Annotated in this window: 57 protein-coding genes and 1 tRNA gene (2 of these 58 only partly in view); 28 read left to right on the top strand and 30 right to left on the bottom strand. The window is 66.4% G+C overall.

Annotated elements, in window-relative coordinates:
* The 3 genes from ACLB0R_RS08415 to ACLB0R_RS08405 all read left to right on the top strand — a co-directional run.
* Positions 1-560: the 3' portion of a TrmH family RNA methyltransferase gene (locus ACLB0R_RS08415; protein WP_416642816.1), read on the top strand. Its footprint begins 103 nt before the window's first position; only the last 560 of its 663 coding nucleotides appear in the window; the start codon falls outside the window, past its left edge; it ends in the stop codon at positions 558-560.
* Complete coding sequence (gene nadB, locus ACLB0R_RS08410; protein WP_416642815.1) at positions 557-2,146, top strand: L-aspartate oxidase; 1,590 nt, start codon at positions 557-559, stop codon at positions 2,144-2,146. Before ACLB0R_RS08415 ends, nadB begins: the two co-directional genes overlap by 4 nt.
* A 406-nt stretch (positions 2,147-2,552) precedes the next feature.
* Positions 2,553-3,614, top strand: coding sequence for a serine hydrolase (locus ACLB0R_RS08405; RefSeq protein ID WP_416642814.1), 1,062 nt, complete (start codon positions 2,553-2,555; stop codon positions 3,612-3,614).
* Positions 3,615-3,626: 12 nt separating this feature from the next.
* Here ACLB0R_RS08405 and ACLB0R_RS08400 read toward each other — a convergent pair whose 3' ends face one another.
* Positions 3,627-4,016, bottom strand: a complete 390-nt coding sequence (locus ACLB0R_RS08400) for a GFA family protein (protein WP_416642813.1) — start codon at positions 4,014-4,016, stop codon at positions 3,627-3,629.
* A 92-nt stretch (positions 4,017-4,108) separates the two neighbouring features.
* On the opposite strand from ACLB0R_RS08400, the gene polA reads away from it, so the two are divergent.
* Positions 4,109-6,868 carry a DNA polymerase I gene (gene polA, locus ACLB0R_RS08395; RefSeq protein WP_416642812.1) on the top strand — a complete coding sequence of 920 codons (2,760 nt, stop codon included), beginning with the start codon at positions 4,109-4,111 and terminating at the stop codon, positions 6,866-6,868.
* Positions 6,865-8,376 carry a lipopolysaccharide biosynthesis protein gene (locus tag ACLB0R_RS08390; protein WP_416642811.1) on the top strand — a complete coding sequence of 504 codons (1,512 nt, stop codon included), beginning with the start codon at positions 6,865-6,867 and terminating at the stop codon, positions 8,374-8,376. The genes polA and ACLB0R_RS08390 overlap by 4 nt, the downstream gene beginning before the upstream one ends.
* 78 nt (positions 8,377-8,454) lie before the next feature.
* Here the strand turns inward: ACLB0R_RS08390 and purH are convergent, their stop codons facing one another.
* From purH to ACLB0R_RS08370, 4 genes are all read right to left on the bottom strand, one after another.
* Positions 8,455-10,026: a bifunctional phosphoribosylaminoimidazolecarboxamide formyltransferase/IMP cyclohydrolase gene (gene purH / locus ACLB0R_RS08385; protein WP_416642810.1), complete on the bottom strand. Its 1,572-nt coding sequence runs from the start codon at positions 10,024-10,026 to the stop codon at positions 8,455-8,457.
* Positions 10,027-10,149: 123 nt separating this feature from the next.
* On the bottom strand, positions 10,150-11,886 hold the full coding sequence (locus ACLB0R_RS08380; RefSeq protein ID WP_416642809.1) for a heparinase II/III family protein: 1,737 nt from the start codon (positions 11,884-11,886) through the stop codon (positions 10,150-10,152).
* Positions 11,883-12,554: a ribulose-phosphate 3-epimerase gene (gene rpe, locus ACLB0R_RS08375; RefSeq protein WP_416642808.1), complete on the bottom strand. Its 672-nt coding sequence runs from the start codon at positions 12,552-12,554 to the stop codon at positions 11,883-11,885. The genes ACLB0R_RS08380 and rpe overlap by 4 nt, the downstream gene beginning before the upstream one ends.
* A 42-nt stretch (positions 12,555-12,596) precedes the next feature.
* Entirely contained in the window at positions 12,597-13,883 is a 1,287-nt protein-coding gene (locus tag ACLB0R_RS08370) for an RsmB/NOP family class I SAM-dependent RNA methyltransferase (protein WP_416642807.1), read from the bottom strand.
* A gap of 55 nt (positions 13,884-13,938) precedes the next feature.
* Here ACLB0R_RS08370 and ACLB0R_RS08365 point away from each other — a divergent pair, with 55 nt between their 5' ends.
* Positions 13,939-14,100, top strand: a complete 162-nt coding sequence (locus tag ACLB0R_RS08365; protein WP_416642806.1) for a DUF1674 domain-containing protein — start codon at positions 13,939-13,941, stop codon at positions 14,098-14,100.
* A gap of 8 nt (positions 14,101-14,108) precedes the next feature.
* Here ACLB0R_RS08365 and ACLB0R_RS08360 read toward each other — a convergent pair whose 3' ends face one another.
* Positions 14,109-15,086 carry an NAD(P)H-dependent glycerol-3-phosphate dehydrogenase gene (locus ACLB0R_RS08360; RefSeq protein ID WP_416642805.1) on the bottom strand — a complete coding sequence of 326 codons (978 nt, stop codon included), beginning with the start codon at positions 15,084-15,086 and terminating at the stop codon, positions 14,109-14,111.
* On the bottom strand, positions 15,083-16,111 hold the full coding sequence (gene tsaD / locus ACLB0R_RS08355) for a tRNA (adenosine(37)-N6)-threonylcarbamoyltransferase complex transferase subunit TsaD (RefSeq protein WP_416642804.1): 1,029 nt from the start codon (positions 16,109-16,111) through the stop codon (positions 15,083-15,085). The genes ACLB0R_RS08360 and tsaD overlap by 4 nt, the downstream gene beginning before the upstream one ends.
* Before the next feature lie 38 nt (positions 16,112-16,149).
* Here tsaD and hemC point away from each other — a divergent pair, with 38 nt between their 5' ends.
* Genes hemC through ACLB0R_RS08340 form a run of 3 tightly spaced genes read left to right on the top strand, consistent with a single transcriptional unit; the run spans position 16,150 to position 18,751 of the window.
* Positions 16,150-17,070: a hydroxymethylbilane synthase gene (hemC, locus tag ACLB0R_RS08350; protein ID WP_416642803.1), complete on the top strand. Its 921-nt coding sequence runs from the start codon at positions 16,150-16,152 to the stop codon at positions 17,068-17,070.
* A gap of 12 nt (positions 17,071-17,082) precedes the next feature.
* A complete protein-coding gene (locus ACLB0R_RS08345) occupies positions 17,083-17,766 on the top strand; it encodes a uroporphyrinogen-III synthase (protein ID WP_416642802.1) in 684 nt (227 codons plus the stop codon).
* Positions 17,767-17,797: 31 nt separating this feature from the next.
* Positions 17,798-18,751 (top strand): hypothetical protein, encoded by a 954-nt coding sequence (locus ACLB0R_RS08340; RefSeq protein ID WP_416642801.1) that lies wholly within the window; start codon positions 17,798-17,800, stop codon positions 18,749-18,751.
* A gap of 10 nt (positions 18,752-18,761) precedes the next feature.
* Here ACLB0R_RS08340 and ACLB0R_RS08335 read toward each other — a convergent pair whose 3' ends face one another.
* The 3 genes from ACLB0R_RS08335 to ACLB0R_RS08325 all read right to left on the bottom strand — a co-directional run bounded on the left by ACLB0R_RS08335 (position 18,762) and on the right by ACLB0R_RS08325 (position 20,469).
* Positions 18,762-19,559, bottom strand: coding sequence for a DUF72 domain-containing protein (locus tag ACLB0R_RS08335; protein ID WP_416642800.1), 798 nt, complete (start codon positions 19,557-19,559; stop codon positions 18,762-18,764).
* A 46-nt stretch (positions 19,560-19,605) separates the two neighbouring features.
* Positions 19,606-20,196, bottom strand: coding sequence for an NADPH-dependent FMN reductase (locus tag ACLB0R_RS08330; RefSeq protein ID WP_416642799.1), 591 nt, complete (start codon positions 20,194-20,196; stop codon positions 19,606-19,608).
* A gap of 186 nt (positions 20,197-20,382) precedes the next feature.
* Positions 20,383-20,469, bottom strand: a tRNA-Tyr gene (locus tag ACLB0R_RS08325).
* Positions 20,470-20,621: 152 nt separating this feature from the next.
* Here ACLB0R_RS08325 and ACLB0R_RS08320 point away from each other — a divergent pair.
* Genes ACLB0R_RS08320 through ACLB0R_RS08310 form a run of 3 tightly spaced genes read left to right on the top strand, consistent with a single transcriptional unit; the run spans position 20,622 to position 23,745 of the window.
* Entirely contained in the window at positions 20,622-22,232 is a 1,611-nt protein-coding gene (locus ACLB0R_RS08320) for a M20/M25/M40 family metallo-hydrolase (protein WP_416642798.1), read from the top strand.
* A gap of 12 nt (positions 22,233-22,244) precedes the next feature.
* A complete protein-coding gene (rlmB, locus tag ACLB0R_RS08315; protein WP_416642797.1) occupies positions 22,245-23,009 on the top strand; it encodes a 23S rRNA (guanosine(2251)-2'-O)-methyltransferase RlmB in 765 nt (254 codons plus the stop codon).
* 16 nt (positions 23,010-23,025) lie between these two features.
* On the top strand, positions 23,026-23,745 hold the full coding sequence (locus ACLB0R_RS08310) for a hypothetical protein (RefSeq protein WP_416642796.1): 720 nt from the start codon (positions 23,026-23,028) through the stop codon (positions 23,743-23,745).
* Here ACLB0R_RS08310 and ACLB0R_RS08305 read toward each other — a convergent pair.
* A complete protein-coding gene (locus tag ACLB0R_RS08305) occupies positions 23,742-24,059 on the bottom strand; it encodes a 2Fe-2S iron-sulfur cluster-binding protein (RefSeq protein ID WP_416642795.1) in 318 nt (105 codons plus the stop codon). The genes ACLB0R_RS08310 and ACLB0R_RS08305 overlap by 4 nt on opposite strands.
* A 69-nt stretch (positions 24,060-24,128) precedes the next feature.
* On the opposite strand from ACLB0R_RS08305, the gene ACLB0R_RS08300 reads away from it, so the two are divergent.
* Positions 24,129-24,752, top strand: coding sequence for a DNA-3-methyladenine glycosylase family protein (locus ACLB0R_RS08300; protein WP_416642794.1), 624 nt, complete (start codon positions 24,129-24,131; stop codon positions 24,750-24,752).
* A gap of 7 nt (positions 24,753-24,759) precedes the next feature.
* Here the strand turns inward: ACLB0R_RS08300 and ACLB0R_RS08295 are convergent, their stop codons facing one another.
* Positions 24,760-25,182, bottom strand: a complete 423-nt coding sequence (locus ACLB0R_RS08295; protein WP_416642793.1) for a DUF2147 domain-containing protein — start codon at positions 25,180-25,182, stop codon at positions 24,760-24,762.
* A 59-nt stretch (positions 25,183-25,241) separates the two neighbouring features.
* Between ACLB0R_RS08295 and mtnP the strand changes: the two genes are divergently transcribed.
* A complete protein-coding gene (gene mtnP / locus ACLB0R_RS08290) occupies positions 25,242-26,141 on the top strand; it encodes an S-methyl-5'-thioadenosine phosphorylase (RefSeq protein ID WP_416642792.1) in 900 nt (299 codons plus the stop codon).
* Between the two features lie 17 nt (positions 26,142-26,158).
* Here mtnP and ACLB0R_RS08285 read toward each other — a convergent pair whose 3' ends face one another.
* Both ACLB0R_RS08285 and ACLB0R_RS08280 read right to left on the bottom strand, forming a co-directional pair.
* Complete coding sequence (locus ACLB0R_RS08285) at positions 26,159-27,094, bottom strand: hypothetical protein (protein ID WP_416642791.1); 936 nt, start codon at positions 27,092-27,094, stop codon at positions 26,159-26,161.
* Positions 27,095-27,199: 105 nt separating this feature from the next.
* Positions 27,200-28,645 (bottom strand): glycosyltransferase family 2 protein, encoded by a 1,446-nt coding sequence (locus tag ACLB0R_RS08280; protein ID WP_416642790.1) that lies wholly within the window; start codon positions 28,643-28,645, stop codon positions 27,200-27,202.
* A gap of 105 nt (positions 28,646-28,750) precedes the next feature.
* Between ACLB0R_RS08280 and ACLB0R_RS08275 the strand changes: the two genes are divergently transcribed.
* The 4 genes from ACLB0R_RS08275 to ACLB0R_RS08260 all read left to right on the top strand — a co-directional run bounded on the left by ACLB0R_RS08275 (position 28,751) and on the right by ACLB0R_RS08260 (position 32,794).
* Entirely contained in the window at positions 28,751-29,323 is a 573-nt protein-coding gene (locus ACLB0R_RS08275; protein ID WP_416642789.1) for a cytochrome b, read from the top strand.
* Positions 29,320-30,012 carry a peptidylprolyl isomerase gene (locus ACLB0R_RS08270; RefSeq protein ID WP_416642788.1) on the top strand — a complete coding sequence of 231 codons (693 nt, stop codon included), beginning with the start codon at positions 29,320-29,322 and terminating at the stop codon, positions 30,010-30,012. The genes ACLB0R_RS08275 and ACLB0R_RS08270 overlap by 4 nt, the downstream gene beginning before the upstream one ends.
* 114 nt (positions 30,013-30,126) lie before the next feature.
* Positions 30,127-30,582, top strand: coding sequence for a (2Fe-2S)-binding protein (locus ACLB0R_RS08265; protein WP_416643045.1), 456 nt, complete (start codon positions 30,127-30,129; stop codon positions 30,580-30,582).
* A gap of 13 nt (positions 30,583-30,595) precedes the next feature.
* On the top strand, positions 30,596-32,794 hold the full coding sequence (locus tag ACLB0R_RS08260; protein ID WP_416642787.1) for a xanthine dehydrogenase family protein molybdopterin-binding subunit: 2,199 nt from the start codon (positions 30,596-30,598) through the stop codon (positions 32,792-32,794).
* Positions 32,795-32,892: 98 nt separating this feature from the next.
* On the opposite strand, the gene ruvB is transcribed toward ACLB0R_RS08260, so the two are convergent.
* From ruvB to flgB, 15 genes are all read right to left on the bottom strand, one after another.
* The gene (gene ruvB, locus ACLB0R_RS08255) at positions 32,893-33,924 is read right to left on the bottom strand and encodes a Holliday junction branch migration DNA helicase RuvB (protein WP_416642786.1); all 1,032 of its coding nucleotides are present in this window, start codon (positions 33,922-33,924) and stop codon (positions 32,893-32,895) included.
* Between the two features lie 18 nt (positions 33,925-33,942).
* Positions 33,943-34,542, bottom strand: a complete 600-nt coding sequence (gene ruvA / locus ACLB0R_RS08250; RefSeq protein WP_416642785.1) for a Holliday junction branch migration protein RuvA — start codon at positions 34,540-34,542, stop codon at positions 33,943-33,945.
* Between the two features lie 58 nt (positions 34,543-34,600).
* Complete coding sequence (locus tag ACLB0R_RS08245; RefSeq protein ID WP_416642784.1) at positions 34,601-35,506, bottom strand: flagellar motor protein MotB; 906 nt, start codon at positions 35,504-35,506, stop codon at positions 34,601-34,603.
* A gap of 217 nt (positions 35,507-35,723) precedes the next feature.
* Entirely contained in the window at positions 35,724-36,587 is an 864-nt protein-coding gene (motA, locus tag ACLB0R_RS08240) for a flagellar motor stator protein MotA (protein ID WP_416642783.1), read from the bottom strand.
* 176 nt (positions 36,588-36,763) lie between these two features.
* Positions 36,764-37,666, bottom strand: coding sequence for a flagellar hook-associated protein FlgL (gene flgL, locus ACLB0R_RS08235; protein ID WP_416642782.1), 903 nt, complete (start codon positions 37,664-37,666; stop codon positions 36,764-36,766).
* Positions 37,667-37,677: 11 nt separating this feature from the next.
* Positions 37,678-39,021 carry a flagellar hook-associated protein FlgK gene (gene flgK, locus ACLB0R_RS08230; RefSeq protein WP_416642781.1) on the bottom strand — a complete coding sequence of 448 codons (1,344 nt, stop codon included), beginning with the start codon at positions 39,019-39,021 and terminating at the stop codon, positions 37,678-37,680.
* Entirely contained in the window at positions 39,018-39,368 is a 351-nt protein-coding gene (locus ACLB0R_RS08225) for a rod-binding protein (protein WP_416642780.1), read from the bottom strand. Before ACLB0R_RS08225 ends, flgK begins: the two co-directional genes overlap by 4 nt.
* The gene (locus ACLB0R_RS08220) at positions 39,365-40,426 is read right to left on the bottom strand and encodes a flagellar basal body P-ring protein FlgI (protein ID WP_416643044.1); all 1,062 of its coding nucleotides are present in this window, start codon (positions 40,424-40,426) and stop codon (positions 39,365-39,367) included. The genes ACLB0R_RS08225 and ACLB0R_RS08220 overlap by 4 nt, the downstream gene beginning before the upstream one ends.
* A 59-nt stretch (positions 40,427-40,485) precedes the next feature.
* Positions 40,486-41,190: a flagellar basal body L-ring protein FlgH gene (locus tag ACLB0R_RS08215; protein ID WP_416642779.1), complete on the bottom strand. Its 705-nt coding sequence runs from the start codon at positions 41,188-41,190 to the stop codon at positions 40,486-40,488.
* Positions 41,183-41,971, bottom strand: coding sequence for a flagellar basal-body rod protein FlgG (gene flgG, locus ACLB0R_RS08210; protein ID WP_416642778.1), 789 nt, complete (start codon positions 41,969-41,971; stop codon positions 41,183-41,185). The genes ACLB0R_RS08215 and flgG overlap by 8 nt, the downstream gene beginning before the upstream one ends.
* 15 nt (positions 41,972-41,986) lie before the next feature.
* On the bottom strand, positions 41,987-42,733 hold the full coding sequence (locus ACLB0R_RS08205; RefSeq protein WP_416642777.1) for a flagellar basal body rod protein FlgF: 747 nt from the start codon (positions 42,731-42,733) through the stop codon (positions 41,987-41,989).
* 26 nt (positions 42,734-42,759) lie between these two features.
* Positions 42,760-44,013 carry a flagellar hook protein FlgE gene (locus tag ACLB0R_RS08200; RefSeq protein ID WP_416642776.1) on the bottom strand — a complete coding sequence of 418 codons (1,254 nt, stop codon included), beginning with the start codon at positions 44,011-44,013 and terminating at the stop codon, positions 42,760-42,762.
* A 48-nt stretch (positions 44,014-44,061) separates the two neighbouring features.
* A complete protein-coding gene (locus ACLB0R_RS08195; protein WP_416642775.1) occupies positions 44,062-44,757 on the bottom strand; it encodes a flagellar hook assembly protein FlgD in 696 nt (231 codons plus the stop codon).
* A gap of 2 nt (positions 44,758-44,759) precedes the next feature.
* The gene (gene flgC, locus ACLB0R_RS08190; RefSeq protein ID WP_416642774.1) at positions 44,760-45,170 is read right to left on the bottom strand and encodes a flagellar basal body rod protein FlgC; all 411 of its coding nucleotides are present in this window, start codon (positions 45,168-45,170) and stop codon (positions 44,760-44,762) included.
* 1 nt (position 45,171) lies between these two features.
* Positions 45,172-45,525, bottom strand: a complete 354-nt coding sequence (gene flgB, locus ACLB0R_RS08185) for a flagellar basal body rod protein FlgB (RefSeq protein ID WP_434953829.1) — start codon at positions 45,523-45,525, stop codon at positions 45,172-45,174.
* Between the two features lie 304 nt (positions 45,526-45,829).
* On the opposite strand from flgB, the gene ACLB0R_RS08180 reads away from it, so the two are divergent.
* From ACLB0R_RS08180 to ACLB0R_RS08140, 9 genes are all read left to right on the top strand, one after another.
* Positions 45,830-46,504, top strand: coding sequence for a motility protein A (locus tag ACLB0R_RS08180; RefSeq protein ID WP_416642773.1), 675 nt, complete (start codon positions 45,830-45,832; stop codon positions 46,502-46,504).
* Positions 46,501-47,067 (top strand): flagellar motor protein MotB, encoded by a 567-nt coding sequence (locus ACLB0R_RS08175; RefSeq protein WP_416642772.1) that lies wholly within the window; start codon positions 46,501-46,503, stop codon positions 47,065-47,067. The genes ACLB0R_RS08180 and ACLB0R_RS08175 overlap by 4 nt, the downstream gene beginning before the upstream one ends.
* Before the next feature lie 2 nt (positions 47,068-47,069).
* A complete protein-coding gene (locus tag ACLB0R_RS08170; RefSeq protein ID WP_416642771.1) occupies positions 47,070-47,612 on the top strand; it encodes a hypothetical protein in 543 nt (180 codons plus the stop codon).
* A 68-nt stretch (positions 47,613-47,680) separates the two neighbouring features.
* Entirely contained in the window at positions 47,681-47,992 is a 312-nt protein-coding gene (flgM, locus tag ACLB0R_RS08165) for a flagellar biosynthesis anti-sigma factor FlgM (protein WP_416642770.1), read from the top strand.
* The gene (locus ACLB0R_RS08160) at positions 47,979-48,293 is read left to right on the top strand and encodes a flagellar protein FlgN (RefSeq protein WP_416642769.1); all 315 of its coding nucleotides are present in this window, start codon (positions 47,979-47,981) and stop codon (positions 48,291-48,293) included. Before flgM ends, ACLB0R_RS08160 begins: the two co-directional genes overlap by 14 nt.
* Positions 48,294-48,384: 91 nt before the next feature.
* Positions 48,385-49,317 carry a lytic transglycosylase domain-containing protein gene (locus ACLB0R_RS08155; RefSeq protein WP_416642768.1) on the top strand — a complete coding sequence of 311 codons (933 nt, stop codon included), beginning with the start codon at positions 48,385-48,387 and terminating at the stop codon, positions 49,315-49,317.
* A 4-nt stretch (positions 49,318-49,321) separates the two neighbouring features.
* The gene (gene flhA, locus ACLB0R_RS08150; RefSeq protein ID WP_416642767.1) at positions 49,322-51,406 is read left to right on the top strand and encodes a flagellar biosynthesis protein FlhA; all 2,085 of its coding nucleotides are present in this window, start codon (positions 49,322-49,324) and stop codon (positions 51,404-51,406) included.
* Positions 51,403-52,149 (top strand): FliA/WhiG family RNA polymerase sigma factor, encoded by a 747-nt coding sequence (locus tag ACLB0R_RS08145; RefSeq protein ID WP_416642766.1) that lies wholly within the window; start codon positions 51,403-51,405, stop codon positions 52,147-52,149. Before flhA ends, ACLB0R_RS08145 begins: the two co-directional genes overlap by 4 nt.
* 215 nt (positions 52,150-52,364) lie before the next feature.
* Positions 52,365-52,874 (top strand): hypothetical protein, encoded by a 510-nt coding sequence (locus ACLB0R_RS08140; protein ID WP_416642765.1) that lies wholly within the window; start codon positions 52,365-52,367, stop codon positions 52,872-52,874.
* 165 nt (positions 52,875-53,039) lie between these two features.
* Here the strand turns inward: ACLB0R_RS08140 and ACLB0R_RS08135 are convergent, their stop codons facing one another.
* A complete protein-coding gene (locus ACLB0R_RS08135; protein ID WP_416642764.1) occupies positions 53,040-53,846 on the bottom strand; it encodes a flagellin in 807 nt (268 codons plus the stop codon).
* 326 nt (positions 53,847-54,172) lie between these two features.
* Between ACLB0R_RS08135 and ACLB0R_RS08130 the strand changes: the two genes are divergently transcribed.
* Positions 54,173-54,539: the 5' end (the start) of a sigma-54 interaction domain-containing protein gene (locus ACLB0R_RS08130; RefSeq protein WP_416642763.1), read on the top strand. Its footprint extends 899 nt past the window's final position; 367 of the gene's 1,266 nt are visible here — the first part of the coding sequence; the start codon lies at positions 54,173-54,175; its stop codon lies beyond the right edge, outside the window.

Genomic DNA, 54,539 nt, shown 5'->3' with positions numbered 1-54,539 from the left:
AGAATCCGACTGATATCAAGAATATCGGCACCGTGATCCGGAACGCTAACGCCCTTGGCGTGGAAAAGGTCTATGTCGTCGATCCCAAGCATAGCCTGAGCGACGACTGGCAAGATCTACGCGAAAAACCGGGCATTTCAAAAACGTCTGTGTCTGCGGTCAAATGGACATTTGTTAAGCGCTTTGACAGCACTACAGCCTGCTTCGATCATCTCGAGAAGAACAATTTCCGCTCGGTCGTCACATCGCCACACATCAAGGGCAAGCGGTCTATCTACCTTCATCAAGGCGACTTCACGGAATACACGAAGTTGGCGGTTTGGTTTGGCAGCGAGTCTCACGGCATCACCGACGAAGCGATCGAGCGAGCGGAAATGTGCGTCAGCATTCCGATGTTCGGGATGATCGAAAGCCTAAATCTCGGTACTTCATCGGGTATCGTTCTTTACGAGGTGACCCGCCAACGCCGAGCCTATCAAAGCGCCTACAGATTGCGCGACCGACGAGGGCGTCGCGGGGAGCCTTTACCCCTTGTGATGGAACCCTCTGAAGCGCGATGACGACCGACGCCCACCAATCCGACATCCTCGTCATCGGCTCCGGCGCCGCTGGCCTCACCGCCGCGCTCAACCTGGCCGATGACTTCCGTGTGACCGTCCTCGCCAAGGGTGGCTTGAGCGACGGGTCGACCAATTGGGCGCAGGGGGGCATTGCCGCGGTGCTGGAGCCCGGCGATACGTTTGACAGCCATATCGAGGACACGATGGTCGCCGGCGCGGGGCTCAACAACCGCGCCGTGGTCGAGAGGGTCGTCGAGGGCGCGCCACGCGCGATCGAGCGGCTGGTCGAGCTGGGCGTGCCGTTCAATATGGACGGGAACGCTCTGCACCTGACGCGCGAAGGCGGGCATTCGCACCGCCGCATCGTCCATGTCGATGATGCGACCGGCCATGCCGTGCAAGTGGCGCTGCAGCGCGCGGCGGAGGCGCACCCCAATATCCGGCTCATCCCCGACATGGTCGGCATCGATCTGGCGACGAGCCGGCACGAGGAGCGCTATTCGGGCGCGGGCAATGTGTGGGGCGTCTACGCCGTCAACCGCGCGACCGGCCGGGTCGAGCTGTTCACCGCGCGCGCGACGATTTTGGCGACGGGCGGGGCGGGGCGGACCTATCTGTTCTCTACAGCGCCGCGCGGCGCGACGGGCGACGGCATCGCGATGGCGTGGCGCGCGGGCGCCCGCGTCTCCAACATGGAGATGATGCAGTTCCACCCGACCTGCCTCTACAATCTCGACGTCAAGAATTTCCTGATTACGGAAGCCGTGCGCGGCGAGGGCGGGCAGCTGCTGATTCCCGACACCGGCTATCGCTTCATGCCCGATTTCGATCCGCGCGCGGAGCTGGCGCCGCGCGACGTGGTGGCGCGCGCGATCGACCATGAAATCAAGCGGTTGGGCCTCGATTATGTCCATCTCGACATCAGCCACAAGGGCGCCGATTTCGTCCGCCAGCATTTCCCGACGATCTACGAGAAGTTGTTGGGCCTCGGGATCGACATGACCGTCGAGCCCATCCCTGTGGTGCCCGCACAGCATTATACTTGCGGCGGCATCGTGATCGACATCGATGGCCGCACCGATTTGCCCGGCCTCTATGCCGCTGGCGAATGCACCGAAAGCGGTTTGCACGGGGCCAATCGCCTCGCCTCCAATTCGCTCCTCGAATGCTTCGTCTTCGGCGAGGCGGCCGCGCGCCACATCAGCGCACACTGGGATGATCTGCCGCCCGTTCCCGCCATTCGCCCTTGGGACGAAAGCCGGGTGACCGACAGCGACGAGGAAGTCGTCATCAAGCAGAACTGGACCGAAATCCGCCGCTTCATGTGGAATTATGTTGGCATCGTGCGCACCACCAAGCGGCTGGAGCGCGCGCAGCACCGCATCAAGCTACTGACCGACGAAATCGGCGAATATTATGCGCATTTCCGCGTGACGCCCGACCTGATCGAGCTCAGGAACCTGCTCCAGACCGCCGATCTGATCGTGCGATCGGCACTTGCCCGGCATGAATCGCGCGGGCTGCATTACACACTCGATTATCCCGAGACGCTGCAAGAGGCACGTGACACGGTGCTGGTGCCGTGAATGATACATCGCTGATGGGTCGTGATTCCCGCGAATAGGTCGTCATCCCCGCGAAGGCGGGGATCCATTCTTGCTGGCCGTGCACGTCACCACCACGACCTGCGGCAATAGATTCCCGCCTGCGCGGGAATGACGTGTTAATCAGGCCGGGACACGGTGCTGGTGCCGTAACGACCTCACAATTCGTCGCAAATCCGGCATTTTCAGCCCGCGCAGTTGCGCTTTGTTCACCTTTGATCGCGCAAAACGGGACATTCGCCGCGTTACGGCGGAACTGCCGGATTGCGCGGGACTCGCAACTATCGCATCAACCCGGCGGGGCAATTGAAAGAGCAGCGGCAACGACATGCAATTGGTGCAGCAACCACAGGGATTTTTGATCGATAACCCAAGGCGGCTCGCGGCGGTGGCAGTCGCAGCGATGATGCTGGTCGGCTGCGTGTCGAGCGGTCGACAAACCGCGATGGTCGCCCCCACCCAGCCCCCGGTAGCGCTCGCGGCTGCACCTGCGCCCAAGCCCGTCTTTGTCGCGCCCAAGCCCAAGCCTCCCGTTGGCATGCTCGCCTCGCTCGAAGCGCTGGCGCAGGGTTTTGATGGACGCGTCGGCATTGCCGTCACCAGCATCGACAAGGGCTGGTCGCTCGACGTGCATGGCGACGAGCGGCTGCCGCAGCAAAGCGTCAGCAAGCTGTGGGTGGCGCTGACCGTGCTCGATTTTCGCGACCAGGGTCGGCTGACGCTCGATGATCCGGTGACGGTGACCCGCGAAGACCTGACGCTGTTCCACCAGCCGATCGCGGCGATGATCAAGGGCGATGGCTATAAGACGACCGTCGGCGATCTCTTGATCCGCGCGCTCACCACCAGCGACAATACCGCCAATGACCGGCTGCTGCGCTATGTCGGCGGGCCAGACGCGGTGCGCGAGACGATCCAGCGCAAGCATCTCGGCAATATCCGCTTCGGCCCCGGCGAGCGCGTGCTGCAGAGCCAGACCGCCGGCCTTGAATGGAAGCCGCAGTACGCTTTTGGCAACAGCTTCACCCGCGCCCGCGCGCTGCTCCCCGTATCGGCGCGGCTGAAGGCGTTCCAGGATTATGTCGCCGATCCGCCGGACGGCGCGGCGCCTGCCGCGATCGCCGGTGCGCTGGCGCGGCTGAAGAAAGGCGAGCTGCTCTCGGCCGACTCAACGCGGTGGCTGATCTCGACCATGGAGGAATCCAAGACCGGCCGCCGCCGCTTGCGTGGCGCGGTGCCGCCAGGCTGGGAATTTGGCCACAAGACGGGGACCGGGCAGGATCTGGCCGGGCACACCGCCGGCTTCAACGATGTCGGTATCCTGACCGCGCCCGATGGCCACAGCTATACTCTTGCAGTGATGATCGGCGATACGCCGCGCCCGATTCTGGAGCGGCAGGCGTTCATGCAGCAGGTGCTGGCGACGGTGGTGGCCTACCACCAGGATTGAGGCGCGGGCCGGCTATCGCTCGTTCTGCGGTAGCCCATCGGCAATCGTGTAATAATCGCCTTTGCTGGCGGTGAAGATGTGGATTTTTAGCTGAGTACCCGTGGCGTCGTCGAACGCGCCCATGGCAACCGCAGTCCAATCGCGCTCCACCGGGTCCCAGAACAGCGACGCGCCGCAGGTCGCACAAAAGCCGCGCCGGACCCTGTCGGACGACCGATACCAGCGCAGGTGATCTTCGCCGGCAGTAATCGTCAATGCCGATCGCGCTACATCGGTCGACGCGAAATAATGGCCCGAGCTTTTGCGGCATTGGCGGCAATGGCAGGCATCGGGCGGCGGCAGCTCCCCCCGGACCTCGAAGCTCACCGCGCCGCATAGGCATGACCCGTGATGAACCGTCATCGCTCGCTCCTTAGCGAAGAGCGTACCGCCGGACCGAGGGCCGCCGCAATGGGCTCGCTTGCCCGCTTTCACCCTGCTAGGGCAGGGCGATCATGGCTGCCAACCATCTCTATCTGGTCGACGGATCGGGCTATATCTTCCGCGCCTATCATCGCTTGCCGCCGCTCACCAACAAGCATGGCGAGCCGGTCGGCGCGGTCTATGGCTATACGACGATGCTGTGGCGGCTCGCCGAGGATCTGCACAAGGCGGATGGCCCCACCCATCTGGCGGTCGTGCTCGACAAGGGCAGCTATAGCTTCCGCAACGACCTGTACGATCAATACAAGGCACACCGCCCGCCGCCCCCCGAAGACCTACGGCCGCAATTCCCGATGATCCGCGACGCGACGCGCGCGTTCAGCCTGCCGTGCATCGAGGAAGACGGGCTGGAGGCCGATGACATCATCGCGAGCTATGCGAAGGCGGCACTGGCGCAGGGGTGGAACGTCACCATCGTCAGTTCCGACAAGGATTTAATGCAGCTGATCGAGCCGGGGCTCGACCTGCTCGACACGATGAACAACCGGCGGCTCGGGCCCGAGCATGTCGTCGAGAAATTCGGTGTCGGGCCGGACAAGCTTGGCGATGTGCTGGCGCTGATGGGCGATGCGGTCGACAATGTGCCGGGCGTGCCGGGGGTGGGGCCGAAGACCGCCGCCAAGCTGATCGCCGAATATGGCGACCTGGAAAGCGTGCTCGCCGCCGCGCCCGCGATGAAGCCGGGCAAGCTGCGCGACAATCTGATCGAGCATGCCGACATGGCGCGCCTCAGCCGCGTGTTGGTGACGCTCAAGGACGATGCGCCGCTGGCCGAACCGCTCGAGGAGTTGGCGCTCAACGGCATTCCCGAAGCGCCGTTGCGCGCGTTCCTCGAGCATCACGGCTTCAAATCGCTGCTGACCCGGCTGGCGGCCGTGGCGGAAGCACCCGCCGCGGCGCCCGAACCCGTTGCGGCGGAGGATGATCCGCCCTGCGACCTCGACGGCTATGAGACAGTGACCGATTTGGCCGCGCTCGACCGCTGGATCGAGGAAGCGCGGCACCAGGGCTATGTCGCGGTCGATACCGAAACGACGGGGTTGGATGCGACGCGCGCCGATCTCGTCGGGGTCAGCCTGGCGCTTGCCCCCAACCGCGCCTGCTACATCCCGCTCGCGCATGGCGGCACCGACATGTTCGCCGAAGTGCCGGTTCAGGTGCCGATGGCAGATGCGCTGGCGCGGTTGAAACCGCTGCTCGAAGACCCCAGCGTTCTCAAGATCGGCCATAATCTCAAATACGACCTCATCATCCTCGGCCGGCGCGGCATCGATGTCGCGCCGATCGACGACACCATCCTGATGAGCTTCGATCTCGATGCCGGCCGCCACGGCCATGGCATGGACGAACTTGCCGCGATCCACCTGTCGCACAGCTGCGTCGCCTTCAAGGATGTGGTCGGCACCGGCAAGAACCAGCGTAGCTTCGCCGAAATCGACCTCAAGACCGCGACGCGCTACGCCGCCGAGGATGCCGACGTCACGCTGCGCTTCTGGCGGCGCTTCAAGCCGCGCTTGTCAGCCGAGCGCGCGACGCGGGTCTATGAAATGGTCGATCGCCCGCTCCCCGCGGTGCTGGCGCGGATGGAGCGCGCCGGCGTGAAAGTCGATCGCGACAAGCTCGCCCAGCTGTCGACCGACTTCGCGCAGCAAATCGCCGGATTGGAGGCGGAAATCCACGCGCTCGCCGGTGGCCCCTTCACCATCGGCAGCCCGCAGCAGCTGGGCAATGTGCTGTTCGAGCGGATGGGGATCAAAGGCGGGCGCAAGGGCAAATCGGGCACTTATTCGACCGATGTCAACGAGCTGGAACGCATTGCCGCCGACAAGGGATCGGAAGGCGCCGCGATCGCGCACAAGGTGCTCGACTGGCGGCAGCTGACCAAGCTCAAATCGACTTATACCGATGCGCTGCAGGCGCAGATCAACCCCGATACCGGCCGCGTCCACACCAGCTATTCGCTGACCGGCGCGCAGACCGGGCGGCTTTCCTCGACCGATCCCAACCTGCAGAACATCCCGATCCGCACCGAAACGGGCCGGCAGATCCGCGATGCCTTCGTCGCTGAGCCGGGTCATGTGCTGATGTCGGCCGATTATTCGCAGATCGAGCTGCGCCTCGCCGCGCACATGGCCGATGTGCCGGCGCTACGCGACGCGTTCGAGCAGGGCGCCGACATCCACTCGCGCACCGCCGAAGAGCTGTTCGGCGAAGTCAATCGCGACACCCGCGGGCGCGCCAAGACGATCAACTTCGCCATTCTCTACGGCATCTCGCGCTGGGGGCTGGCCGGACGGCTCGACGTGACGCCCGACGAAGCGCAGGCGATGATCGACCGCTATTTTGAGCGTTTCCCCGGCATCAACCGCTACATCGCCGAGACCATCCAGCAGGCGCGCGAGCGGGGCTATACCGAGACGCTGTTCGGCCGCAAATGCTGGTTCCCGCGCATCAAATCCTCGGTCCAGCACGAGCGCCAGGGCGCCGAACGCGCGGCGATCAACGCGCCGATCCAGGGCACCAGTGCCGACATCATCAAGCGGGCGATGGCGCGGATGCCCGGTGCGCTGGCAGACGCGGGTCTGGTCGATGTCCGCATGCTGCTCCAGGTCCATGACGAGCTGGTCTTCGAAGTGCCGGAAGCGAAGGCCGAGGCAGCCAAGGCCGTTATCGCTGACGTCATGGCGCATGCTGCCCAGCCCGCGATCACGCTGTCGGTCCCGCTTGGCGTAGAGGTCGGCTGGGGCGCGAGCTGGGGAAGCGCGCATTGAGCGGAAGCACCGCCGCCCGCCCCGGTCGAGACGATATCGCCGCGCTCGCCAAGGGTGGCCGCACCAATGTGTTCGGCTTCATCCTGCGGCTGAGCGCCCGCATCCCGTTCCTGTTCGTCGCCGGCCGGCTCTATGGCGCCGCGACAGTCGGCCGCTTCGCGCTGGCGGTGGTTGTGGTCGAACTTGCCGCGCTGGCGGCGACGTTGGGGATGAAGCGCGGGCTCGCTCAGGCACTCGCCAAGACCGATCGGCCGCACGCGCATGTCGTGTGGGATGCACTGGTCGTGGCGCTCGCCGCCTCGCTCTGCGCGAGCGGCGTGCTGTTCGCGTTCCCCGAGATCATGTTCCCCAAGGGCGCCGCCATCGGCTTCGAGCAATGGTTGCCGGGGATCGTCTTCGCGATCGCGTGGTCGGACTTGTCGCTGGCGGCGCTGGCTTATCGCGACAATGTCCGCGCGACGGTAACCGCGCGCGCGGTAATCGAACCATGGACGATCAGCATCGCGGCGACCTTGCTATGGTTCGTCATGCCCGCCGATGGCCTGGAAATGGCCTATGCGCTGTCGATGCTGGCGGCGATGATCGCTTCGATCGTGCCGTTTGTGCGGGAATATGGGCTGCCCAAGGGCTGGCGGCCCAATTTCTGGCAGATCATTGCGCTTGCCCGGCGCAATATGCCGCTGGCCGGCGCCGATGCGATCGAATGGGCGACGCGCAATGTCGATCGCTTCATCCTTGGCCAGCTCTTTCCGCCGGCGGTGGTCGGCATTTATTATATGGCGCAGCAGATCGCGTCGCTGCCGGGCCGATTGAAGACGAGTTTCGACCCGATCCTCGGCCCGGTCATCGCGCGCAGCCTGGCACGCGGCGACCGCGCCGCGATCGCCAAGCAGGTCCGCCAAGTCGCCTTCTGGATCATGGTGCCGCAGGGCTGCCTGGCGCTGATGGGCTCGATTCCCGGCGGCGCGGTGATGGGAGTGATCGGCCCGCAATTCGTCCCCGGCGCCGCCTCGCTCGGTTTTCTGCTGACCGCCGAAGTGATCGCGACGATGGGCGCGGTCAGCGAAAGCGCGCTCGTCTATATCGCGCGGCACTGGAACCTGATGGTGTCGCTCGCGATGCTGGGCGTGCAAGTGCTGGTGAGCCTGGCGTTCATCGAAGTGATCAAGGCGCTCGGCTGGCCGATCGCGGCGCAAGCGGCAGGGCCGGCGGCGGCCTTGTGCCTGTCAGTCGCCATTACGTCGATCATCAAAAGCCGCCTGCTCGGGCACTTGCTGAAGGCGCCGATTTCCGCCTGGCGCTGGCCGCTGATCGGCGCGGCGATGGTAGCAGGCGGGGTGGGCTATCTCTTTACGCTACTGCCGCACCGGCTGGAATGGGCCGAACTCAGCTTCGGCCTGCCGGCGATCATCGTCACTTATTTCGCGGTGCTGTGGCGCTGGGGGTTCGAGCCCGAGGACAAGGCGCTGTTCCGGCGGCGCGGGCGGATCGAGCCGGCCATTTCCTGATGTCGTCACGCCGGCGAACGCTGGCGTCGCGCGGTACAGGGCGAGCGATGCCAGCTTTCGCTGGCATGACGGATCGCGTCAGTGGCGGAAGTGGCGCATGCCGGTGAAGACCATCGCCAGCCCGGCCGCATCGGCGGCTGCGATAACCTCGTCATCGCGGATCGAGCCGCCGGGCTGGATGACCGCGGTGGCGCCTGCTTCCGCTGCTGCCAGCAGACCATCGGCAAAGGGGAAAAACGCATCCGACGCGACCGCCGAGCCGATCGTGCGCGGCTCCGCCCAGCCCGCCTGCGCCGCAGCGTCGCGGGCTTTGGCGGCAGCGATTTGCGAGGATTGCAGCCGGTTCATCTGCCCGGCACCAATGCCGGCGGTCGCGCCATCCCTGGCATAGACGATCGCGTTCGACTTGACATGCTTGGCGACCGTCCAGGCGAACAGGCAGTCGGCAAGTTCCTGCTCGGTCGGCGCGCGCTGGGTGACGACCTTGAGATCATCGGCCGACACCCGCCCATTGTCGCGCGTCTGCACCAGCCAGCCGCCGGTGATCGTCTTGACGTTGAAGCCGCCGCGCGCCGGATTGGGGAGATCGCCAGTGAGGAGCAGCCGCAAATTGCGCTTGGTCGCGAACACCGCGAGCGCCGCTTCATCCGCATCGGGCGCGACGACGACTTCGGTGAAGATATCGGTGATCGCGCGCGCCGTCGCTTCGTCGAGCGGCCGATTGAGCGCGACGATGCCGCCGAATGCCGACACCGTATCGCAGGCAAAAGCCTGGGCATAAGCCTCGGCCAGCGTTGCGGCGGTGGCGACGCCGCACGGATTGGCATGTTTGACGATGACGCAGGTCGGCCCTGCATCGCGGAACTCGCTGACCAGATCGAGCGCGGCGTCGGCGTCGTTGTAATTATTGTAGGACAGCTCCTTGCCCTGGACTTGCCGCGCCTGGCCGATGCCGGCGCCGGCGGGCCCACGATGGCGGTAGAATGCCGCTTGCTGGTGCGGGTTCTCGCCATAGCGCAGCGGCTGCGGCGCTTCGAGGATGAGCGGCAGCGTCGGCGGGAAGAACTGGCCCTGATCGGCAAAGCCGAACCAGCTGGCGATCATCGAGTCATAGGCGGCGGTCGCGGCAAAGGCCTTGGCGGCGAGGCGCTTGCGATCCTCCAGCGTCGTTTCGCCGGCAGCGACCAACGCGTAATCGGCGGGATCAGTGACGATCGCGATATAAGCGTGGTTCTTCGCGGCGGATCGCACCATCGATGGGCCACCGATATCGATATTCTCGATAATCTCGTCGCGCCCGGCGCCTTTGGCCACCGTCGCCTCGAACGGGTAGAGATTGACGACGACAAGATCGATCGCGCCGATGCCATGCTCGGCCATCGCCGCGGCGTGCGCCGGGTCATCGCGCACCGCGAGCAAGCCGCCATGCACCTTGGGGTGCAGCGTCTTGACGCGGCCATCCATCATCTCGGGAAAGCCGGTGAGCTCGCTGATGTCACGCACCTCGAGCCCCGCGTCGCGCAACGCCTTGGCCGTGCCGCCGGTCGAGACCAGCTCGACGCCCTTCGCCGCGAGAGCGCGGCCGAGATCGACGATGCCGGTCTTGTCCGAAACCGATAGCAGCGCGCGGTTGATCTTGATGGTGGTCATGTGCCCCTTTCCGTTCGTCCCGAGCGAAGTCGAGGGACGGGATATCTCGCAGAGACCGGGATGACGTGTCTCGACTTCGCTCGACACGAACGGCTTTAGATTATTCGGGGCCCCTCTCGCCGATCACATCGCGCGCTTCAAGGCCCAGCTGACATTGGTGCCGCCCGCTGGCGTTTCCCCCGACACGACGAGCTGCAGCGTCGATTGGGCGCGGCCATCGGCGTCGACCCACAGACTTTCCTCGACCGTCAGCGCGCCGCCCCGGCAGCGGAATTGCCACAAGGTGCCCGAGGGCAGCCGCAGCAGCGCCGCTTGCCCGTCTGCGGTGGGCGATACCTGGACGCCGGGCGCGAGGTGGAAGCGCACCGCAAAGCCGATCTCGCCGACGCGGCGCTTTTTGCCGGCGGGCAGCAGCATATCCTCGCCGCGCAAATCCCGGCCGTCGGCGGAAAGGATCAATTGCCGGCGATGGACGAAGCCGAAGCGCTTGGCATAACCGTCATGGCTCGCCTCGATCCGGCTCGATGCTTCGCTTTCCTGGCGATTGAGCTCGACCTCGGCGACGCCTTTGCCCAGCGTGCCATCGGCGTGGATCGCGGTCGAGTTGCTATCGGCGAGCACCAGGGTCGAATGCGCCGCGGTCGTGCGCAGTCCTTCGGCCAGCGCCGCCGGCACGTTGATCGACAGCGTGCGCGCGCCGCCGCAATTGACGATCAGCCGCTGCGGCCCTTCCGACATTTCGAACGCCAGCGTCGAGCCGCAACCGCCCTCGACCAGCCGCGCGACCGGCGGGGGTGCAGCATCGACGACGATCACCGTCTGCCCTGCCGCGAGCCGCTGATAGCCCCAGTCGCGCGCCTGTTTCAGCGGGCGGGTGCGGACGCCGGTGGCCGCGATTACCGCATCAACATCCTCGCCACGCAGCGGGCCGCCGCCTTGCCAGCTCGACAAGCCATGGTCGCCATGACAAATGCCGAGCAGCGGCGGCACCATGCGGGCGAGCGTGCTGTTGAGGAATTCGGGCGGCTCCAGCCGGCGAACATCGTATGCCGCGCGCAGCTTCGTGAGCAGCATCAAGGCGTCGATCTGGGCGAGCGGCGAGCGCGCGACGATGCCGCCATCGCCAAAGACGGACGCCTGGATTGCCTTGGCCAGCCCGCTTTCGCCGAGCTTGCGGCGCGGCTCGCCCGCCGGGATCAGCAGACCGGCGGTGATCACCCCCGCCCAGGCCGCCAGCCGCCCCGCGCCGGGGGCTGCCTTGTCCGCCGTGCCGTCGAGATGCCGAGCGCCGCGCGCCAGGGTGTTGAGCACCTTGGAGCGATAGACGAGATCAGTCGACGACAGGATCAGCGGCGCGTGCGCGGTCCAGAACTGCACGCGCCGCCCCCACAAGTCAGGCCGCCAGGCAGGCTCGCTCACCGTATCGGCATGCGCATCGAGCCAGCGCCGCATCAGCGCCTCCGCGATCGGCGAGGCCTGTTGGCGCGTCGCCACGGTCGACAAATCCCGCAGCCAGGCGAAGCTGTGGAGATAATCGCCCATCCGCCGCGACCAATCGGGCTTGGCGAAATTGAGGCCCTTGATCTCGCGCGCCTCGCCCGCGAACAGCACGCGACCGTCGAGCAGCGCGCGCCCGCGCGCCACATCGCCGGCGAAGGGATCGTCGGGAACCGCGATCAGCTTCAACGGATGCCGCCCTTTCAGCCTGACTCCGTGAATCGGCGTGCGCCAGGTGAGTCGATAAAGCCGCTCGCTAATACGTTCGGCAAGTGACAATCCCTTGTCGCCGCCGACCCGGATCAAGCGCTTGCCGGGCTCGATGCCATCGGCTTCGATCGGGCGTTCCTCCACCTCGATCACGCGCCCCTCAACGCCTGGATGTTCGCGGCATAGCTGCCCGCGCCGCCACGAAACCCCGCAGTGCCGGCTACCAGCGCATCGGCGCCTGCCTCAACGCAGGCGCGCGCGATCTCAGGATCGATGCCCCCATCGACTTCGAGATCGATGGGCTTGCCGAGCTTGTCGATCATCGTGCGGATCGCGGCGATCTTGCGCAATTGCGAGGGGATGAAGCTTTGCCCGCCAAAACCGGGATTGACGCTCATGACCAGGACGAGATCAACCTCCTCCAGCACATAATCGAGCATCTTCGCAGGCGTCGCGGGGTTGAGCACCACGCCGGCGCGCTTGCCCAGCGCCTTGATCCGCTGGAGCGAGCGGTGGAGGTGCGGCCCCGCTTCGGGGTGGACGGTAATCGTATCGGCGCCGGCCTCAGCGAACGCCTCAAGATATACATCGACCGGCGAAATCATCAGGTGGACGTCGAACGGCTTGGCGCTGTGCGGGCGCAGCGCCTTCACCACCGCCGGCCCGATGGTGATGTTGGGGACGAAATGCCCGTCCATCACGTCGATATGGATCCAGTCGGCGCCAGCGGCATCGATCGCGCGGACTTCCTCGCCTAGTCGCGCGAAATCGGCGCTCAGGATCGAGGGCGCGATACGCACGGGACGAGCCGGGGTTGACATGGCAGGGCAATAGCATTGTTGACGCCGCTCGCAAGCGAGGCATCAGCCAGTGCGAATCATCCGTGCGGCAAAAAACCCGTCCAAACCGCCCTTATCCGCAATCTGTTGTGGAAAAGTCCGGAGCCAGCCCTGCCGCGTGGCGGGGACGCCGTCCGGCAGCTCGTCGGGCAGCACCGGGTCGAGCGTGAAATTGGCGTGCGCCGCCAAGAAGCGCTCGAGCTGCCGCTCGCCCTCCTCGGGCTCGAGCGAGCAGGTCGCGTAGACAAGCACGCCGCCCGGGCGCACCCAGTTAGCGACACGGTTGAGCAATCGCGTCTGCAGTGCCACCATCTCGCCGATCAGCCGGGGATGCGCGCGGTAAAGCACATCGGGGTGGCGGCGGAAAATGCCGGTAGCGCTGCAGGGCGCGTCGAGCAGGACGGCATCGGCGGGCGCCGGCGGCGACCATTTGAGCGCATCCGCCGTCACGATCTCGGCCGAGAGCCCCGTGCGCCCGAGGTTTTCGGAAAGTCGCGCCAGACGACTTTCGGCGATGTCGATCGCGGTCACGTGCCAGCCCGCCGCCGCGAGCTGCATCGTCTTGCCGCCGGGTGCCGCGCAAACGTCGATTGCGCGCCCCTCGCCGCCGCCGATCAACCGTGCCGGCAGCGACGCCGCCAGATCCTGCACCCACCAGCCGCCTTCGCCGAACCCTTCGATCTCGGGCACGCCGCCGTGCTCGGCGAGGCGGAGATGGCCGGGCATGAGACTGACGCCATGCAGCCGCGCCGCCAGCGCCTCGGTCTGGCCCGCATCGGCGAGCGTCAGGTCGAGCGGCGGCGGCGCGGCCAGCGCGCGTTCGGCGCCGGCGACCATCGCTGCGCCCCACGCCGCTTGCCACCGCGCCGCGACGGGGGCGGGCAGCGTCGGCACCTCGGGCAAGGCGACCGGTCGCCGCATCAGCGTGCCGAACACGCCATGGACGAGCTTCCTCGGCCCGCCATCGACGAGCGGCAGCACCGTGGCGATCGCCGCATGGCCGGGCGTGCCGAGCACCAGCGCTTGCGCCAGCGCAAGGCGCAGCGCCATCCGCGCCTTGGCGTCATCAGGCAGCGCGCGCGCGGTCGCACTGTCGATCAGCGCGTCGAGATCGACCATCCAGCGCAGCACGGCAGCAGCAAGCGCATGGACCAGGCCGCGATCGTCAGCGCGATCGAGCCCGCGCGTGGCCGGGCCGAGCGCGACTTCGAGCGCCTCGCCGCGCCGCAAGACGCCATCGAGCACGCGCAAGGCCGCGCGCCGGGCAGCGACGCCGGGCGGATCGGCAGCGGGCGCGCGTCGCTCAGCCACTTGCGCTTGCTTTCCGCTCGCCCCAAGTGGCGGCAACGATCGAACGGAGCCAGCCATGGGCCAGCGTCCCAGCCATGTGAAGCCGCCCGCGCACCTCGCCAAGAGCCCGCCGGTGCCCAAGCCCGCGCCGCCCAAGCCGGCAAGCGACGACCCGCTCGGCCTTGATCCGACGCGCTATGGCGATTGGTCGCTGAAGGGCGTGGCGGTCGATTTCTAGCGCTCCGCTCAGCGGCTTTCGGCGGTTAACGGCCGGGCCAGCAGCGCCTCGACAACGGCGGCGACCGGCGCGCCTTCGAGCAGCGCGCACACCGCTTCGACAACGGGCATCTCGACGCCCGCCGCTTGCGCCGCCTCGCGCAGCACCGGCGCGGTGAAGGCCCCTTCCGCAACGGTGCGCTGGCTGTCGAGCAAAGCGGCGGCGGGTCGCCCCTGCCCCAGGCCGATGCCGAGCGCATAGTTACGCGAGGCGGGTGACGAGCAGGTCAGCACCAGATCGCCGAGCCCCGACAGTCCGGCGAGCGTTTCCGCCTGCGCGCCGCGCGCCAAGCCAAAGCGCGTCATTTCGGCAAAGCCGCGCGCGATGAGCGCAGCGCGCGCATTCTGGCCGAGCCCGGCGCCCTCGACCACGCCGCAGGCAATGGCGAGCACATTCTTGACCGCGCCGCCAATCTCCGCGCCGATCACGTCGTCGCTGGCGTAGAGCCGGAACGTCGGGCGGGCGAGGCGGGCCGTCAGCGCGTCGCGGACGGCAGCATCGGCGCAGGCGAGCGTCATCGCCGTCGGCAACCCGGCGGCGACTTCGCGCGCGAAGGTGGGGCCGGAGAGCACCGCGATCGGCGCGCGCGGGTGCAGCTGCGCCGCCACCTCGCCGACTAAGAGCCGCGTGCCGGCCTCGATCCCCTTGGCGCACAGCACCAGCGGCCGGCTTCCCACCGCCGTTTCCGCCAGAATCGCGCGGACGTGCTGGGCTGGCGTGACCACGAGCAGTGCATCCGCTGCCGACAAATCGCCGAGGTTACCCGTCGCCCGGATCGCCGGCGACAGCTTGACGTCAGGCAGGAATAGCGGGTTCTCGTGCGCGCCGTTGATTGACGCCACGACCTGCGGCTCGCGCGCCCAGAGCAGCACCTCGTCACCCGTCGCCGCCGCGACTTGCGCGAGCGCCGTCCCCCAGGCGCCGCCGCCGATGACGCCGATCCTCACGCCTTCACTCCCGCACCCCGCACGGCTTCCGCCGACGGATCGAGCGGCCAGCGCGGGCGCGCCGGCGCGTCGAGCGGGTCGGTCAAGCCCGCCGCAAAGCGCTCGGCGCCCGCCCAGGCGATCATCGCGGCATTGTCGGTGCACAGCCAGAGCGGGGGTGCCACGAAGCGCTTGCCCTGCTCGGCGGCGAGGCTGGTCAGCGCCGCGCGCACCGCCTGATTGGCCGCGACACCGCCCGCCACGACCAGCGCGCTAGCCTCAGGCGCCGCCGCCAGCGCGATCCGGGTGCGATCGACGAGGCAATCGACCACCGCCTGCTGGAACGAGGCAGCGATATCGCCCACCGGATACTGGCCGACGACGCGCGCCACCGCGCTCTTCAAGCCCGCGAACGAGAAATGCGGCTCGCCCGACCCGACCAGCGGGCGCGGCAGCGGCACCGCCCAGGGATTGCCCTCCAGCGCCGCGCGCTCGACCGCCGGGCCGCCGGGAAAGCCCAGGTCGAGCAGCTTGGCGACCTTGTCGAACGCCTCGCCCGCTGCATCGTCGATCGTCGTCGCCAAGCGGCGATAGCGGCCAACGCCTTCGACCAGCAGCAACTGGCAATGCCCGCCAGACACCAGCAGCAACAGATAGGGAAAGGCAAGATCGGGATCGGCAAGCCGCGGGCTGAGCGCATGGCCTTCGAGATGATTGACCGCGATGAGCGGCTTGCCCGCCGCGTGCGCCAGCGCCTTGCCGGTGACGAGGCCCACCATGACGCCACCGATCAGCCCCGGCCCCGCCGTTGCCGCAATGGCGTCAACCTCGGCCAGGGTCACACCCGCTTCCGCCAGCGCGGCCTCAACCAGCGGGCTCAGCACCTCTACATGTGCGCGCGCGGCGATTTCAGGTACCACCCCGCCATAGGGACGGTGCGCGGCTTCCTGACCCGCCAGCTTGTGCGCGCGGACGACGCGGTCGCTCGTCACTAGTGCCGCCGCCGTTTCGTCGCAGCTCGATTCCAGGCCGAGGATCAGCGCCATGGCTTGCTCTCTAGCGGGCAACGGGGCTAGCACAAGCCATGGGCTCTCCCGTCTTACGCCTCGGCACCCGAGGCTCGCCACTCGCTTTGACTCAGGCCCGCATGGTCCGCGCCGCGCTGATGGCCGCGCATGGCCTGGCCGAGGATGCGATCGAGATCGTTACGGTCAAGACCACCGGCGATATCGTCCAGGACCGCGCACTCGCCGAAATCGGCGGCAAGGCGCTGTGGACCAAAGAGCTTGACCGCGCATTGCTCGACGGCGAAATCGACTTTGCCGTTCACTCGATGAAGGATGTCGAGACGATCCGGCCCGAAGCCATCGCCATCGCCGCGATGCTGCCACGCGCCGATGTCCGCGATCGGCTGATCGGCGCCGAGAGCATCGCTGCGCTGCGCCAGGGTGCGCGGGTGGGGACAAGCTCGCCGCGCCGCGCGGCGCAGTTGAAGCGCGTGCGTCCTGATCTGGAGATCACGCTGCTGCGCGGCAATGTCGATACGCGGCTCGGCAAGGTGGCCTCAGGCGAAATCGACGCGACGTTGCTGGCCGCCGCCGGGCTCGACCGGCTGGGGCGCGGAGATGTCGGCGCGGCGGTGCCGATTGACGTCATGCCACCCGCGCCCGCTCAGGGTGCCGTCGGGATCGAGGCGCGCGCGGATGATGGGGCGACGCTGGCGCTGCTGGCGGCAATCGATGATGCGCCGACGCATCGCTGTGTGCTTGCCGAGCGGGCGCTGCTTGCCGCGCTCAACGCCGATTGCCACTCGCCGGTCGCGGCGCTGGCGACGCTCGATGGTGAGGGCTTGCACCTGCGCGCCACGCTTTACGCCGCCGATGGCAGCGCGGCGGTGGATGGCGAAAGGCAATCGACCGGCGACGACGCCGCAGCCGCGCAAGCGCTCGCCGCCGACCTCATCGCGCGCGCGCCGGCCAGCGTTGCGGCGCTGTTCGGCGGCTGATCGGCGCCGGCCATGCCCCGGCCCATCGCAGTGCTGCGGCCCGAACCCGGCAACAGCGCCACCGCGCGCCGGATCGAAGCCCTCGGCCTGACCGCGATCCGCCTGCCGCTGTTCGCCGTGCAGCCGCTGGCATGGCAAGCGCCCGACGCTCGACGCTTTGACGCCATCATCGTCACCAGCGCCAATGCGGTGCGTCACGCGGGGCCAGCGCTCGATCGGCTCCGGCATCTGCCTACCTTCGCGGTGGGCAAGGCAACCGCCGAAGCAGCGCAGACGGCCGGCTTTTCGGTCGCGCTGACCGGCGAGGGCGATGCCGCCGCGCTGATGGCGGCTGCCCAGCGCCATGGCGTCACCCGCGGCCTTCACCTGAGCGGCCGTGACGTCAGCGCCGGCGATGGGGGCGCGGATGGCATCATCGCCGAGCGCGTCGCGGTCTATGCGAGCGAGGAAGTGCCGATCGGACGAGACGAGCTGACGGCCTTGATCGGCACCGTCGCGCTGCTCCATTCGCCGCGCGCCGGCGCGCGTCTCGCCGCGCTGATCGACCAGGCCGGCATCGCGCGCGCCACGCTCGATATCGCCGCGATCAGCCACGCCGCCGCCGACGCCGCCGGCCATGGCTGGGGCGCGGTGGCGGTAGCGGACGCTCCAAACGATGCCGCGCTCATCGCGACCGCGCAACGCCTCGCCGATTGACCCCATCGCCCGGCAAGGGAATAAGGGCGCGATGGCCAGCGATCCGACGACCTATCCCTTGCCCAAGCGCCGCACCGGATCGCGCGGGTTCATCCTGTTCATGGCGCTTGCCTTCGCGGCCGGGATCTTGGTGACGCTGGCGCTGGTGCGCTATTATGCCGGCTGGACGATGACGGCGCCGTCGCGCCCTGGCGAGGCGACGTCGACCGGCAGCGGCATGTTCCAGCCGCCGCCCGAAGCCGATAGCGCGCCGCGTTCCCCCGATGCCGCCGCGCTCGACGCGCGGGTGGCAATGCTCTCCGGCCGGCTCGCGGGCCTGGAAGCGCGCGAAGCGATGATCGATCAGGATAGCCGCTTCGCCGCCGGCAATGCGGGCCGCGCCGAAGCGCTGCTGGTGGCCTTTGCGTCGCGCCGCGCGATCGATCGCGGGCTTGGGCTAGGCTACCTCGAAGGCCAGCTGCGCCAGCGCTTCGGCGCGAGCCAGCCGCGCGCGGTCAACACCATCATCGATGCGTCACGCAATCCGGTGACGGTCGAGGATCTGCGCCTCGCGCTCGAATCGATCGCGCCGGTGCTCACCACCGGCGGCATTCAGGATGGCTGGTGGGCGAGCTTCCATCGCGCGCTGACCGGGCTCGTCACCCTGCGCAAGGAAGGGACGCCGTCGCCTGACCCCGCCGACCGGCTGGCGCGCGTTCGCCGCCTGCTCGACGCGCGTCAGGTCGAACCCGCGCTGGCCGAGATCGACCGGATGCCCGGTGCCGGCCAAGCCGGCGCGTGGCGGGCAGCGGCGCAGCGCTATATCGACGCGCACCGCGCGCTCGATCTGATCGAGACCGTTGCTCTCGTTGGCACCGGTTCGCCCGATCCCGAAGCGATGATGCCGCATCGCGCCGGCCAGCGCCCGGCGGTGACGACCCCGCCGGCGCCCAGCGCGCCAACCGCACCGCCGACGCCGACCACCGCGACGGCAACGACGCCCTGACCGGCGCGCCCTAGCGCCCCAATCGCTCGATCAACGCCATCGCGCCATGGGGCGCGCGTTCCTTGGCGCCGTTGATGAAGAACACGAACGCGTCGCGCGGCGTTGCCGGGGCCGGATCGGCGACCAGCGGCACGGGCGCAGGCGCCGCGCCCCGCTGCCAATCCCGCGCCATACCGGTCCAGCGATCGAGCGCCTCGGGCGCATAGCCAGCCGGCTCTTCGGCAACGCCCTGCTCCAGCCGGACATAGACGTGATCGCCCGACACATCGGCGATCGCCGGATAATCGGCCGAATCGGCGTGTACGATCGCCACGCCCGCCGCACGCGCCAGCTCGACGAACGCCGGCGTCGCGAAGCTCTCGTGTCGCACTTGTACGGCGTGGCGCAGCGTCACCCCGGCATGCGCGGTCGGCAGCAATTTCAGGAAGGCGCCGAAATCGTCGGCGTCGAACTTCTTGGTCGCCATGAATTGCCAGAGGATCGGCCCGAGCTTGGGGCCCAGCTCGGTCAAGCCTTGGCTAACGAAACGCTCGATCGACTCGCCCGCGTCGGCAAGAACCTTGCGATTGGTGCAGAAGCGGCTCGCCTTGACCGCGAAGACGAAATCATCAGGCACTGCCGCTGCCCAGGCCGCGAAGCTCGCCGGCTTGAACGACGAATAATAAGTACCGTTGATCTCAATCGCGGTCAGCTTTGACGCGGCATATTCAAGCTCGCGCTTCTGCGGCCATTTCTCGGGGTAGAAATTGTTGCGCCACGGCTCATAGGTCCAGCCGCCAATGCCGACGCGAATCTGTGTGGTGCTCATCATCGGGGCGTAGAGCCAAGACCGGCGGTTTTGAAGAGCGCGCCGGTCAATAGGGGGGTGGGGTGTCCGCCCGCTGGCGGCGCGCGGCATTGGCCCACCATTCGAGATCGGCCGCGAAGCGCGGGAAGGTGGCTTCGAGCGCATGGCCGCCATCGCCGGTCGGCTTGTCATCGGCGTCAAGCGCGCCGGCGATGCCGCCGACGGTGACGGTGCTCGAAATCACCACCATGCCCATTTCACTGAGCGTGCCATGCCAGGCGACGGCGGCGCGGGCGCCCGCCAATCGCCCGGCCGAATAGCTGATGATCGCCGCCGGTCGCCAGAACCACTCCTCGAGGAAATGGTCGGTCAGGTTCTTCAGGCCCGGTTGCATGCCCCAATTATATTCGCCGGTTACGAAGACGAAGCCGTCGGCCTCGCGGATCTTGGCAGCGAGCGTTGCCATCGCTTCGGGCGCCTGGCCGGGCGGATATTCCTTGTACATGCGGTCGAGCATGGGGAGGTTTATCTCCCTGGCGTCGATCAGCTCGGCATGGTGGCCGCGCGCGTTGAGCTGCGCGACGGCATAGCGCGCGAGGCGGATGCCGGCGCGGTTATGGCGATAAGAGCCATAGAGGACGAGGAGTTTTAGCGGCATGGGAGCGCTCCCGATGGGCGTGGCGACTGGGCATGGCAGGCTAAGTGCCCGCCGCCAAGGTGCGGCATGTGCAGGGGCGCGCTGATCGGGTGCGGGATGGCGTCCGCGCGTGTGGCCCGGCGCCCCTCCGCTGCGCTCTGGGAGCCCGCGAGATAAACGGTCCCCCGGACCCTTTATCTCGCGGGCTGGTGGAAGGGGCTGGATTCGAACCAGCGTACGTCGGAGACGGGCAGATTTACAGTCTGCTGCCTTTAACCACTCGGCCACCCTTCCATGGGTGTCGCTTGAGCCGCGAAGCGTGGCCCCTTGCCGAGCGAATCCGTCGCTGTCAACCAGCGGGCGGTCGTTCCGGCGCCCTCTTGCGCGGCCCCGCCGCTTGCGCTTAGCACCGCGCATCCGTGTTTCTACCGACCAAGGGGGTTTCCATGCGCCGTTCGCTACTTGCCGCTGTCGCCACGCTTGCGCTTGCCGCGCCCGCCGCATCGCAATCGGTCGACAAGGCGGCGACCGCCAAGATCATCAATGAAGGCCTCAACCACAGCGAAGTGATGGTGACGGCGGAATATCTCGATGACGTCATCGGCCCGCGCCTCACCAATTCGCCGGCGATCCGCAAGGCGGAGGACTGGACGCAGTCGAAGTTCAAGGACTGGGGCCTTTCGAATGTCCACAAGGAAGGCTTCGAGTTCGGCCGCGGCTGGTGGATCGAACGATCGAGCGTGCGGATGCTCACCCCGCGGCCCATTCAGCTGACCGCAATCCCCGTCGCGTGGACCCCGGCGACCAACGGCGCGGTGAGCGCACCGATCATCGTCGCGCCGCTGAGCAAGGAAGCCGATTTCGCCAAATGGAAAGGCAAGCTCGCCGGCAAGATTGTGCTGATCACGCTGCCCGACAGCGGATCGGAACCGCGCGAGGCACCCTTCCAGCGGTTGAGCGGCGAGGACCTGAGCAAGCTCGATACCTTCCAGCCGCCGCATTTCGACCCCAGCGCGCCCGATCGTGCGCTGAAGCGGCTGGGCTTCGCGCAAAAGCTTGATGCGTTCCTCAAAGCCGAGGGCGCGGTCGCCTGGGCAAGCGAGGCCTATCGCGACGGCAAGCTGGTGAGCGGCGAGGGCTATCTCTTCACCAAGGACGCGACGCCGAGCCTGCCCGGCGTGCAGATTGCGGCCGAGGATTATCGCCGCCTCGCCCGCCTCGCCAAGGCCGGCGATGCGCCGACGCTCGAAATCGATAGCGTCGTCCATTTCGACGACAGCGACAGCAAGGCCTATAACATCATCGCCGAAATCCCCGGCAGCGACCCCAAGGCGGGCTATGTGATGGCGGGCGCGCATCTCGACAGCTGGGTCGCGGGCGATGGCGCGGCGGATAACGGCGCGGGCAGCGTGATGGTGATGGAAGCCGCGCGCATCCTGGCGAAATCGGGCATCAAGCCCAAGCGGACGATCCGCTTCGCGCTTTGGGTCGGCGAGGAGCAGGGCCTGCTCGGCAGCATGGCTTATGTCGAGCAGCATCTGGCGACGCGCGGCAACCCGGGTGATGCGCCCGCGACCGGGCTGGCGCGTTATCTCGGCTGGACCAATCGCTGGCCGATCAATCCCAAGCCCGGCTATGGCGACCTTGCCGCCTATTTCAATCTCGACAACGGCTCGGGCAAGGTGCGCGGCATTTATGCCGAGAACAATCCGGCGGTCGTCTCCACTTTCCGCGAATGGCTGGCGCCGTTCAATTCGATGGGCGCGACCAATGTCGTCATCCAGAAGACGGGCGGGACTGATCACGTCTTCATGCAGGCGATCGGGCTGCAGGGCTTCCAGTTCATCCAGGACCCGCTCGATTATGACAGCCGCGTCCACCACAGCTCGATCGACACTTATGATCATCTGAAGGGCGACGACATGCGCCAGGCATCAACGATCATGGCGAGCTTCCTGCTGAACGCCGCCAATGCCGAAAAGGCACTGCCCCGGCCGCCGCTGCCGACCAAGCCAACGACGACCGACCCCTATGCCTATAGCAAAGACGATGAGTGAGGGCGGCGACTGATGGCGCGTAAGGGTGGCCATCGGCCGGCGGGCGGCAATCCCAACCGGCCGCGCTTCTGGGGGCGGCACGCGGTTTATGCCGCGCTCGACAATCCCGCGCGCACGGTGCGCAAGCTGTGGATCACGCATGAGGCGGCGCGCGAGATCGTCCTGCCTGATGGCGTGCCGGTGACCTATGCCGATGTCGCTGATCTCGCGCGGCTGGTGCCGTCGGATGCGCCGCACCAGGGCATCGTCGCCGAGGTCGATCCGCTCGAGGATATCTGGCTCGCCGATCTGCTGGCGGAGGTGGGCGACGCCGGCGACGCGCGGCCGCTGGTGGTGCTCGACCAAGTGACCGACCCGCACAATGTCGGCGCGATCCTGCGCTCGGCCGCCGCGTTCGATGCGGTCGGCATCGTCACGCAAGACCGGCACGCGCCGCCCGAATCGGGCACTGTTGCGCGCGCCGCCTCGGGCGCTTTGGAGCTGGTGCCCTGGGTGCGCGTCGTCAACCTGGCGCGCGCGCTTGGCGAGATTGCCGAGGCCGGGTTCTGGAGGGTGGGCCTGACTGGCGCCGCCGACGCAACATTAGCGCAAGCAATCGGTACCTCCGGCCGCATCGCGCTGGTGCTCGGCGCCGAGGGCGAAGGCATGCGCCAAAACACGGAGGCACATTGCGACGCTTTGGCCCGGCTGCCGATTTCGGCTAGGATCGAGAGCCTGAACGTGTCGAACGCCGCGGCGATCGCGCTTTATGCCGTCGCCAGCCGGGAGGCACGCTGAACCGGGGAGACGGGCGATGATCCATCGGGTAATGCGCGCGGCGGCGGTGTTGCTGCTGCCTCTGGCGCTCGCGAGCTGCGTGCTGGCGCCGGGCAAGTTCACCTCGACGCTGAAGATCGACGCCGATGGCCATTTCGCGTTCGCTTATCAGGGCGAAGTGATCGACGCCGGCGACAGTGCCGACATCCCCAATTTAGGCGCCGACAAGCCGAGCCCGGCCGAAGCACGCGCCAATGCCGAAAAGGCCGCGCAGGCCAAGGCCGAGACCGAGCGCAAGCGCCGCGCGCTTGCCGAGGCGCTGAGCCACGAGGCGGGCTATCGCCAGGTGACCTATCTCGGCGACGGCAAGTTCATGGTCGATTACGCGATCACCGGCACGCTGACCCATGATTTTGTCTGGCCGTTCAATCTCGACGCCGAAGTGATGTTCCCCTTCATCGCGCTGGAGCTGCGCAAGGGCGGCACGGTGCGCGTCAAGGCGCCTGCCTTCGCCAATGACGATAGCAGCGGCAAGGCGATGGGCGACGTGGGCGGGCTCGGTGGCATGGGCAGCGCGGCATCGGGCGCCAGTCAGCTTGATGGCAGCTTCACGCTCGATACCGATGCGGCCATCGTCAGCCAGAATAACGAGGATGGCGTAAGCGAGGCGGGCGGGCGCAAGATCATCCGCTGGCGCGCGACGCCGCAGACCAAGGTCGCGCCGACTGCCGTGCTCAGGCTCGCGACCGGCGGTTAATCCTCGGCGGCGACGCGGACTTTCAGGCCGTTCAGCGCGTCGGTGAACGGGATCTGGCACGACAGCCGCGAATAATCGTCGCGATCAGCGGACGATTCGAGCAGATCATTCTCGTCTTCGCTCATTTTCGGCAGTTTGGCCGCAAATTCCGGGTCGACATGGACATGGCAGGTCGCGCAGCTGCAGCAGCCGCCGCACAGCGCCAGGATTTCATCGATGCCCGCGTCGCGGATCACTTCCATCACCGACAAGCCCGCCTCGCCGGTGATCGTGCGTTCTTCCCCATCGCGCAACACGACGATAAGCTCTGGCATGTCCATTTCCCCTACAGGTGTCGCGCGCTCCCTTGCCGTCGCCGATCCACGATTTCAAGGACGCAGTTGATGGGCCTTTCCGCCGAGCAGTTGACGATGGCGCTCGATGCGCTGGCCGCGCGTGAGCCCGCCTTCGCTGCCGCCGTGGCGCGCGTCGGTTATCCCGAGCCGCGCATCCGCGATCGCGGCTATGGCACGTTGCTGCGCACCATTGTCGGCCAGCAGGTGTCAGTAAAGGCGGCGCAGTCGATCTGGAACAAGCTCGAAGCCGGGCTCGGCGATTTGGATGACCCGCAAACGATCGCCGCCGCCACGCCCGAGGGCTTGCGCGACGCCGGCCTCTCACGCCAGAAATCGAGCTACGCCAAGAGCCTGGCGGATGAAGTGACGAGCGGCCGGCTTGACCTGATGAACCTGCCCGCCGACGATGAGGAAGCGATTGCGCAGCTCGTCCGGATCAAGGGCATTGGCCGCTGGTCGGCGGAAATCTATCTGCTGTTTGCCGAAGGCAGGACCGATATCTGGCCGGCGGGCGATCTGGCGGTGCAGATCGAGATCGGTCGCCTGCTCGGCCATGACGAGCGCCCGAGCGAGAAATTGTGCCGCGAGCTGGCGGAACCCTGGCGCCCCCACCGCGGCGCGGCGGCGATCTTCGCCTGGCACCACTATTCGTCGGGCATGAAGGTCGTTTAAACGCCCGCTATTTCGCCGGCTTCCACGTCTGGGTCTGGCAGAGCAGCGCCGCCACACAACCCTTCACAGTCAGCGTACCGTCAGCGTTCCTGGAGAGGTAGCCGCTATATTCCCCGCCCGTCTCAGGCGAATAAATACGGCCGCGCCAATCCTTGCCGGCATCGGTAAAGTTGGGAATGATCATCAGCCCGACCAACTTACGGGTACGCAGCTCGGGCTTGCCGTTGCGGCGATCGAGGCCATCGGGATTTTCCGGCGTCGTGACGAGCAAGCGTGAAATCCGGCCACATGCGTTCGCGCCGCACTTGCTAATCGTCACAACCGCATTGCCTTTGGCGGTTAGCCATTGCCCCGTGATCGGGTCGGCGGCATGGGCAGGGGCGGCACCGATGATGGCAATAGCAGCAGCTAGAGCAGTCAGGCGGCGCATCGAATCTCCCCGGCAACAGGCCCGGGCAACATATGGCATGGCGACTGTCAGGAGTGAACATGGCAATTCGAGGTGATGGCCAGAATATCGGCGGCTGGACGATCGGGATCATCGGCGGATCGGGGCTCTACGCGATCGGTGGGCTGGAGGATGCCGAGTGGCGCACGGTCGAGACGCCGTGGGGCCCGCCATCCGACCAATTGCTGTTCGGCCGGCTCGGCGCGGTCAAGCTCGTCTTCCTGCCGCGCCATGGCCGGGGCCACCGCATCAGCCCGTCCGAATTGAACGCGCGCGCCAATATCGACGCGCTGAAGCGCGCCGGCTGCACCGACATCCTCGCGATCAGCTCGATCGGCAGCTTGCAGGAAGAGCTGGCGCCGGGCCGCTTCGTGGTGGTCGATCAGTTCATCGATCGCACCAAGGGCCGGCCGTCGAGCTTCTTCACCAGCGGTATGGTCGCGCATGTCTCGATGGCGGAGCCCGTCTGCCCGCGCCTCTCTACCTTCGCCGATGCCGCGATCACGCAGGCCGGCGGGCAGTCGACACTCGGCGCGACTTATCTCGCCATGGAAGGCCCGCAATTCTCGACACGCGCGGAAAGCCTGCTCTACCGGCAATGGGGCGCCGATGTGATCGGCATGACCGCGATGCCCGAAGCCAAGCTCGCCCGCGAGGCCGAGCTGCCTTATGCGCTGATCGGCATGGTCACCGATTATGATTGCTGGCGCGAGGAAGAGGCGCATGTCGAGGTGGCGGAGATCATCGCGCAGATGGCCGCGAACGGTGCGCTGGCACGAGCAACGGTGAAGGCGTTCGTCGAGGCGCTGCCGCCCGTCCGCGAGCCCTCACCGCTTGATAGCGTGCTCGACTATGCGCTGATCACTGCGCCCGAGGCCCGCGACCCGGCGCTGCTGGCGAAGCTCGATGCGGTGGCAGGGCGCGTGCTCGCCAAGCACTGACTCGCGGCGGCGCCGCATCAGCTGGCGGGCTTGGGCGGTGGTGCTGGCGGACATTGGCAAGCGCACGCACAGCCCCGCATGCAGATGCAGGCTTGGACCGCCGTGCAGCGACAGACCGGCGGGGGCGGCGGAGACGGTGGCGGTGGCGGCGGTGCTGGCGGCGGCGGCAGGACGATCGGCTGCAGCGGATCACGCGCGCGGGGATGATGATCGCCGGGGGTGCGCTTGCAGCACGGGCATTCATGCGCCTCGCCCTCGCCGTGGCCATGGTCGGGCTTCTTGTCCTTGTCGAGCAGCTTGCGCGCCACCGCGCAAAACGCATAAGCGCGCGCTTCGACATCATCGACCCGGCGAAGCAGGAACGCCTGCTCGGTCAGATACTGATAGACCAGCGTCGCATCGCGCTGCTTGTCGACCGGCTCGCGGAGCAGCGGATATGTGACCGCCTGATGGAGATCGTCGAGCTGCTTGGCCATCGCGACGACCGGCGCGCTCCAGTTGGTGAAGGCCGTGAAGATATCGGCGCCGTGCCAGCTGCCTGGCGGGTGGGCGCGCATCTGCTCGATGAAATTGATCGCCGTGCTCAGGTCTTCGCGCAGCAGGCGCACCAGGATGCGCATCGCGGCAATGTCAGAGGGCGGGTTGCGCAACCGCTCGGCAAACACCTTGGCGATATGGTCGCTATGCTCCCACAGTTGCGCGCAGAGCATGCGGACGAAATCGGCGGCGCGATGCTTGGCCGGCACCGGAAAGCGATTCTTGAGCGCGACGACCGCGCCGATCAGCCCGAAGGCCGCGCCGACGCCGAGAATGGCGAGGCCAAGCTGGAGCCATTCGGGCCAGCTGCCCGCGGAGAGCGACCACGCGGCGCCCGCGGCATGAGCGGCCGCTGGTGCGTGAGCCTGAAGCAATTGAGCTGCGCCACCGAACAGCTCTTTTGCCCCCATCGCCATTCCCGCCCCCGCCCGCGAATCGTTAAGCATCTGCAACGTGCTACGGTTAACAGGCAATCGCGCGCTTGCCCACGCAGGCGCATACCCAATCGCATCCAGGATCGATCAGCTTTGGTGGGCGCTCTCGATCGCGGTGCGGCGCTGCTTGCCCCAGCTGCCCTGGCCGGTAAGGAACGTCCACCAGCCCCAAGCGGCGCCGGCATGACGGAGCAGCTGAAAGCTGAACGGCTCGAGCAGCGAGGCGACCAGCGCCCAGCGCCAACCAAGGCCGTCTGCCTGCCCCGTCCAGCGCGCGTAGAGGCGCAGGCTCCAGAGGTGATAGGCAAGATCGAGTACGACCTTGGCGAGCATCACCAGCAGGATCGGGAAAGCGAGGCGGAACGTGCCGGTTGCGATTAGCGCGATCAGGATCGCGAACGCGGCAAGGCCGTAGATCGGCTGCAGCGTATCGAGCGTCTTCACTGGCATCATCCGCGTGCCGAGCCGGCCGAAATGCGCATTGCCGATCATGTCGCGGTTCCACCAATGCGTCTGGAGGAACCCGCCGAACCAGCGGCGGCGCTGGCGCAGGAACGCCATGGGGCTGGCAGGGGCATCGGTGCGCGCGGTGGCGCCGCCGATCACGCGGATCGTCCAGCCGAGGTCGTGATCGGCCGAATGGCGATAAAGCCGGTGGATCAGCTCATAATCCTCGACCAGGCAATCGGGATCGAACCCGCCGACGCGCACCACCGCCTCACGCCTAAACGCCGCGAACGCGCCCGAGATAAGCAGCAGCCCGCGCTCCTGCATCCAGGCATAGCGCGACAAGAAATTGCGGACATATTCGTAGCGCTGGAACCATTGGAAGGTGCGCTCCATCCGCGATGGCCCGCAGATCGGCGTCAGCACGCCGGTGGCGGCAACCAGCGCCGGCTCGGCGATGAAGGCAGCACGCATCGCGGCGAGCGCGCCGGGATCGATCAGCGTATCAGCATCGACGGTGAGCACGACATCGGTATCGATGCGCTGGATGGCATCATTGAGCGCGCGCGCCTTGCCACCATGGGGCAGCCGCAGCCAGCGCAGGCTCGGCAAGCGCGGCGCGGCGGCGCTCAACCCGCCGAGCGGCGGCGCCTGGATTCCGTAGAGCCGGGCCAGCACCTCGCCCGTTGCATCGCTCGAGCCGTCATCGGCGATCAGGATCAAGTCGGGCGGATCTCTCTGCGCGGCTAGCGTGTCGATGGTGACGCCGAGCACATCGGCCTCGTTATGCGCGGCGACGATGACGCCCAATGTCGGGCGCGGTCCAATGGGCGGGGTGGGCGCGGCGGGCGTGGGCTGCATCAGCCGCCAGGTGCGGCTCGCGGTGAACGCCAGCAGGAAGCTGTCGTAGAGAATATAGGCGACACCGACCGACCAGCTCGCAAGCCCGGTGCGGAAATACGCCTGCGCGAGCAGCGCCAGAAACAGCGCGGCCGCGCCCAGATTGATCGCGGTCGCCGTCCACGGCACGCGCCGGGGCGTAAAGCGCGGCGATTGCGCGACGAGCGCCTGGGTCATCATCAGCATCGCGCGACTATTTCCGAATTGAGCTGAACGGGAGCTTGCGGCTAGGTAGGCGCGTTGGGCGGTTCGCGCCAGATGGTCCTTGGGCGTATGATGAGGAGCGACGTAATGGAAGCACGGCGATACACCCAAGCCGCGATCTGGCTGCACTGGCTGGTAGCGCTGGGCATCATCATCAACATCGCGCTTGCCTGGACCTGGCCCAACGTGCCCGACGCGCAGGTCCGCCCGCTGATCGACGTTCATAAGTCAATCGGCATCACCGTGTTCGGCCTTGCTGTGCTACGGCTGCTCTGGCGGTTCACCCATCGACCGCCGCCGCTGCCGAGCAAATATCAGCAATGGGAAATCCGCACCTCGCACTGGACGCATTGGGCGCTCTATTTGGTCATTTTCCTGATGCCGATCACTGGCTGGCTGCACGATTCGGCATGGGATGCGGCGGCGACGCACCCGTTGATGCTGTTCGGCCTGATCGAAATTCCGCGCGCCGCCTATTTCCAGCATCTGGGGCCGGCGGAGATGAAGCGGTATCACGAGCTGTTCGGTGAGATTCACGAACTGGGCGCCAAGCTCGTTTATGCGTTGTTCGTGCTGCACGTTGCGGGCGCGCTGAAGCATCAGTTTCTTGATAAGACACGCGAATTGCAGCGGATGTGGTTCTGGGGTCAGCCCGAATGAAGCGAGTCGTTGCCGTTGCTCTGGCAGGCCTGGCGCTGATCGCGGCGGCACCGCCGGCCAAGCACGTCGCGCCAACGGCGCCGCCAGCACCGATCGGCGATACGGTGCGCGTGGTGGTGACGACCGACCTAGGCGCGATCACGCTCGAGCTCGATCATGTGCATGCGCCGATCACGGTCGAGAATTTCGTCCACTATGTCGATCAGAAGCGCTTCGACGGCACGGTGTTCTATCGGGCGATGCACCTCAACTGGGGCGATCAGCCCAATGGCCTCATCCAGGGCGGCATCCAGAACAACCCGCAGCGCGCCCTGAAACCGATCGCGCACGAGCCGACGACGCAGACGGGCTTGAGCCACAAGGCCGGCGCGATCTCGATGGCGCGCAACGCGCCCGGGAGTGCAACGGGCGATTTCTCGATCATGCTCTCCGACCTGACCGGGCTCGACGCCGATCCCAAAGCGAGCGGCGACAATGCCGGCTATGCGGTGTTCGGCCATGTCGTCAGCGGCATGGACGTGGTTCGCAAGATTTGGGACCAGCCCTTGTCGCCGACGGCGGGCGAGGGGTTCCTTAAGGGTCAGATGATCGAGCATCCGGTAAAGATCCTATCGGCGCGGCGCGTACCGCTGCCGTTGGCGGCTCCCGCACCGGCCACGTCGCCCGCACCGCCTGTCACGCCAAATTAGACTGCGGAACCGATACCACCCTAAAAGCCGCTGGACCGACCCCGCCGCTTGGCCCTATTCTGCGTCGCAAAACGCCACCTGTGCGCGGGGGCAATAAGCGGGGACATGGACGCCATGGCGATCACCACCACCATCAACGGCAAGCCCGTTACGCTCGACGGCGATGCCGATACACCTCTCCTCTGGGCGATCCGCGAGCAAGCGGGACTGACCGGCACCAAATTCGGCTGCGGCATCGGCGCGTGCGGAGCGTGCAGCGTCCATATCGATGGGCAAGTGACGCGATCCTGCCAGGTGCAGATCGCTGATGTTGCTGGCAAGAAGATCACCACGATCGAGGGGCTTGGCGGGGCGCCGGGCCAGCTTTCCAAGCTGCAGCAAGCCTGGATCGAGCATGAAGTGCCGCAATGCGGCTATTGCCAGTCGGGCCAGCTGATGGCGGCCTCTGCGCTCCTCGCCAGCAATCCCAAGCCGAGTGACGCCGATATCGACGCGGCGATGACCAATATCTGCCGCTGCGGCACTTATGTCCGCATTCGCGCCGCGATCCACGCGGTCGCGGGCGCCTGAGGGGAGACGGACAATGGGCATCAAGCGCAGAGCCTTCCTGATTGGCGGCGTCGCGATTGTCGGCGGCGCGGTGTTCGGCGTTGAATGGCTCGACGGGCATAATGTCCGTCGTGCCGCCGCGCTGACCGCGGGCAAGGGCGAGACTGGTTTCGCCACCTGGGTGAAGATCGGTACCGACGACACCGTCACCCTCATCACCCCGCATATCGATTTCGGCCAGGGATCGCACACCGCCCTTGCCCAGATGTTGGCGGAAGAACTCGACGCCGATTGGGCGAAGGTGAAGGTGGAGCAGGCGCCGGCTGACGCCGCGTTTGCCAACACGCCGCTCGGCGAGGCTTTCATCCTGGGCGATGCGCAGATCCCGGTGTTCCTGACCGGCCTCGTCAAATCGGGCTTCTCGCTGATCGCGCGCAGCATGCCGCTGCAGATCACTGGCGGGTCGACCGCGGTGCGCTTCACCGGCCAGCACGGCATCCGTGTTGCGGGCGCTGCCGTGAGGATGGCGCTGGTCGCGACCGCCGCCGATAAGCTCGGCGTGCCGGCAGGCGAGCTGACCACCGAGAATGCCCGCGTGATCCACGCCAAATCGGGGAAGTCGGTTCGCTATGGCGAAATCGCCGAAGCCGCTGCCGGCCGCTCGCTCGCACTCAAGCCTGAACTGAAAGCCGCCAAGGATTATCGTTTCATCGGCAAGCCGATGGCGCGGTTCGACGTGCCGGGCAAGGTCGATGGCTCGGCGCAGTACGGTATCGACTTCACCCTGCCCGACATGCGCGTCGCCACGCTGATGATGGCGCCGGTGCGCGGCGGCAAGCTGGTGTCGGTCGATCCCGCGCCGGCGATGGCGGTCAATGGCGTAGAGAAAGTCGTCAAGCTCGACGAGGCAGTCGTCGTCGTCGCCAAGGGCTATTGGCCGGCGCTGAAGGGCGTGCGCGCGCTCAGCCCCAAATTCGATGATGGCGGCCATGGCGCCGTGTCCACCGCCACGATCTTCGCCGATCAGGACAAGCTTCGCGCTGGCGGCAAATCCGACAACAACCACGGCAGCGGCGACCCCGACGCGGTGTTCAAGCAAGGCGGCAAGGCGCTGGAGGCGACCTATCGCGTGCCGTTCCTCCATCAGGCGATGATGGAGCCCTTCGTCCTCACCGCGCATCACAAGGACGGCAAGCTCGACATCTGGGGCGGCATGCAGGACCCGCTGTCGACGCGGATGATCGCCGCCAAGGTTTCGGGCCTGGGCGCCGCCAACGTCACTTTCCACCCGATGATCATGGGCGGCGGTTTCGGCCGGCGCTTCCCGGATTATTCGCAAATCATCGGCCAGGTGACTCAGCTCGCCATGCAGCTGCCTTACCCTGTCAAGCTGATCTGGTCGCGCGAGGAGGATGTGAAGCACGGCGCTTATCGCCCGCAATCCTCGGCTGGCTTGAAGGCGTCGCTGGGCGGCGACGGCAAGATCACCGCGTGGCGGACCGATTATGTCCAGTTCGCCGATGCCGAGAGCGAGACGGTGTTTCCCTATGATGTGCCCGCCGTCGCCCGGCACCATTACAAATATATCTCGCACCAGGTCGATGCCTATTGGCGCTCGGTCAACAGCACCCAGCACGGCTTTTACAATGAAAGCTTCATGGACGAGCTGGCGCATGCCGCCGGCATCGACCCCTATGAGTTCCGCCGTCGGCACTTGAAGCCGGGCGGGCGGCATCTGGCGGTGCTCGATGCGGTCGCCAAGAAAGCGGGCTGGGGAACGCCGCTGCCGGCGGGTTCGGGGCGCGGCATCGCGCTGGTCGAATCGTTCGGCACGATTGTCGGCGAAGTGGTCGAAGTAGCGATGCAGCCGGGCGGCGCGCCCAAAGTCACGCGCGTCACCGTGGTCGCCGATTGCGGCACCGTGGTGAATCCCAAAAACGCCGAAACCCAGGTGCAGGGCGGCATCATCATGGGGCTCTCCGCCGCGCTGGGCGAGGCGATCACGCTTGAGAAAGGCGCGGTGCAGCAGTCGAGCTTCCCCGATTATCCGGTGCTGCAACTGGCCGGGGCACCGGCGGTGATCGATGTGAGCTTCATCGACAGCGGGGCGACGATCGGCGGTCTGGGTGAACCCGGCCTGCCGCCCGCCGCCCCCGCGCTGGCCAATGCGGTGTTCGCCGCGACCGGCAAGCGCGTGCGGGAGCTGCCGTTGCTGGCGAATTTGCGGGCTTAGCCTGCCCGCACCCTTCCGCGGCTGACGCCGCTCCCTCCCTCTCCCTTCGGGAGAGGGAAGGGGCCCACTGCCGAAGGCGGTGGGAAGGGTGAGGGCATCTACCCCTCATCCCCACCAAACAGCGTGTCTTGCGTGCCGACCGGCGGGTTGAGGCCGAGATGCTTCCACCCGCCGGCATTAAGGCATCGCCCGCGCGCGGTGCGTGCGACGAGGCCGAGCTGGATAAGATAGGGTTCGATCACTTCCTCGATCGTGTCGCGCGGTTCGGACAGCCCCGCCGCGAGCGTTTCCACACCGACCGGCCCGCCGCGATAAATGTCGGCGATCATGGTGAGGTAGCGGCGGTCCATCGCATCGAGGCCCAGCCCATCGACCTCGAGCCGGTTGAGCGCCGCATCCGCCGCGCGCGCATCGACGACATCGTGCCCTGCGGCATGGGCAAAGTCGCGCACTCGCCGCAACAGCCGCCCGGCGATGCGCGGCGTGCCGCGGGCGCGCCGGGCTATTTCGCGCGCGCCATCGGGCGAAAGTGCCAGATCGAGCAGCCCTGCCGCGCGGGTGACGACCCGTTCCAGCTCATCGACGGTGTAGAAAGTGAGCCGCACCGGAATGCCGAACCGATCGCGCAGCGGCGTCGTCAGCAGCCCTTGCCGCGTCGTCGCGCCGACAAGGGTGAAGCGCGGCAGCTCGATGCGGACCGAGCGTGCCGACGGCCCCTCCCCGATCATCAAATCGAGCGCGCGGTCCTCCATCGCCGGGTAGAGCACTTCCTCGACTGCCGGCTGCAGCCGGTGAATCTCATCGATGAACAGGACGTCGCCGTCTTCGAGGTTGGTGAGCAGCGCCGCAAGATCACCCGATTTGGCAATGACCGGCCCCGATGTCGCGCGAAACCCCACCCCCATCTCCCGCGCGATGATCTGGGCAAGCGTCGTCTTGCCGAGCCCAGGGGGGCCGAAGAACAGCACATGGTCGAGCGCATCGCCGCGCGCGCGCGCCGCGTTGATGAACACCCGCAGATTCTCGCGCGCCGCCGCTTGCCCGACAAACTCGTCGAGCGATTTCGGGCGCAGCGCCGCGTCAGGGTCTTCGGGCCGGCGGGCGGGGGAGAGGAGGCGATCGTCGGTCATGATCAGGGTCGCGCCTCGCTACTTCGCTGCCTTGCGCAGCGCCAGCCGCACCAGCGCATCGAGGCCGGCGCCCGGCCCAAGCTCTTCTTCCGCCGCTGCCACTGCGGCCTGCGCTTCGGCGGGCTTGAAGCCGAGATTGCCGAGCGCCGACAGCGCATCGGCCGCCGCGCCGCCGCGCGATGGTGCCGAAGCCGCAGCGCCAGCGCCGACCGGCAGCACGCCTGCCTTGTCCTTCAACTCACGAACAATGCGCTCGGCGAGCTTCGGCCCGACGCCATTGGCGCGGGCGATCATTGCCTTGTCCTGCCGGGCCACGGCATCGGCGATCGCGGCGGGATCGAGCACCGACAGGATCGCCAGCGCCACGCGGGCGCCGACGCCCTGCACGCTGGTTAACAGCCGGAACCAGTCACGCTCGGCGGCGCTGGCAAAGCCGACCAGGCGAATGAAATCCTCGCCCACCAGCATCTCGGTGTGGAGCTGCACCGCTTCCCCGATCGCGCCCAGCGCATCGAGCGTTCGCGCCGAGCAGCTCGCCAGATAGCCCACGCCGGCCACGTCGATCACGACATGGTCGGGGCCTGTGGCAGCTAGGACGCCGTTGAGATGCGCAATCATGACGCGCGACCCTAGGGCAAGATCGCGCCGGTGGGAATCACCCTGGCGGGCTGAAGCCTCAGCTGCCGAATTCGGCGTGACGGTAGAGCAAGGTAATGGCGACGCGGCGGTTGCGCGGATCGGCGGCATTGTCGCGGATCATCGGTTCGCGATCGGCGACGCCTTCGATCCGGTCGAAGCGCGCATCGGGCAAGCCACCTTGCGCCAGCCGCCGGCGCGTCGCCTCGGCGCGGCCGCTCGACAGCAGCCAGTTATTCATGCCCTGCGGGTTTTGATAGGCGAGGCTGTCGGTGTGGCCGCGGATCATCAGCGTGTTGGGCAAATCCCGCACCGAGCCGGCGATCATGCCGATCAGCTTGTCGGCCTCAGGCTCGAGCACGGTCGTGCCCAGCGCGAACATCGAATAATCGGCATTGTCGACCAGATCGATGCGCAAGCCATCGCGCGTCGGCACGAAACGGACATGGTTGGCGAGCTTGTTAAGGCTGGGATTGGCCGAAATCGCCTGGCTCAGCTGGCGGTGGATGCGCTCGAAATTCTTGTGATCTTCCGCCGCGAGTTGCCGGTTCTTGAGCGAGCCGGTCTGGCCAGTGCCAACCTGGTTGCCGCCGACGGCATCGACCGGCACGGTCATCGACTTGGTGCCGGTCTGGGAGGCGCGGTGGGGGTAATTGTCGCGATCAACCAGCGAGGCGCCGCCGAACGGCCCATTCGAGCCGGCGCTGTTCTGCCGGAACTGGACGAGCGTCGGCGAGAAATAATCGGCGATCGCCTTGCGCTGCTTCTCGTTGGTGGCGCCGAGCAGCCACATCAACAGGAAGAACGCCATCATCGCGGTAACGAAATCGGCATAGGCGACTTTCCAGGCGCCGCCGTGGTGGCCGCCATGCCCCTCGATATAGACTTTCTTGACGATGATCTTGGGCGGCAGGTTGAGCCCGTGCGGTGCCCGCGCGGTGGCCATCAGCTGTCTCGATACGACGGAGAGTGCGGGAAGATTGTGGTCACGCGGAGGCGCGGAGGCCGCGGAGAGGTAGTGTTTGATCGCGTCAGCGATCCTGCAATTTCGACGCGCATTCCAAGCAGCTTCGCTGCAGTACGCGACGCCATCTCCGCGTCCTTCGCGCCTCCGCGTGAACCCAAAAATTCGTCATCAGCAAAGGCCATCGCGCCGACCATCGTCAGCGCCCCCTCAACCCGTCGAACACCTCGGCAAAGCCGGGCTGGTTCGAATGCGCGATCGACGAGCGCGCCGCCTCGATTACCAGCGGCTGCGGGTGGCCGTGGAGCGAGGCGATGATGATCTGCTTGACGACATGGTAGATCGCGGCATCCGCATCGACCACTTGCTTGATGCGGTTGGCCAGCGGGCCGACAATGCCATAAGCGAGCAGGACGCCCATGAACGTGCCGACCAGCGCCGAGCCGATCATCGCACCCAAAATGGCCGGCGGCTTGTCGATCGAGCCCATCGTCTTCACCACACCCAGCACGGCCGCGACGATGCCGAGCGCCGGCAGCGCATCGGCGAGCGAGGCCATCGTGCCACCAGGACCTTCGACTTCATGGTGGTGCGTCTTGATCGCGTTATCCATCACTTCCTCGACCGCATGCACGTCGAGCGTGCCCGACGAGACGACGACGAGCCGCAGCGTGTCGGCGATCAAGTTGACCAGCGTGTGGTCGGCGAGCAGGCGGGGATATTCGGCGAACACCGCGCTCGATTTCGGGTCCTCGACATGCGGCTCAAGCGCAATCGGCCCTTCGGTGCGCAGCATCTTCATCAGCTTGGAGACGAGGAAGATCGTGTCGAGATAATCCTGCTTCTTGTATTTCGGCCCTTTGAAGGCCTTCATGAAGCCACCGCCAAAGGCTTTCAGCTCCTTCATCGAATTGCCGATGATGAGCGCGCCCGTCGCCGCGCCGCCGATGATGAGCATTTCGTGCGGAATCGCTTCCATCACGGGCCCGAGCGCGCCGCCGGTGAAGGCGAAACCGCCAAACACCATGGCCAGCAGCACAACCAGACCAATGATTGGATACATTCCCCGCCAACTCCATTCAGCGCGGCCATCTTCGCCGCGCGGGGTACCCCGCAATTCAGCCCGTTATTGCCGACCGTTCCTCATTATTTGGTTACCAAGCCGGAAATTTTTTGGGCTTTCTGAGTAAAACCAAGCGCGATCTGCGCCCGGCCGAGCAGCAGCCATCAAACCAGCCTTCAATGAAGATAATTGAACAAGGACAATTGGCTGAGCTTGGTGAAGCTCGCCTGGGTTGCCTGCAGCACGGTCGATGTTTTCTGCAATTCGGTAATGGCAGCGGTGATGTCGGTATCCTGCAGCGCCGATTGCTCGGAGGCGCGCGTCGTCGCGGTGTCCTTGAGCCGCGTCTGCTCCAGATCGAGCCGGGCACTGCGCGCGCCGGCGGCGCTGCGCACGTCGGTGACTTGCGTCACCGCTGCATTGAGGCTGTCGAGCGCGCCCGCCGGCACCGGCGCGCCGCTTTCAAGCGCGGTGGCGAGATTGTTGAGCAGCGCGAACACGTCGGTCGTACCGCTTTGCGTCGGTACATTGCCGAAAATGCGGGTCGCCGTGTCGCTCGGCTGAATGCTGACATTGTTGCCGATCGGGATGCCCGATGGCGACCCCGATCCCACGAAGCTCACATTGCCCGACGAATCCTGCGTTACCGCCGTGGTGCCGGTCGCGCTGCCGAACAGCGGCTGGCCGCGCACGTCCGTGGTATTCGCCAGCCCGACCAGATCCTGCAGCGCCGCGCGAACATTGCCGGCAAGCGTCGCGCGGTCACTGGCGGAAAGCGTGCCATTCGAGGCCTGCACCGTCAGCTCCTGCACCTGCTGCAAGCGATCGGTGATGCTGCCAAGCGTGCTGTCGGCCTGTTGGATGATCGTATGTGCGAGCGTGATGTTGCTGCCCCACGCCGTATCGTCCACGCCTGCCTGATTGAGCGACGTCAATCGCTGGTAGCCGACCGCATCATCCGACGGCGCCGCGACCTTCTTGCCGCTCGAAATCTGCTCCTGCAGTTTGTCGACCTGCGCCTGCAACGCCTGAAACTGGCTGTTCGAGCGGTCATAATAGCGATTGGTGCTGATCTGCATCGCTTGAGGCCTTACCGGATCTGGAGGATCGACTGGAAAATGTCGCTGGCGGTCTGGATGACGCGGCTCGAGGCCTGATAGGCCTGCTGGAAGCGCAACAGATCGACCGCCTCGGCGTCGAGATTGACGCCCGAGACATTGTCGCGCGCCGCGACCGCACCGTCGTAAATCGTGCTCTGCGCGTCGGCGACTTGCTTGCGCGCGGTGAGCGTCGAGGCATTGGCCGCAATCGTGGTCGAGAGCGACGCTTCATAGCCGCCCGACTGGCGCACGGTCTCGAACGCGTTGATGTTGGTGTTGTCGCGCGTGCCGCCGCCCACCGCCGCCGCGGCGATCTGGTTGGGATCGGTGATGGCGACCGTGATGTCGGTCGGCGTCGCACCGGTCGCGAAGAAAGCGGCACCGGGATTGCCGGCAAGGTCGCGCCCCTGCGCTTGCACGTTGTTGATCGTGGCGGTGAAGTTGCTCGCGATCTGGTTGAGCGTCGATCGCGCATTGGCGAGCCGGCCGGCGCCTTCGCTCACCGCGGCCAGCGCGCCGCCGGTCGGGCTTAGCGTGCTCGTCACGCCTTGGCGCGACACGGTGAACGACACCGCGCCCGATCCATTGCGCGCATAGCCGATAAAGGCAGCAGTATCGCCGGCCAGCGCGACCGGGCCGCTGCTGTCGCCGAGCTGGAGCGTCACGCGACCGAGCGCATCGGTCGACACGGTGGTGTTGGTGATCGCACTGACCTGGCCGAGCAGCTGGTCGCGCTGGTCGAGCAGCTGCGCCGATGCCCCCGTGCCTGGCTGCGAGCGGCCAAGCCCGTCATTCACCTGGCCCAGCGACGCAAGCAGATTGTTGAGCTGGCCGATGGCGTTGTTGGCTGTGGTGTCGAGCTGGGTCGTCGCATCGTCGAGCGCCTTGCCGGTCAGCTGGAAAGCGCTTGCCACCGCCGAGCCTGCCTCGATTAGCGCGTTGCGCGGCGTGCTGGCGGTGGGATCGGCTGCGACCGTCTTGGCGGCGTTAAAAAAGCCGGTCAGGCTGTCCTGCAGCGTATTGCCGGAGAGCGCGGTCTCGATCGACTGGAGCCACGTCACGCTGCCCTGGCTGCGCGCGACATCGCTGCCCGCGGCGCGAACCGAGGCCTGGCGCAGATCATCGGCGGCGCGATTAATGCCCGTGACGGTAACGCCGCTGCCGGTCGAGCTGCTTGCCGAGGCGCGCGACGAGGTCGCGGTAATTTCTTGGAGCGTCGTCGTGCGGCGCGAATAGCCGGCGGTGCCCGCGTTGGAGATATTCTCCGACACGGTCGACAGCGCGGTCTGATAAGCGAGCACCCCGCTCGCGCCGACGGCGAGGAGGTCGCTCATTGGGCGGCTCCGTCAGCGGCACCCGGCGCCTGTAGGCTCGGCTGCGATTTCGCCAGGAAATCGCTCATCGCCTTGCCGATGCCGAGCGGCTGATGCGCCGCCATGTTCTGCGCGATCTTCTGATCCTGCAGCTCGCGGAACGTGTCGCCGGCCTTGGAGCCGAAGATATCATCAGCCAAATGCGCCGAGCGCATCGACTTCAGCATCATCTGCACGAAAATCGCTTCGAACTGCTGGCCCGCTTTCTGCAGATTCGCGCGCGTCGCGAGGCGACTGGTGTCGCTCGCGACGCTCGACACATCGAGCGGGCTCGCCACCGGGGCGATCGGAGAGACCGGATCGCTCACAGCACGATCAAGTCGGCTTTCAGCGCGCCGGCTTCCTTCAAGGCTTCAAGAATCGCGACCAGATCGGCAGGCGACGCGCCGATGGCGTTCATCGCCTTTACCACATCGGCAAGCTTGGGTCCCGGATCGAGCAGGAAAATGGGTTTCACTTCCTCGGTCACGCCCACGCTCGAATGCTGCTCGGTCTGGGTCTGGCCCTGACTGAACGGCGCCGGCTGGCTGACATGCTGTTTTTCATCAACGCGCACGGTGAGCTTGCCCTGGGTGACCGCCGCGGCGCCCAAGCGCACCGCCGAATTGATCACCACGGTACCCGTACGTGCGTTAACAATTACTCTCGCTGGCGGTTCGGCAGAGGTGACAGTGAGGTTCTCGATCTCGCTCATCAGCGCGGCGCGGAGATCAGCGCCGGCCGGCGCGATGATCGCCACCGAAACGCCATCGATCGCCTCCGCCCGGCCCGGCCCCAGCCGCGCGTTGACCGCAGCCGCGACATTCTGTGCAGTGGTAAAATCGGCATGCGCCAGATTGAAGGTGAGCGTCGGGCTGGTCGCAAAGCCGGTATCGACCGCGCGTTCGACCGTCGCTCCTTCCGGGATGCGCCCGGTCGAGGGCACGTTGATGACGATTTTCGAGCCATCGGCGCCATCAGCGCCCAGACCACCGACCGCGAGCGACCCTTGCGCCATCGCGTAGATCTGCCCGTCGGCACCGATCAGCGGCGTCATCACCAGCGATCCGCCGCGCAAGCTCTTGGCCTTGCCCAGCGCGGCGACGGTGATGTCGATGCGCTGACCAGGCTTGGCGAAAGGCGGCAATTCGGCAGTGATGATCACCGCCGCCGCGTTCTTGAGCGCCGGATTGGCGTTGGCCGGCAATTGCAGACCAAAGCGCGAGGCAACGCTTTTGAGCGATTGCACGGTATATTCGAGATTGTCGTCGCCTGTCCCCGGCAAGCCGACGACGATGCCATAGCCGGTCAGCTGGTTGGAGCGGATGCCCTGGAAGGTGCCCAGATCCTTGACGCGATCGGCGAGCGCCGGCTGCGCGACGAGCATCGCGGCGAGCAGGCCAAGGATCAGGCGAATGACGGCTTTCACGAGTTTTCCCCCAAAGCTCAGAACGGGCTGAGAATGCCGAAGAAGTGGGCAAGCCATCCCTGGCGCGCGGCGCGAGCGACATCGCCCTTGCCGGTGTAAGCGATCTGCGCGTCAGCAACGCGCGTCGATGGCACGCTGTTGTCCGCATCGACATCGGCCATGCGGACGATACCCCTGATCTGGATGAATTCGTCGCCGCGGTTGAGCGTGACGCGCTTTTCGCCCTGGACCAGCATCGTGCCGTTGGGGAAGACCTGCGCGACGGTAACGCTGACCGATCCCGACAGGCTGTTCGACTGGTCGGCAGTGCCCTGGCCGTTGAAACTGCGGTTGCCGCTGGCCTGCGCCATGCCGGGATCGAAAGCGAGCGGGCCGGTCTTGGGCGGCGTCAGGCCGATCCCACCGGTGCTGTCGAGCTTCGAACTCGATGATTTGGTGGCCGCGGTGCTTTCGACGAGGACGATGGTCAGCGGATCGCCGACCCGCTTGGCGCGCCAGCCCTCGTAGAGCGCCGAATAACCGGTCGATGCTTGATAGATCGATCCATTGGCCGGCGGCGGTGGCGGCGGCGCCATTGTCGGCACGGTAGTGGTGAAATCGGTCGCGGGCTTTTTCTTGCCAAACAGCTTCGCCTCGGCGCTGCCCGGCACGAGCAGGGCAGCGACCAAGGTGGCGACGGCGACGCCGCCCAGCGCGCGCGCGATGCGGCCGCGATCAGACATTCTGGTTGACATATTTGAGCATCTCGTCGGTCGCGTTGATCATCTTGGAATTGACCTCGTAAGCGCGCTGCGTCTCGATCATGTCGACGAGTTCCTCGACGACATTGACGTTGGAGCCCTCGAGCATGCCCTGGCGAATGTTGCCGCGCCCGTCTTGCCCGGCGATGCCGAGGCTCGGCGCGCCGCTCGCGGCGGTTTCGGTCAGGTAATTGTCGCCCTTGGCGGCCAGACCGGCGGCATTGGGGAACGTCGCGACTTGCACCTGGCCAAGCTGGGTCGGAGTCGACTGACCCGGGATCGTCGCCGAGACGGTGCCGTCATTGCCGACGGTGATCGAGGTTGCGGTCGGCGGAATGGTGATGCCCGGCTGGACCTGATAGCCCTCCGCCGTCACCAGCAAACCCTCGGCCGAGCGCGAGAAATTGCCTGCGCGGGTATAGCCCAACTGCCCCCCCGGCAGCTGGACCTGAAAATAGCCTTCACCATCGAGCGCCAGATCGAGCGAATTGCCCGTGGTCGCCAGCGTGCCTTGCGTATCGATCCGCGCGGTGCCGGCAATGCGGACACCGGTGCCGAGATTGAGGCCGATCGCGTATTTGGACTCGGCCGTGTTGGGCGCGCCGGCCTCTGTGATCGTCTGATACGCCAGCGTCTCGAACGCGGCGCGATCGCGCTTGAACCCCGTCGTGTTGACGTTGGCGAGGTTGTTCGAGATGACCCGCATGCGCATGTCCTGAGCGTCAAGCCCAGTCCGCGCGATCTGCATGGCGGCGTTACCCATTGCCCGCTCCTTCCCTTAACCCGGCAACCGCATCAGCGATGCGGCGCTTTCGTCCATGTTCTTGGCTTCCTTGACCAAATTGGCCTGCACTTCATATTCGCGCTGGTTCTGGATCATATCGATTAGGATCTGCGCCATGTTGACGTTCGATCCCTCGAGCGAACCCGACTGGACCTTGGCTTCCTGGTCTTGCGGCAACACGCCGCCGCCGCGCACGTGCAGCAGATTGTCGAGGCCCTTCACTGTCGCGGTGCCCTGAACCGACACCAGCTTCAGCTTGTCGATCGCTTGCGGCACGGCGCCGGGGCCACCGCCGGGGGGCACGATCAGCACCGATCCATCGGCGCCGATCGACACCTGCTGCGCCGGCGGCACGGTGATCGGGCCGGACTGGCCGATCACCGGAAAGCCGTCGCCGGTTTCAAGCACGCCCGACGGCGCGATCTGCAAGTCACCGCGGCGGGTATAGGCCTCCGCACCATCCGTTGCCTGCACGGCCAGCCATGCATCGCCGCTGATCGCGACGTCGAGCGGGCGGCCGGTGGCCTGAACAGCGCCGTTCTTGCGATCGGCGTCGATCACTTCTTCCGAGGTCGGCTGGCGCGTGTCGAAGCCGGGGCCGGTCACGTCCAAGCGATCGAACACCGTGCGATCGGCGCGAAAGCCCGTGGTCGCGATGTTCGCCATGTTGTTGGCGATCGCGGCCTGGGCGGCCATATGGCCCTTCATGCCCGATGCAGCGGTGTAGATCAGCTTGTCCATGGCCTCGGCCCCTCAGCCCCTTTGCGTTACTGGATCTGGAAGATCGTCTGCGAAATCTGGCTGGAGGTTTCGAGCGCCTTGGCGTTCGCCTGGAACGTGCGCTGCGCGGCGATGAGCCCAACCAGTTCTTCGGTGATGTCAACGTTCGAGCGCTCGACGGTGCCTGACAGCAGGCCGCCAAAGCCGTTCGAATTCGCCTGGCCAAGAATGGGCGCGCCCGAAACGCCGGTCGACGACCAAGTGCTATCGCCCAACTGGCGCAGGCCAGTGGGGTTGGCGAAATTGACGAGAACGACCTTGCCAAGCACCTTGGTGTCGCCGTTCGAAAAGCTTGCCTTGACGACGCCATTGGCATCGACAGCGACGCCCTGAAGCTGGCCGACCGCGACGCCGTTCTGCGTCGAATTGGTCACTTCGAACGAGCCTGCTGCCTGCTTCGTGGTGGTCAAGTCGACCGACAGCGTTTGTGGCGCAGCACCGCTTGCGGGGGTGAAGGCATCGAAGCTCGTCGCGCCCGCGGGCGAGGTCAACTTGCCGGTTGCGTCGAAGCTGAGCGTCACCGGGTTGGTCGAGCCACCGACTTTCAGCTGCTGGTCGCCGACAAAGCTATAGGCGCTCCACGTGCTCGGCGTGCCCGTGCTGGTGCGGACGAAATAATTGGTCAGCGTTTGCGGGTTGCCGTTCGCATCATAGATCGTGGTCGACGACGAGGCATTGTAGCTCGACGGATCGAAGCGGTTGAACGTCGTGGTCGTCGGGATCGGCCCGGTCGATGGCAAGCTCGCCGTCAAGCCGACAGTGCTCGTGGCAACCGGCGTGCCGCTCGCCTCGGGTAGGCGTAGCGCGGTCGCCGACGCAAGCGTGGTTGCGACGACATTGCCGCTACCATCAACCGGATAGACCAGCACATGCGCGCCTTCCGAATTGGTGACATAATGGTTGGCATCGACGAGGAACGCGCCGTTGCGGGTGTAATTGACGTCGACCTGATCGAGCGACGGCTTCACCGCGAAGAAGCCGTCCCCCGAAATCGCGAGGTCGAGCGACGAAGACGATTGCACCAGATTGCCCTGGCTGAATTCCTGGCGATTGCCCTTCACCACCACGCCCGAGCCGATCTGCGACGTCGGGTCCTGCGACACCGAAGACGCGATGACATCGGCGAATTCGGAACGGCTTTTCTTGAAGCCGTTGGTCGAGACGTTCGCAAGGTTGTGCGAAATGACCGAAAGATCGGTCTGTGCTGCCTGAAGGCCGCTGAGCGAAGTGTAGAACGACATGGCCTTATCTCCTGCCAAAGATGGTTAATATTTCGTATGAGCGCGTCTTCATCCCACTTGCCGGACGTCGCTGGTCGGCACCGTGCCGAGACCCGGGAGCGACAGCACCGGCGCGCCATTTGCTGGCAGCGAAACCGAGTTGACTGGCGCCCAGACAAGCGGCTGGGCCGTCACCGCCTTGCCATTGGCGTTGGCGCTGACGACGATCTTGAACGGGCCGTTGCCGGCAGCGGCACCGCTGTCAGTGGTGCCGTCCCAATCGAAATTGACGGTGCCCTTGCTGTGCGCGCCCAAATCCTGCGTCTTCAGCACCTGGCCGTCGGGCGTCTCGATCGCGACCTTGAGGTCGGTCGCATCGTCGCCGAGCTCGACCGCGCCGGCGATCCCGCCCGAGGTGCGCGGATAAGCCGTGGTGCCCGGCACCAGCACATTATGCCCGACATAAGCCAGCGCATCGCTGGTGCTGGTCTTGCCGCCTTGCGACGACAGCTGATCCTGGATCGCCTTCAGCGTCGTGTTGATCTCGCTGATGCCCGAGACCTGCGAGAATTGCGCCAGCTGAGTCAGCTGCTGGGTCGCATCAACGGGGCTGGTCGGGTCCTGGTTCTGCAGCTGTGCGGTCAGCAGCTTGATGAAGTCCGACGAGGTCAGATTGTTGGCATTGGTTGCCGACTGCACCTTGGGCGCGGCATTGCTGCGCGTGATGCCCAGGCTCGCCAGCGTGGTGTCAAAATTCGAAGCCATCGTCAGTGTCCGAGCTTGAGGGTATCGAGGATCAGGGTCTTGGCGGTTTCCATGACCTGAACGTTGTTCTGGTAGCTGCGCGCCGTCTCCATCATGTCGACGAACTCGCGGGTCTCATCGACGGCGGCGTCGTAGACATTGCCATCCTTGTCAGCGAGCGGGTTGGAGGGGTCGTAGCGCTTGGCGGGTTCTTCGCCCGCCGTTACGATGCGTTCGACATTGACGGTCGACAGCCCCGTCGCCTGATCGAACTGGGTACGGAAGACCGGCTTGATCGAGCGATACGCCGCGTCCGCGCTCGATGCCGAGACGCCGACATTAGCGAGGTTCGACGCGGTCGTGTTGAGCCGCACGAGCTGCGCCGACATGGCGCGGCCGGCGACATCGAAAATGGTGAGCGGACGATCGGCCATCTTATTCGCCTCTCAACGCGCGGGTGATTTCGCCGATGCGGCCGTTCAGGAACGACAGGGTCGTCTGATATTGCACCGCGTTTTCGGCAAAGGCGGTCTGCTCGGTCGCGAGTTCGACGGTGTTGCCGTCGAGCGAGGGCATAGTCGGGTTGCGATAGAGCGTAGCGCTGTCAAACGCGCGATCGGTCGAGCTCGTGCCCGACGTCGCTTGCGCGAGCGCTTGCGAGAAGTCGATATCGCGGGCTTTGTAGCCCGGGGTCGAGGCGTTGGCGATGTTCGACGCCAGCAGCCCCATGCGCCGCGAGCGCAGCTCGAGTGCCGCGCCGTCGATCCCGAAAAGAAGGTCGTTTGCCACCGTGGCGAACTCCACACCTATATGCCTGCGCGTATTCCAAGCAATCACCGTGCCAATTTGGGCTGAGGCGATGGAAATCGGTTGGGGGCGAGAGAGATGGGGCAGAAGCGGCAAGATTTTGCCGGTGGGCGGCAAAGCTTGCCGGGCGGTTGCCGGGCAGATCGACGTCTCCATCACCCCGGCCTGGAGCCGGGGTCTCGCTATTACTGGGCACGGAAAGAAGCGGGACCCCGGCGCAAGGCCGGGGTGACGGGGTTTGGGATGTCTGCCATCCGTTTGGCCCGACCCTTGCTACGCGATGCGCATGTCTTCTCCGCCGCTTGTCGCGCTCAGCGCCTTTGTCGATCCCACCGCCATCGCGATCGTCGCGGGCGGCACGCTGCTGGCCACGGCGTTGCGCACGCCGTTTGCCGACCTCACGCGGGGCGCGGCAGCGCTCGGCGTGCTCGGCCGCAAGCGCTACCGCGCCGACGAAGCGATCACCCAGGTCAACGCGCTTGGCCGCATCGCCCAGCGCCACGGGATGCTCGCGCTCGACCGCTCGCGGATCGCCGATCCCGATATCGCCGCCGCCGTTGCGGTGATCATCGATGGCGGCGAAGCGGCCGAGGTCGAACAGCGGCTCGCCGATCGCTTCCGCGCCCGCGCCGACCGTCACCTCGCCGCTGCCGAAATGTGGGCGGGTGCTGCCGAAGTCGCGCCTGCCATGGGCATGGTCGGTACGCTGGTCGGCCTGGTCCGCATGTTCGCCGCAATGACCGATACCGCGACGATCGGTGCGGCGATGGCGACCGCGTTGCTCGCGACGCTGTATGGCGCCGTACTCGGCAATCTGGCGCTGATGCCCATCGCCACACGGCTCAAGCGGCTGGCGCGCGCCGAGGCGATCGAGCGCCTGCGCCTGATGGTGCCGCTCGCCGAGTTCGCGACGCGCGAAGCGCCCCGCCGGCTGACCGCCGCGCCATCGGTGGCGGCATGACCAGCGCCGACGCGCTCAGCTATTTCGATCGCGCCGAGGCAGCACCGGCGCGGCCGCTCTGGCTGATCACGCTGGCCGATCTGTCGCTGCTGCTCGTCGGCTTCTTCGTGCTGCTGCAGGCGAACCAGCATCTCGATCGCAAAGCGCTCGCCAAGGGATTGCGCGACGGCTTCGGCGCTGCCCCCTGGATCGATGCGCCGCATCCGCTGCCCGTCGCATCGGCGTCGGTCACCGGCTTTGCGCGCGGCTCGGCGGTGCTGCCGGATAATGGCACCGCAATCATTCGCTGGGCGACGACGATGACACGCGACCCGCGCACCATGCTGGTTATCACCGGCAGCGCCGACGATGCGGCAGGCGATGTCGACGCCACGACCGGCAGCGGCGCGGTGCTTGCTGCCGATCGCGCTCGCGCTGTCGGCGCCGAGCTCGCGCGCGCGCTGCCCGGCGTCCGTCTGTCGATCGCCGCTGCCGGCCAGGGCCGCGCCGGCGCCGTTACCGTCACTTTGGGATTTGCCGGCGATCCGAAGTCGCCGTCGATTGCATCAGGCAAGGGGGAATGAGGATGACCCGTCGCTCTATACATCTGGCCATGGTCGCGCTCGCTGCAACCTGCGCCGCGCCAAGTACAGCTCAATCGACTTTTCAGGACACGACCGCGCTCGACATGGCGGTCGAGGGCTTTACCGGCCGCCCGGTCGGCACCGAGGGCGGCGCGCGCGCCGCGGTCGACAAGCGGCTCAAGCTCGGCGCCTGCCCGACGGTCGCGCTCTCCTGGTATGGCGCGACGCACGACGCCGTCATGATCCGCTGCGGCAGCCCCGAATGGCGGTTGTTCGTGCCGGTCATCGCCGCACCGCCTGCCCCCGCGCCGGCCGGTGTGCCGCTCGTGCCCGTGAGCCGGCCAGTCGTCGTCATCAAGCGCGGCGACCCGGTGACAATCGAAGTCAACGCCCCCGGTTTCGTCATCACGCGCGACGGCATCGCCATGTCGGACGCCGTCCAGGGCGGGCGCTTCCTCGTCGATGTCGACGGCAACGGCAAGAAGCCGGTGCAGGCCGTCGCGCTCGAAGCCGGACGGGCAACGCTGCCCGGCTGGACCAATTAAATTTTTCCTAAAGGTGGCGCCAATGCGGTCGTTCTTGCCCATAAGGACAGAACCCAGAGGGTGGAAGCATGGTAGACCCCATCGGCGCCAAGCCTGTTGCGGCCAGCGATCGCCGCTCGACCCCAGTCGAGCCGACGAGCGTGTCGACGCAGGTCGCGACGGTAGCGGCGCAAGTCGCCCCTGCCGCGGCGACGGCGACTGTTGCCGCAACCACCGTGTCGGTCGCGCGTTCGCTCGCGGCGAAGCCCCCGGTCGATCTGGAGCGGGTCGAGCGCATTCGCACCGCCATCCAGCGCGGCACGTATCCGATTACCCCCGAAACTATCGCCGATCGGCTGATCGCACTCAAGCTTGGATGGCCGCCGCATGACCCGTCGTGATGCCTTGGTCCGCGTGATCGACGCGCTCCACGCCGAGATCGCCGCGCTGAAATCGAACGATGTCGCCGCACTCGAGCGCGCGACGCAAGTCAAGCTCGGCTATATCGATGCCGTCGCCAACGCGCCCGACCAGGGCGTGCCCTCGCCCGAGCTCAAGCAGCTCGCGCAGGAAGCGCAGCGGCTCAACGAAACCTGCCGCATCTACGTCAACCTGATGGCGGCAAATGTGCGCCGCCGCCTGCAACAGATTGCCGGTCTGGACGGCGCGGGTTACCGGCCGGGCTCGGGCGCGCTGGCTTAAGACGCTCTTCCGCCCCCACTATCTTCAATGGTCTGAGTTGGCACGATCTTTGCTGATCTGATCCCCGTTAGGGGAAAAGCAGTTGGGATCGATGGGCATCAATCCACTCAGCGCGACGACCGGCTCGATCCAGTCGGCCATCGCGATTGCCAGCCAGAAGACCGGCATCGACTTCAATTACCTGCTCGGGCAGGCGCAAGTCGAAAGCGGGTTGCGCGCCGACGCGCGCGCGCGCGGATCAAGCGCGAGCGGGCTTTATCAGTTTATCGACCAGAGCTGGCTCAAGGTCGTCAAGCAGCATGGCGCCGAGCATGGCATTGCCTGGGCTGCCGACGCGATCCAGCCCGGCGCCAATGGCCGGCTGACGGTGAACGACCCCAGCTTGCGCCAGCAAATCCTCAATCTGCGCAGCGATCCCCAGCTTTCCGCGCTGATGGCGGCCGAGCACGCTGCCGACAACAAGAGCGCGATCGAACAAGCGACGGGCCGCCAGGCGACCGGCACCGATCTATATATGGCGCATTTCCTCGGCCTGGGCGGCGCGCGCTCGTTCCTGACGACACTGTCCTCGACGCCCGACCGGATCGGCGCGGCGATGTTCCCGGCGGCGGCGCGCAACAACCGCTCGATCTTCTATTCGAGCGACGGCCAGCCGCGCACGCTATCGGAAATCTACCAGAATCTCTCGGCCCGGCTCGACAAGGGCGCGGCCGCCGTCGGCGCAACTGGTCTGGCTTCAGCGACGTTGAGTGGTGCCGGCGCCGGCGCCAGCGGCTTTGCCGGCCAGGCGCAGACGGTGCTCGCCGCGCTCACCACCGGCAATAGCGACGCGACGACGATCATCCCTGGCACCGGCGAAGCTTCGCCGAGCAACGCGCTCAACTGGGCGCATGCGACGCTCGACCAGCTGAACGGCGGCTCGCGCGTGGTCACGGCGGCGAGCAACGCCGCCACCTCCATTTTGCGCCCGACGCCCAAGCTCGCGCGGCTCGCTTATATGATGCTCGCGGGCATGGGGGTCTAAGCCCATGAACCTGACGCTGCCCGGTTTCGGCAATCTCCCCGCTTTGGCGCGCGGCGCGGCACTGCCCGTCGCGATCCTGCTGCTCGTTCTGTTGATGGTCGTGCCGCTGCCGGCGGCCGCGCTCGACTTCTTCTTCATCCTCAACATCACGATCAGCCTGGCGGTGCTGATGGTCGCGCTCAACGCGAAGAAGCCGCTCGATTTCTCGGCGTTCCCGACCGTGCTGCTGTTCGCCACGCTGTTCCGGCTGTCGCTCAACGTCGCCTCGACGCGCGTCGTGCTCGTCCATGGCCATGAGGGCGAAGGCGCCGCCGGGCGCGTGATCGAATCCTTCGGCAGCTTCCTCATCGGTGGCGATTATGTCGTCGGACTGTTCGTCTTCTCGATCCTGGTGATCATCAACCTGATCGTCGTCACCAAGGGCGCGGGCCGCGTCTCCGAAGTGTCGGCGCGTTTCACCCTCGATGCCTTGCCCGGCAAGCAGATGGCGATCGACGCCGACTTGAACGCTGGCCTGATCACGCCCGACGAAGCCAAGGCGCGCCGCGTCGAAGTTGCGACTGAGGCGGATTTCTACGGCTCGATGGACGGTTCGTCCAAATTCGTGAAGGGCGACGCGATTGCGGGCCTGCTGATCCTCGCCGCCAACATCGTCGGCGGCTTGATCCTGGGTCCGGTCAGCCATGGCATGAGCTTGGGCGACGCCGCGCACAATTACGTGCTGCTCGCGATCGGCGATGCGCTGGTCGCGCAGCTCCCCAGTCTGATGCTGTCGATCGCCGCCGCCGCGATCGTGACGCGGGTGACGAGCAGCCAGGACCTGGCGGGCCAGATCGGCACTCAGTTCGGCGCGTCGGCCACCTGGATTCCGGTTGCCGGCATTCTGGCATTGCTCGGCGTGCTGCCCGGCATGCCGCATATCGTCATTCTGCCGGCAGCGGCAGCCGCCGGTTATGTCGCTTACCGCCTGCGCACGATCGAAAAGCGCCCGCCCCCGGTCGCCGCCGAGCCCGCCGCGCCGATCGATCTCTCGCGGATCAACTGGGACGAAGTGACCGACGCGATCCAGGTCAATATCGATATCGGTTATGGCCTGGTGCCGCTGGTCGATGAGCGGCGCGGCAGCCCGCTCACCGGTCGCATCACTGGCGTCCGCCGCCAGCTTTCCAAGGAACTGGGTTTCGTCGTGCCGCAAGTGCGCGTGCGCGACGATATCAATCTGGCACCTTATACCTATCGGCTTGTCATTGGCGGCATCGTCGTCGGCGAAGATGTCGTCTCGCCCGACGAAATGCTCGCGCTCGATACCGGCCAGGCAGTCGGCTCGCTCAACGGCAAGGCAGCGAAGGACCCGACTTTCGGGCTTGCGGCGACGTGGATCATGCCCGGTGACGCGGATGCCGCGACCGGCCAGGGCTTTCTGGTCGTCGATGCGAGCACCGTTATCGCCACGCACCTCAACCACGTCCTCAACCAGAACGCGTCGGACCTGCTCGGCCCGGACGAAGTGCAGAATCTGCTCGACGGCCTGAAAGAGCGCGCCGCCAGCCTGGTTGCGTCGCTCACCCCGACGCCGGTGCCGCTCACCACGCTGACACAAGTGCTGAAGGGCCTGCTGGCGGAAGGCATCGCGCTCAAGGAATTCCGCCGCATCGCCGCTGCCATCGCGGTTGCCGCACAGCGCACGCTCGACCCCGAGGAACTGATTGAGGCGATCCGGCCTGAGCTGGGCGCGCTGATCATCCAGAAACTGTGCGGCGTGCGCGAGCCGCTGCGGGTGATGACGCTCGAAGGCCAGCTCGAAGGGCTGCTCGGCCAGGCGATGCGCGCCGACACCTCGCGCCGCCATACGATTGAGCCCGATCTCGGCCGCCGTATCGTCGATGCACTGCAACAGGCCGCGCGCCCGCTGATCGCCGAGGCCAAACCGTTCGCGCTCGTCGTCCAGCCGGCGATTCGGCTCGCGATCCGCAAGCTGGTCAAGACCTGCCTGCCCGACACGCCGGTCATGAGCTTCTTCGAAGTGCCCGAGGACAAGTCGGTCGAGGTCGTCGCCATCATCGGCGCGCCGGGAGCGCTGCCGGCATGACGGTTCAGCCCAATCCCGAAAGCTTCCGCCCCGACCTGACTTATGGCCGGGACGGCAGCCAGAACGGCGCGCTCGACGCATTGGCGCGCCAGCATCTGCCGATGATCCGGCGGCTGGCGTGGCACGTCCATGGCAGCATGAGCAGCATCGTCGATATCGAGGATCTGGTGCAGATCGGCCTCGTCGCGCTGGTCGAGGGCGCCCAGAGCTTTGAGCATCGGGGACAAGTGACCTTTGCCCAATATCTCCAGACGCGGGTGCGCGGCGCGATGATCGATGAGCTGCGCCGCCAGGCGACGCTGACGCGTGGCGCAATGCGCCGCCGGCGCGCCTATAACGAAGTCGTCGCGACGCTGGCGCGCGAAAGCGGCGCGCCGCCTGCCGAGGCGGCGATCGCTGAGCGGCTCGGCATCAGCATCGAGAAGCTGCGCAGCGACTACGCAACCGCCGAGGCAATCCGCTTCGAAACGATCGACGATGTCTATTCGGACGACCTGCCCTGGTTCATGAGCGACGAGCCCAACGCATTCGACCAGCTCGCCGAGGCCGATCTGCGCACGGCGCTCGTCGCCGCGATCGCCGCGTTGCCCGAACGCGAAGCGCAAGTCGTGCAGCTTTATTATGTCGAGGAGTTGAACCTCGAGGAAATCGGCCTGGTCCTCGGCGTCGGTGCTGCGCGCATCTGCCAGATCAAGGCATCCGCGCACGCCAAGCTGAAAAAGGCGCTGGCGAAAGCGGCTTGAGCACAAAGCAAATTGAGATGCGCCGCGCGGTTTGACCGTCCTCCCGCCAAGATGTAGACTGCAGCGGCATCCGTTCGGGGGGAATCGTGATGTGTCCCGCGCCGGTCCGTTTCGCCATCATGCTCCTGGCCTCGATAGCTGCGCCTGCGATACACGCGCAGTCAGTTGCTGCGCCAGCGCCACCTCCCAAGGTTGATCCCTCGCTAATCCCTGGAATGCGCGCGCAGCTGGCGGCTGCCACGGCCGAAGCACAGGCCCAGACCGAAAAGGCCGATCTGCTGCATCGCGAGCTGGACCAGCGCATGGCGGAAAAGGGACGCTGGCAAGCGCAGACCGCCGATGTCGACAAGGACAGGGCGCTGCTGGAGCGGAATCTCGCAGATTGGGAAGCCGAAGGCAGTCGCTACAAGGCTGCGGTCGACGCACACAACGCCAGATTAGGCAGCATTGGCAATGACCCTGCTGCGGCTGCTGCGTACAACGCCGAGAAGGCCGAGGGCGATGCCTGGCAGTCCCGGCTCCAGGCAGGGCTCGTGCGTTTACAACAGGCTGAGGCCGACCTCGAGACGCGCTATGGAGAAATCGAGAAGCAAGTGGCCGCGCTCAATGCGCGGATTGCGGAGCTTTCCGATCAAACCAGACAAGCGCGCGACGCGGCAACCATCGCGCAAGCGCAAGCGGACTATCTGAAAGGCGTATTGGCGGCACAAGACGCCATACCCTGATCGTGCTGCGCCAGGGCCCTCGCTGTCCCTATCGATAACCAAAACCCCGACGATCCGCTGGGGATCGCCGGGGTAATGTTTGCTCTCGCCGGACCGGGTCCGAGAGGGCTGGGCGGCTCCGGCACCCGGTTAGGGGGGCGGTGCCGGAGCCGTACTCGTTGCCGCTTAGCGGAGCAGCTGCAGCACGTTCTGCTGGCTCTGGTTCGCCTGGGCGACCAGCGCCTGCGACGCCTGGCTCAGGATCTGTTCCTTGGCCAGCTGGCTGGTTTCGGTCGAGAAGTCGACGTCTTCGATGCGGCTGCGCGCGTCGGTCAGGTTGGCAACCGCGCTGGTCAGGCTGTTGACGACCGAGCTCAGACGGCTCTGGCCGGCACCCAGCGACGCACGGGTCGTGTTGACCGCGGTCAGCGCGGTGTCGACATTGCCGAGCGCGGTGGTGGCACCAGCCGCAGTGCTGATGTCCGACACAATCGCGCTGGTGAGGTCGAAGCCCGTGATCGTCAGCGTGGTCGTGTCGGTCGAGCCCGAGCCGGTCTGGATCTTGACCGTCTGGTCGGTCGTGCCGAACAACGCGACGCCGTTGAACTTGCTGCCGTTGAGCGTCGTCAGCTGCTGGGTCAGCTGGGTAACTTCGGTATTGAGGTTGGTGCGGTCCGAATTTTGATAGGTACCCGAAGCCGACTGAACCGCCAGCTCGCGGATGCGCTGCAGAATGTTGGTGACTTCACCCAGATAGCCATCGGCGGTCTGAGCGAGCGCGATGCCGTCATTGGCATTGCGGATCGCCTGGTTCTGGCCGCGGATCTGCGACGTGAACGAGGTGGCGATCGCCAGGCCGGCGGCGTCGTCGCCGGCGTTGTTGATGCGCTTGCCGGTCGACAGGCGCTCGATGCTCTTCTGCAGCGCGACAGTCGCCGCGTTCTGCGCATTGGCCGCTTTCAGCGCGGCCACATTGGTTCCGATAACGGTCATGTCCAAATCTCCATTTGCTCTGCGCCCCTGCCGCCCCCCAAGGGAAAGGGCTGAGCCGCTACAGCCATGAACGACCGTGCGGTGCGGGCCTTAAGCAAAAAAAATTGAGTGGGCATTGAAGCGGGCCGAATGGCGATTTTATTAGCGTTATAAAGGGTTAGATCATAGTCGCCGCACCAGGCCCGGCACCATTTAGCCAGCCCGATCACCAGAACGGGTAGCGCTTTCCGCCGGCACGAGGCGGAAAGAATTTGCCGGCAGCCGGCATATTTACGCTTGGTTTACCATGTCCGGGGCAAAACGCCGCTTGTCCTTAGGGGGAAGCAATGCCGAGTATTTTCCCATCTGCCGCGATCCTCGATCAGAAATACGCGCTGCTCTCGTCGCTGCGCGCGCAGGGCTATGAGATTGCCTCCCCTGCCGAGGGACGCCCCGCCAGTGGCGACTTGTTCCTGATCGCCGCGGGCGAAGTGCCCACCGCGCCGGCCCGCACGCTGATCCTTGGTGACGAGGGTCGCGCGATCACGCCGTGGCGCGATGGCGCCGCCGCGCGCATCGCTTATCCCGCCCAGGATGCGAATGTTGGTGATGCTTTCGTTCGCGCGATGATCGCCGGACCCGACGCGCCAACCGCCGCCGATCCCGAAAGCCTCGCCCTGTTTACCCTGGCCGAGCGCGTTGCCGCCGCCGACA

This window comes from Sphingomonas sp. GlSt437, from assembly GCF_048015635.2.
Lineage (GTDB): Bacteria > Pseudomonadota > Alphaproteobacteria > Sphingomonadales > Sphingomonadaceae > Sphingomonas.
This window is presented reverse-complemented; position numbering and strand designations above follow the sequence as displayed.

What these genes read in the sequence shown, in the direction of transcription:
- nadB (WP_416642815.1), top strand. Translation starts at nt 557, where the DNA reads ATGACGACCGACGCCCACCAATCCGACATCCTCGTCATCGGCTCCGGC.
- ACLB0R_RS08320 (WP_416642798.1), top strand. Translation starts at nt 20,622, where the DNA reads ATGCGCCGTTCGCTACTTGCCGCTGTCGCCACGCTTGCGCTTGCCGCG.
- ACLB0R_RS08280 (WP_416642790.1), bottom strand. Translation starts at nt 28,645, where the DNA reads ATGCTGATGATGACCCAGGCGCTCGTCGCGCAATCGCCGCGCTTTACG.
- ACLB0R_RS08345 (WP_416642802.1), top strand. Translation starts at nt 17,083, where the DNA reads ATGCCCCGGCCCATCGCAGTGCTGCGGCCCGAACCCGGCAACAGCGCC.
- ACLB0R_RS08155 (WP_416642768.1), top strand. Translation starts at nt 48,385, where the DNA reads ATGGGCATCAATCCACTCAGCGCGACGACCGGCTCGATCCAGTCGGCC.
- ACLB0R_RS08215 (WP_416642779.1), bottom strand. Translation starts at nt 41,190, where the DNA reads ATGTCTGATCGCGGCCGCATCGCGCGCGCGCTGGGCGGCGTCGCCGTC.
- flgC (WP_416642774.1), bottom strand. Translation starts at nt 45,170, where the DNA reads ATGGCCGATCGTCCGCTCACCATTTTCGATGTCGCCGGCCGCGCCATG.
- ACLB0R_RS08365 (WP_416642806.1), top strand. Translation starts at nt 13,939, where the DNA reads ATGGGCCAGCGTCCCAGCCATGTGAAGCCGCCCGCGCACCTCGCCAAG.
- ACLB0R_RS08295 (WP_416642793.1), bottom strand. Translation starts at nt 25,182, where the DNA reads ATGCGCCGCCTGACTGCTCTAGCTGCTGCTATTGCCATCATCGGTGCC.
- flgL (WP_416642782.1), bottom strand. Translation starts at nt 37,666, where the DNA reads ATGCAGATCAGCACCAATCGCTATTATGACCGCTCGAACAGCCAGTTT.
- ACLB0R_RS08300 (WP_416642794.1), top strand. Translation starts at nt 24,129, where the DNA reads ATGGGCCTTTCCGCCGAGCAGTTGACGATGGCGCTCGATGCGCTGGCC.
- ACLB0R_RS08275 (WP_416642789.1), top strand. Translation starts at nt 28,751, where the DNA reads ATGGAAGCACGGCGATACACCCAAGCCGCGATCTGGCTGCACTGGCTG.
- flgK (WP_416642781.1), bottom strand. Translation starts at nt 39,021, where the DNA reads ATGAGCGACCTCCTCGCCGTCGGCGCGAGCGGGGTGCTCGCTTATCAG.
- flgG (WP_416642778.1), bottom strand. Translation starts at nt 41,971, where the DNA reads ATGGGTAACGCCGCCATGCAGATCGCGCGGACTGGGCTTGACGCTCAG.
- purH (WP_416642810.1), bottom strand. Translation starts at nt 10,026, where the DNA reads ATGACCACCATCAAGATCAACCGCGCGCTGCTATCGGTTTCGGACAAG.
- ACLB0R_RS08285 (WP_416642791.1), bottom strand. Translation starts at nt 27,094, where the DNA reads ATGGCGATGGGGGCAAAAGAGCTGTTCGGTGGCGCAGCTCAATTGCTT.
- ACLB0R_RS08270 (WP_416642788.1), top strand. Translation starts at nt 29,320, where the DNA reads ATGAAGCGAGTCGTTGCCGTTGCTCTGGCAGGCCTGGCGCTGATCGCG.
- ruvA (WP_416642785.1), bottom strand. Translation starts at nt 34,542, where the DNA reads ATGATTGCGCATCTCAACGGCGTCCTAGCTGCCACAGGCCCCGACCAT.
- ACLB0R_RS08205 (WP_416642777.1), bottom strand. Translation starts at nt 42,733, where the DNA reads ATGGACAAGCTGATCTACACCGCTGCATCGGGCATGAAGGGCCATATG.
- rlmB (WP_416642797.1), top strand. Translation starts at nt 22,245, where the DNA reads ATGGCGCGTAAGGGTGGCCATCGGCCGGCGGGCGGCAATCCCAACCGG.
- ACLB0R_RS08310 (WP_416642796.1), top strand. Translation starts at nt 23,026, where the DNA reads ATGATCCATCGGGTAATGCGCGCGGCGGCGGTGTTGCTGCTGCCTCTG.
- ACLB0R_RS08245 (WP_416642784.1), bottom strand. Translation starts at nt 35,506, where the DNA reads ATGGCCACCGCGCGGGCACCGCACGGGCTCAACCTGCCGCCCAAGATC.
- ACLB0R_RS08200 (WP_416642776.1), bottom strand. Translation starts at nt 44,013, where the DNA reads ATGTCGTTCTACACTTCGCTCAGCGGCCTTCAGGCAGCACAGACCGAT.
- ACLB0R_RS08160 (WP_416642769.1), top strand. Translation starts at nt 47,979, where the DNA reads ATGACCCGTCGTGATGCCTTGGTCCGCGTGATCGACGCGCTCCACGCC.
- ACLB0R_RS08400 (WP_416642813.1), bottom strand. Translation starts at nt 4,016, where the DNA reads ATGACGGTTCATCACGGGTCATGCCTATGCGGCGCGGTGAGCTTCGAG.
- rpe (WP_416642808.1), bottom strand. Translation starts at nt 12,554, where the DNA reads ATGTCAACCCCGGCTCGTCCCGTGCGTATCGCGCCCTCGATCCTGAGC.
- ACLB0R_RS08330 (WP_416642799.1), bottom strand. Translation starts at nt 20,196, where the DNA reads ATGCCGCTAAAACTCCTCGTCCTCTATGGCTCTTATCGCCATAACCGC.
- ACLB0R_RS08335 (WP_416642800.1), bottom strand. Translation starts at nt 19,559, where the DNA reads ATGAGCACCACACAGATTCGCGTCGGCATTGGCGGCTGGACCTATGAG.
- ACLB0R_RS08305 (WP_416642795.1), bottom strand. Translation starts at nt 24,059, where the DNA reads ATGCCAGAGCTTATCGTCGTGTTGCGCGATGGGGAAGAACGCACGATC.
- ACLB0R_RS08260 (WP_416642787.1), top strand. Translation starts at nt 30,596, where the DNA reads ATGGGCATCAAGCGCAGAGCCTTCCTGATTGGCGGCGTCGCGATTGTC.
- ACLB0R_RS08195 (WP_416642775.1), bottom strand. Translation starts at nt 44,757, where the DNA reads ATGGCTTCGAATTTTGACACCACGCTGGCGAGCCTGGGCATCACGCGC.
- ACLB0R_RS08340 (WP_416642801.1), top strand. Translation starts at nt 17,798, where the DNA reads ATGGCCAGCGATCCGACGACCTATCCCTTGCCCAAGCGCCGCACCGGA.
- mtnP (WP_416642792.1), top strand. Translation starts at nt 25,242, where the DNA reads ATGGCAATTCGAGGTGATGGCCAGAATATCGGCGGCTGGACGATCGGG.
- ACLB0R_RS08135 (WP_416642764.1), bottom strand. Translation starts at nt 53,846, where the DNA reads ATGACCGTTATCGGAACCAATGTGGCCGCGCTGAAAGCGGCCAATGCG.
- hemC (WP_416642803.1), top strand. Translation starts at nt 16,150, where the DNA reads ATGGGCTCTCCCGTCTTACGCCTCGGCACCCGAGGCTCGCCACTCGCT.
- polA (WP_416642812.1), top strand. Translation starts at nt 4,109, where the DNA reads ATGGCTGCCAACCATCTCTATCTGGTCGACGGATCGGGCTATATCTTC.
- ACLB0R_RS08220 (WP_416643044.1), bottom strand. Translation starts at nt 40,426, where the DNA reads ATGCTCGTCGCGCAGCCGGCGCTCGCCGATCGCGTCAAGGATCTGGGC.
- ACLB0R_RS08265 (WP_416643045.1), top strand. Translation starts at nt 30,127, where the DNA reads ATGGCGATCACCACCACCATCAACGGCAAGCCCGTTACGCTCGACGGC.
- ACLB0R_RS08145 (WP_416642766.1), top strand. Translation starts at nt 51,403, where the DNA reads ATGACGGTTCAGCCCAATCCCGAAAGCTTCCGCCCCGACCTGACTTAT.
- flhA (WP_416642767.1), top strand. Translation starts at nt 49,322, where the DNA reads ATGAACCTGACGCTGCCCGGTTTCGGCAATCTCCCCGCTTTGGCGCGC.
- motA (WP_416642783.1), bottom strand. Translation starts at nt 36,587, where the DNA reads ATGTATCCAATCATTGGTCTGGTTGTGCTGCTGGCCATGGTGTTTGGC.
- tsaD (WP_416642804.1), bottom strand. Translation starts at nt 16,111, where the DNA reads ATGGCGCTGATCCTCGGCCTGGAATCGAGCTGCGACGAAACGGCGGCG.
- ACLB0R_RS08170 (WP_416642771.1), top strand. Translation starts at nt 47,070, where the DNA reads ATGACCCGTCGCTCTATACATCTGGCCATGGTCGCGCTCGCTGCAACC.
- ACLB0R_RS08140 (WP_416642765.1), top strand. Translation starts at nt 52,365, where the DNA reads ATGCGCGCGCAGCTGGCGGCTGCCACGGCCGAAGCACAGGCCCAGACC.
- flgM (WP_416642770.1), top strand. Translation starts at nt 47,681, where the DNA reads ATGGTAGACCCCATCGGCGCCAAGCCTGTTGCGGCCAGCGATCGCCGC.
- ruvB (WP_416642786.1), bottom strand. Translation starts at nt 33,924, where the DNA reads ATGACCGACGATCGCCTCCTCTCCCCCGCCCGCCGGCCCGAAGACCCT.
- ACLB0R_RS08175 (WP_416642772.1), top strand. Translation starts at nt 46,501, where the DNA reads ATGACCAGCGCCGACGCGCTCAGCTATTTCGATCGCGCCGAGGCAGCA.
- ACLB0R_RS08180 (WP_416642773.1), top strand. Translation starts at nt 45,830, where the DNA reads ATGTCTTCTCCGCCGCTTGTCGCGCTCAGCGCCTTTGTCGATCCCACC.